This window comes from Aminiphilus circumscriptus DSM 16581 (assembly GCF_000526375.1).
GTDB classification, from domain to species: Bacteria; Synergistota; Synergistia; order Synergistales; family Aminiphilaceae; genus Aminiphilus; species Aminiphilus circumscriptus.
In genome coordinates this window covers 170952-228622 of sequence record NZ_JAFY01000007.1, presented here as the reverse complement: position 1 = coordinate 228622, position 57671 = coordinate 170952, and the positions used below count along the sequence as shown (strand labels likewise).

The 57671-nt window shown below is 61.0% G+C and carries 49 protein-coding genes (1 of these 49 only partly in view); 3 read left to right on the top strand and 46 right to left on the bottom strand.

Features of this window, described 5'->3' with window-relative positions; genetic code table 11:
• From lptB to thrC, 6 genes are all read right to left on the bottom strand, one after another.
• A protein-coding gene (gene lptB, locus K349_RS0111755) for an LPS export ABC transporter ATP-binding protein (RefSeq protein WP_029165977.1) crosses the window boundary here: on the bottom strand, positions 1–704 show its 5' portion. Its footprint begins 22 nt before the window's first position; 704 of the gene's 726 nt are visible here — the first part of the coding sequence; it begins with the start codon at positions 702–704; its stop codon lies off the left edge, out of view.
• Between the two features lie 2 nt (positions 705–706).
• Positions 707–1567, bottom strand: coding sequence for an LptA/OstA family protein (locus tag K349_RS0111750; RefSeq protein WP_029165976.1), 861 nt, complete (start codon positions 1565–1567; stop codon positions 707–709).
• Positions 1568–1748: 181 nt separating this feature from the next.
• Positions 1749–2777: an aspartate-semialdehyde dehydrogenase gene (locus tag K349_RS0111745; RefSeq protein WP_029165975.1), complete on the bottom strand. Its 1029-nt coding sequence runs from the start codon at positions 2775–2777 to the stop codon at positions 1749–1751.
• Positions 2759–3988: an aspartate kinase gene (locus tag K349_RS0111740; protein ID WP_029165974.1), complete on the bottom strand. Its 1230-nt coding sequence runs from the start codon at positions 3986–3988 to the stop codon at positions 2759–2761. Before K349_RS0111740 ends, K349_RS0111745 begins: the two co-directional genes overlap by 19 nt.
• Complete coding sequence (gene thrB / locus K349_RS0111735; RefSeq protein WP_029165973.1) at positions 3969–4913, bottom strand: homoserine kinase; 945 nt, start codon at positions 4911–4913, stop codon at positions 3969–3971. Before thrB ends, K349_RS0111740 begins: the two co-directional genes overlap by 20 nt.
• Positions 4910–5953: a threonine synthase gene (gene thrC / locus K349_RS0111730; protein WP_029165972.1), complete on the bottom strand. Its 1044-nt coding sequence runs from the start codon at positions 5951–5953 to the stop codon at positions 4910–4912. Before thrC ends, thrB begins: the two co-directional genes overlap by 4 nt.
• Positions 5954–6789: 836 nt before the next feature.
• On the opposite strand from thrC, the gene greA reads away from it, so the two are divergent.
• Together greA and K349_RS0111715 are read left to right on the top strand one after the other, a co-directional pair.
• A complete protein-coding gene (gene greA, locus K349_RS0111720) occupies positions 6790–7284 on the top strand; it encodes a transcription elongation factor GreA (RefSeq protein WP_029165970.1) in 495 nt (164 codons plus the stop codon).
• Positions 7285–7459: 175 nt separating this feature from the next.
• Positions 7460–8743, top strand: a complete 1284-nt coding sequence (locus K349_RS0111715; protein WP_029165969.1) for an ArsB/NhaD family transporter — start codon at positions 7460–7462, stop codon at positions 8741–8743.
• Here K349_RS0111715 and K349_RS0111710 read toward each other — a convergent pair.
• From K349_RS0111710 to fsa, 11 genes are all read right to left on the bottom strand, one after another.
• Entirely contained in the window at positions 8727–9680 is a 954-nt protein-coding gene (locus K349_RS0111710) for a D-alanine--D-alanine ligase family protein (RefSeq protein WP_029165968.1), read from the bottom strand. The two genes, K349_RS0111715 and K349_RS0111710, sit on opposite strands and share 17 nt — an antisense overlap.
• A gap of 1 nt (position 9681) precedes the next feature.
• A complete protein-coding gene (locus K349_RS0111705) occupies positions 9682–11343 on the bottom strand; it encodes an LPS-assembly protein LptD (RefSeq protein ID WP_029165967.1) in 1662 nt (553 codons plus the stop codon).
• 14 nt (positions 11344–11357) lie between these two features.
• Positions 11358–11927, bottom strand: a complete 570-nt coding sequence (locus K349_RS0111700; protein WP_029165966.1) for a hypothetical protein — start codon at positions 11925–11927, stop codon at positions 11358–11360.
• Positions 11890–13089, bottom strand: coding sequence for a hypothetical protein (locus K349_RS0111695; protein ID WP_157367385.1), 1200 nt, complete (start codon positions 13087–13089; stop codon positions 11890–11892). The genes K349_RS0111700 and K349_RS0111695 overlap by 38 nt, the downstream gene beginning before the upstream one ends.
• A gap of 210 nt (positions 13090–13299) precedes the next feature.
• Positions 13300–13719 (bottom strand): hypothetical protein, encoded by a 420-nt coding sequence (locus K349_RS0111690; RefSeq protein WP_029165964.1) that lies wholly within the window; start codon positions 13717–13719, stop codon positions 13300–13302.
• A 35-nt stretch (positions 13720–13754) separates the two neighbouring features.
• Entirely contained in the window at positions 13755–14798 is a 1044-nt protein-coding gene (locus K349_RS0111685; protein ID WP_051464362.1) for a hypothetical protein, read from the bottom strand.
• A 32-nt stretch (positions 14799–14830) separates the two neighbouring features.
• A complete protein-coding gene (locus K349_RS0111680; RefSeq protein WP_029165962.1) occupies positions 14831–16444 on the bottom strand; it encodes a CTP synthase in 1614 nt (537 codons plus the stop codon).
• A 33-nt stretch (positions 16445–16477) separates the two neighbouring features.
• Complete coding sequence (locus tag K349_RS18155) at positions 16478–17911, bottom strand: sensor domain-containing diguanylate cyclase (protein WP_169731351.1); 1434 nt, start codon at positions 17909–17911, stop codon at positions 16478–16480.
• Between the two features lie 81 nt (positions 17912–17992).
• Entirely contained in the window at positions 17993–19408 is a 1416-nt protein-coding gene (locus K349_RS0111670; RefSeq protein WP_034265968.1) for a LysM peptidoglycan-binding domain-containing protein, read from the bottom strand.
• 61 nt (positions 19409–19469) lie between these two features.
• Positions 19470–20777, bottom strand: coding sequence for a transcription termination factor Rho (rho, locus tag K349_RS0111665; RefSeq protein WP_245588082.1), 1308 nt, complete (start codon positions 20775–20777; stop codon positions 19470–19472).
• Positions 20778–20832: 55 nt separating this feature from the next.
• Entirely contained in the window at positions 20833–21513 is a 681-nt protein-coding gene (gene fsa, locus K349_RS0111660; RefSeq protein WP_029165958.1) for a fructose-6-phosphate aldolase, read from the bottom strand.
• A 469-nt stretch (positions 21514–21982) separates the two neighbouring features.
• Here fsa and K349_RS0111650 point away from each other — a divergent pair, with 469 nt between their 5' ends.
• Positions 21983–22483, top strand: a complete 501-nt coding sequence (locus tag K349_RS0111650; protein ID WP_029165956.1) for an ECF transporter S component — start codon at positions 21983–21985, stop codon at positions 22481–22483.
• A 49-nt stretch (positions 22484–22532) separates the two neighbouring features.
• On the opposite strand, the gene K349_RS0111645 is transcribed toward K349_RS0111650, so the two are convergent.
• The 29 genes from K349_RS0111645 to K349_RS0111500 all read right to left on the bottom strand — a co-directional run bounded on the left by K349_RS0111645 (position 22533) and on the right by K349_RS0111500 (position 57566).
• Complete coding sequence (locus tag K349_RS0111645; RefSeq protein ID WP_084460371.1) at positions 22533–23516, bottom strand: DUF4392 domain-containing protein; 984 nt, start codon at positions 23514–23516, stop codon at positions 22533–22535.
• An 11-nt stretch (positions 23517–23527) separates the two neighbouring features.
• Entirely contained in the window at positions 23528–24487 is a 960-nt protein-coding gene (pfkA, locus tag K349_RS0111640; RefSeq protein ID WP_029165954.1) for a 6-phosphofructokinase, read from the bottom strand.
• A 359-nt stretch (positions 24488–24846) separates the two neighbouring features.
• Entirely contained in the window at positions 24847–25623 is a 777-nt protein-coding gene (locus tag K349_RS0111635) for a hypothetical protein (protein WP_245588048.1), read from the bottom strand.
• A gap of 322 nt (positions 25624–25945) precedes the next feature.
• Positions 25946–27436 (bottom strand): S-layer homology domain-containing protein, encoded by a 1491-nt coding sequence (locus K349_RS0111625; RefSeq protein WP_029165952.1) that lies wholly within the window; start codon positions 27434–27436, stop codon positions 25946–25948.
• A 600-nt stretch (positions 27437–28036) separates the two neighbouring features.
• Complete coding sequence (gene rfbC, locus K349_RS0111620) at positions 28037–28594, bottom strand: dTDP-4-dehydrorhamnose 3,5-epimerase (protein WP_029165951.1); 558 nt, start codon at positions 28592–28594, stop codon at positions 28037–28039.
• Positions 28595–28629: 35 nt separating this feature from the next.
• A complete protein-coding gene (gene rfbD / locus K349_RS0111615) occupies positions 28630–29502 on the bottom strand; it encodes a dTDP-4-dehydrorhamnose reductase (RefSeq protein WP_029165950.1) in 873 nt (290 codons plus the stop codon).
• On the bottom strand, positions 29499–30512 hold the full coding sequence (locus K349_RS0111610; protein ID WP_029165949.1) for an NAD-dependent epimerase/dehydratase family protein: 1014 nt from the start codon (positions 30510–30512) through the stop codon (positions 29499–29501). The genes rfbD and K349_RS0111610 overlap by 4 nt, the downstream gene beginning before the upstream one ends.
• A gap of 50 nt (positions 30513–30562) precedes the next feature.
• Complete coding sequence (locus K349_RS0111605; protein WP_029165948.1) at positions 30563–31624, bottom strand: glucose-1-phosphate thymidylyltransferase; 1062 nt, start codon at positions 31622–31624, stop codon at positions 30563–30565.
• 1 nt (position 31625) lies between these two features.
• On the bottom strand, positions 31626–32399 hold the full coding sequence (locus K349_RS0111600) for a hypothetical protein (RefSeq protein ID WP_029165947.1): 774 nt from the start codon (positions 32397–32399) through the stop codon (positions 31626–31628).
• 55 nt (positions 32400–32454) lie between these two features.
• A complete protein-coding gene (locus tag K349_RS0111595; protein ID WP_029165946.1) occupies positions 32455–33423 on the bottom strand; it encodes a GDP-L-fucose synthase family protein in 969 nt (322 codons plus the stop codon).
• A gap of 101 nt (positions 33424–33524) precedes the next feature.
• On the bottom strand, positions 33525–34577 hold the full coding sequence (gmd, locus tag K349_RS0111590) for a GDP-mannose 4,6-dehydratase (RefSeq protein ID WP_029165945.1): 1053 nt from the start codon (positions 34575–34577) through the stop codon (positions 33525–33527).
• Between the two features lie 225 nt (positions 34578–34802).
• On the bottom strand, positions 34803–36683 hold the full coding sequence (locus tag K349_RS0111585; protein ID WP_034265712.1) for a thiamine pyrophosphate-binding protein: 1881 nt from the start codon (positions 36681–36683) through the stop codon (positions 34803–34805).
• Positions 36680–37660, bottom strand: coding sequence for an NAD-dependent epimerase/dehydratase family protein (locus K349_RS0111580; protein WP_029165943.1), 981 nt, complete (start codon positions 37658–37660; stop codon positions 36680–36682). The genes K349_RS0111585 and K349_RS0111580 overlap by 4 nt, the downstream gene beginning before the upstream one ends.
• Positions 37657–38994 carry a lipopolysaccharide biosynthesis protein RfbH gene (rfbH, locus tag K349_RS0111575; protein WP_029165942.1) on the bottom strand — a complete coding sequence of 446 codons (1338 nt, stop codon included), beginning with the start codon at positions 38992–38994 and terminating at the stop codon, positions 37657–37659. Before rfbH ends, K349_RS0111580 begins: the two co-directional genes overlap by 4 nt.
• Positions 38991–40157 carry a CDP-glucose 4,6-dehydratase gene (gene rfbG, locus K349_RS0111570; protein WP_211240365.1) on the bottom strand — a complete coding sequence of 389 codons (1167 nt, stop codon included), beginning with the start codon at positions 40155–40157 and terminating at the stop codon, positions 38991–38993. The genes rfbH and rfbG overlap by 4 nt, the downstream gene beginning before the upstream one ends.
• Entirely contained in the window at positions 40154–40930 is a 777-nt protein-coding gene (gene rfbF / locus K349_RS0111565; protein ID WP_029165940.1) for a glucose-1-phosphate cytidylyltransferase, read from the bottom strand. The genes rfbG and rfbF overlap by 4 nt, the downstream gene beginning before the upstream one ends.
• Before the next feature lie 70 nt (positions 40931–41000).
• On the bottom strand, positions 41001–41852 hold the full coding sequence (locus K349_RS0111560) for a glycosyltransferase family 2 protein (protein WP_029165939.1): 852 nt from the start codon (positions 41850–41852) through the stop codon (positions 41001–41003).
• A 25-nt stretch (positions 41853–41877) separates the two neighbouring features.
• A complete protein-coding gene (locus K349_RS18150; protein WP_029165938.1) occupies positions 41878–42933 on the bottom strand; it encodes a glycosyltransferase family 10 domain-containing protein in 1056 nt (351 codons plus the stop codon).
• 113 nt (positions 42934–43046) lie between these two features.
• Positions 43047–44135, bottom strand: a complete 1089-nt coding sequence (locus K349_RS0111550) for a glycosyltransferase (RefSeq protein WP_029165937.1) — start codon at positions 44133–44135, stop codon at positions 43047–43049.
• Positions 44132–45244: a glycosyltransferase family protein gene (locus K349_RS0111545; RefSeq protein WP_157367384.1), complete on the bottom strand. Its 1113-nt coding sequence runs from the start codon at positions 45242–45244 to the stop codon at positions 44132–44134. Before K349_RS0111545 ends, K349_RS0111550 begins: the two co-directional genes overlap by 4 nt.
• A 46-nt stretch (positions 45245–45290) precedes the next feature.
• Positions 45291–46811 (bottom strand): ELM1/GtrOC1 family putative glycosyltransferase, encoded by a 1521-nt coding sequence (locus tag K349_RS17145; protein WP_029165935.1) that lies wholly within the window; start codon positions 46809–46811, stop codon positions 45291–45293.
• A gap of 85 nt (positions 46812–46896) precedes the next feature.
• Positions 46897–48105 carry a DegT/DnrJ/EryC1/StrS family aminotransferase gene (locus tag K349_RS0111535; protein WP_029165934.1) on the bottom strand — a complete coding sequence of 403 codons (1209 nt, stop codon included), beginning with the start codon at positions 48103–48105 and terminating at the stop codon, positions 46897–46899.
• Positions 48105–49253 carry an iron-containing alcohol dehydrogenase gene (locus K349_RS0111530; RefSeq protein WP_034265951.1) on the bottom strand — a complete coding sequence of 383 codons (1149 nt, stop codon included), beginning with the start codon at positions 49251–49253 and terminating at the stop codon, positions 48105–48107. The genes K349_RS0111535 and K349_RS0111530 overlap by 1 nt, the downstream gene beginning before the upstream one ends.
• Before the next feature lie 133 nt (positions 49254–49386).
• The gene (locus tag K349_RS0111525; RefSeq protein WP_029165932.1) at positions 49387–50733 is read right to left on the bottom strand and encodes a 3-deoxy-D-manno-octulosonic acid transferase; all 1347 of its coding nucleotides are present in this window, start codon (positions 50731–50733) and stop codon (positions 49387–49389) included.
• Entirely contained in the window at positions 50726–51769 is a 1044-nt protein-coding gene (locus K349_RS0111520) for a KpsF/GutQ family sugar-phosphate isomerase (protein ID WP_245588047.1), read from the bottom strand. The genes K349_RS0111525 and K349_RS0111520 overlap by 8 nt, the downstream gene beginning before the upstream one ends.
• Entirely contained in the window at positions 51766–52635 is an 870-nt protein-coding gene (kdsA, locus tag K349_RS0111515) for a 3-deoxy-8-phosphooctulonate synthase (protein ID WP_029165930.1), read from the bottom strand. The genes K349_RS0111520 and kdsA overlap by 4 nt, the downstream gene beginning before the upstream one ends.
• A gap of 20 nt (positions 52636–52655) precedes the next feature.
• Positions 52656–53462 carry a 3-deoxy-manno-octulosonate cytidylyltransferase gene (kdsB, locus tag K349_RS0111510; RefSeq protein WP_029165929.1) on the bottom strand — a complete coding sequence of 269 codons (807 nt, stop codon included), beginning with the start codon at positions 53460–53462 and terminating at the stop codon, positions 52656–52658.
• On the bottom strand, positions 53459–55828 hold the full coding sequence (gene lpxK, locus K349_RS0111505; RefSeq protein ID WP_029165928.1) for a tetraacyldisaccharide 4'-kinase: 2370 nt from the start codon (positions 55826–55828) through the stop codon (positions 53459–53461). Before lpxK ends, kdsB begins: the two co-directional genes overlap by 4 nt.
• Entirely contained in the window at positions 55812–57566 is a 1755-nt protein-coding gene (locus tag K349_RS0111500) for an ABC transporter ATP-binding protein (protein ID WP_029165927.1), read from the bottom strand. Before K349_RS0111500 ends, lpxK begins: the two co-directional genes overlap by 17 nt.
• Positions 57567–57671 lie beyond the last annotated feature (105 nt).

The following is a 57671-nucleotide window of genomic DNA, read 5'->3' as shown; positions in this document are numbered from 1 at the left end:
AGGTAGAATTTCCTGGCCACCTCGCTCTCGGCCACATCCTGGGGAGATCCCTCCACGACAATTTGCCCCTGGTGGATCAGACAGGCCCGATCCGTGATCGCCAGGGTGTCCCGCACGTTATGGTCCGTGAGCAAAATGCCGAATCCCTTCTTGCGGAGATCCAGAATGATCTGCTGGATGTCGTAGACCGCGATGGGATCGATGCCGCTGAACGGTTCGTCGAGGAGAATGAACTCGGGCATGATGGCGAGACATCGTGCGATCTCCACACGTCGCCGTTCGCCGCCGCTCAGGGCGTATCCTGGCACGGAACGGACCCGTTCCAGGCCGAACTCACACAGAAGATGCTCCAGCACCTCGCGCCAGTCCCCCAAGGAATGGTTCTGCTCTTCAAGGACGAGACGCAAATTGTCCTCCACGGAGAGATTGCGAAACACCGACGCCTCTTGAGGAAGATACCCCACGCCAAGCCGGGCGCGCCCAAACATGGGCAGTTCCGTGACATCTCTTCCGTCCACGTAGACGTTTCCCGAATCGGGGGAGATCAGCCCGACGAGCATGTAAAAGGTCGTGGTCTTGCCCGCGCCGTTCGGACCGAGCAATCCGACGATCTCTCCCTGTTGCACGGAAAGATTCACCGAGGAGACGACGGTCTTCCCACGGTAACTTTTGACGAGGCGTTCCGCCGAAAAGATCCGTCCCATGTTCACTCCCCCACGGGAAAGGTGAGTTGGGGGGTTCCGAGGGCTTCGATGCGCCGGGTGACAAGGTTCATCACCAAACTCTGGGCGGAAACAGTGCGCCCAGCCTGAACCGCGGAAGCGTTTCCCGTCACGACGACGGAACCCTTGACGATGGAATAGATTCCCTTGGCACCACGAATGCGCACGGGCTTTCCATCCCGCCCGGCGACCTCCACGAGAATGCCCCCTTCGGCGGTCACCTCCGCGAGCACTCCCTTCTCGACACGTCCCACCACCGTGGGTGCCACCAGAGCAACACGCTCTTTGGGGTCCTCGAAGCGCCGCACATTCCTGGCACGGAAATCGTCACCCTCGCGCCATGCGGAGTCGGCCTCGAAAGTGCGTCCCTCCCAGAGGATCGACACATCTCCCCTGGCCTCGTAGGCCACGGAATCACCGAGGCGATATTTGATCATCTCCGCCCTCAGGCGATCCCCTCCGGAAGAGATGAACACATCTCCGGACGCGAGCAGCCAGGCATCCCGTGCGCGATAGGTGAGATAGGCACAGGCGAGTTCGAGTTCTTCCTCGGGAAAGGTCGCCGCCACGTTTCCGGTGAGGATGAAGAGCGAACCGTCGCTCCGCCCCTCTCCCCGCTCGGCGGTCATCCGACCGGCGCCCCTCCGGATGGTCACGTTTCCCTCGGCGATAATGCGCTGCGACTCGGGGTCGTAGCGAAGTGATTCCGCAGTGAGCGTCACCTTTCCCGACACTGCGCTTCCCCCGCTCTCCTCCGCATGTCCGACGGAGGAAAAACAGAGGAGAAGAGCGATCACGCCCGCCCCCAAAGCGGTGACGGCAGTTGCGCTGACACGGCGCTTCATGACTGTTCCTCCCTGAAAAAAGCTCTGCGGCGCCTTCGGCGCCGCAGCTATTCTATCCTATCGGGTCCGGTTCGTGCACTTGCAGCAAGAGAGAATCGGCAATTCCACTCAGCCCTTCAGCCGAAATCCACTATCCTTCCGACGGACGGCCCCCTCCGCCGGGAGAGGACGAAGAAGGAGTTCAGTGCCGGAGAAGCCCCTTTTCCAGCAACGTCTCGCCGATCTGTACCGCGTTGAGGGCCGCGCCCTTGCGGAGATTGTCGGACACGACCCACAGGGCAAGGGCGTTCTTGCGCGCCGTATCCCGGCGAATGCGTCCCACGTAGACGGGATCCGTTCCTGCGGCTCTTCTGGGGAGGGGATACACGCTCTTCCCGGTGTCGTCCTCCACGACCACTCCGGGGGCATTTCGAAGAATCTCCCGGGCCTCATCCGGAGAGAGGGCATCGCGGAACACCGCCGTCACGGCCACGGCATGCCCGCGGAACACGGGAACCCGCACGGTGGTGCAACTCACCGGAAGCTCGGGAAGTCCCAGAATCTTCCGGGATTCCCGAACCATTTTCCACTCTTCCTCACTGATCCCCTCGTCGTCGAACCCGCCGATATGGGGCAGGACGTTGAAGGCGATGGGATGGGGATAGACCTGCGCCCGCTCTGCCCCTCCGAGAGGGATTCCTCTCTCGAACCGGGCAAGGGAGCTGCCCTCCGCAAGTTCCCGGAGAGCCGCCTGTCCCGTTCCGGAGACGGACTGAAAGGTCACGGCGGCGAATTCGAGAAGCCCCGCCGCCTGGTGCAGCGGGTTCAGCGCAACGACGGTCTGGATGGTGGCGCAGTTCGGATTGGCGATCACCGAGGGCGTTTCCGGGAGGGTTCCCGCGTTGACTTCGGGAACCACCAGGAAGACATCGGGGGCCATGCGCCAGGCCGAGCTGTTGTCCACCACCCAGGCACCCTTGCTCCGAGCGACGGGAGCCCACGTCCGGGAAGGCCCGCTCCCCGCGGAAAAGAGCGCCAGATCGACCCCCTCGAAAGCATCCTCCGACACCGCCCGAACGGCAACGCTCTCCCCACGAAAAGGAAGCACGACCCCCGCAGAGCGCTCCGACGCGAGAGGCACTAGTTCGTCCACGGGGAAAGAACGCTGCTCCAGAACCGCGATCATTTCCCGGCCGACCAGACCGGTGGCACCTAGGACGGCGACGCGCACGGCGCTTCCTCCTCAACGAAATGACGATGCAACGCACGCACCGCCGTCTCCACCTGACCGGAGGGAATAACGCAGGTAATAGACTGGGCGGTGGAGGCGATCATGTCGATGTTGATCCCCACGTCGGCCAGAATGGAGAACATTTTTGAAGGAACTTCGGGATGGTTGGCGATGCCCGCGCCCACCACGGAGATCCGGGCGATCTCCGTGTCGAAGGTCACGCCCTGGGCCTCGATGTCCCGGGCGACATTCCGGCAAATGCGGATCGCCTCGCCAAGAAACGCCTTGTGGACAAGAAAAGCAATGTCGTTCACGTCACCGCGCATGACGCTCTGAATGATCATCTCCACTCCGATGCCATTCTGGCCGAGCGCTCCGAAGAGCTTCGCGGCGATACCCGGAACGTCCGGCACTCCCAGTACGGCCACCTTGGCCACGTTTCCGTCCTGTGTCACCGCCTGAACGACCAGACGCTCGTTCACATCTTCTCTCATGACCCATGTTCCCTCCTCTTCGTCGAAGGACGACGCCACGTAGACGGGAACGTCATACTGCGCCGCCATCTCCACGCTCCTCGCCTGGAGCACCTTGGCCCCCATGACGGCCATCTCCATGCACACACCGTAGGAGACCCGGGAGAGCTTGCGCGCCTCCGGAACGAGCCGGGGATCCGCGCTGTAGACACCGGTCACATCCGTGTAGATGTGACAGGCGTCAGCTTCCAGGGACGCGGCGAGGGCCACCGCGGACAGGTCGGACCCGCCCCGACCGAGCGTGATGATATCCCCCGAGGCATTGATGCCCTGAAAGCCCGCCACCACGGGGACCACCCCCTCGGCGAGAGCTTTTTCGAGGCAATGGGGTTGCACCGTGCGGATCCGTCCTTCCATGTGATAGCCGTCGGCATAGATCCCCGCCTGCAATCCCGTGAAGGAGCGGGCGGGAACCTTTCGATCCCGCAGGGCGAGAGCGAGCAGTGCGATGGACTGCTGCTCCCCCGTGGCGAGAAGCTGATCCATTTCCCGGTTGTCCTGCCCTCGAAGCTCTCCGGCGAGGGAGAGCAGTTCGTCCGTGGTCTTCCCCCGGGCGGAGACCACGACGACAACCTCGTTGCCCTCTCTGACGAAAGGTTCGATCCTCGCGGCCACGGCGTGCATCCGCCCCGGATCCGCCACGGAGGAGCCCCCGAACTTAAGCACCAGTCGCGACACGTCCGCCACCTCCGGACAGTTTCGCACCAGCCTCGTCCACATCGAGGACAAAGAACCGGGACCGCACACCATTCCCCGAGAAGATGCGGCACATGCGCCCCGCCACTCCCTGGGGATTTCCCTTCACGAAGGCCATCATGCTCGGTCCCGAACCGCTGATGGCCACTCCCATGCACTCGGGACTCTTCCGGATCTCCGAAAGAATCTCCTCGCCCCCCGGAAAGAGCTTTGCCCGGAACTGCTGATGCAGCTTATCCTCCATGGCCCAGAGAAGATGTTCCCAGGACCCGGTGGCCCATGCGGCGGTGAAGAGAGCCGCACGACTCACGTTGAACACGGCGTCCTTGAGGGAGACCACCTCGGGAAGAACTTCCCGAGCCGCCTTGGTGCTCACTCGAAACTCCGGAACCGCCACCACCACCGACACGTCCGGAGGCATGGAAGTCAACCGAAGATAGCGAAGGCGCTCCCCGTCCCAGCAACTCACCACCATGCCGCCGACGCAGCAAGGAACCACGTTGTCAGGATGCCCTTCAAGACGGACCATGAGGGGCAACAGTTCCTCTTTCGACAGAGGGCGTTCCCGCAGAGCGTTCGCGAGCAGGACACCTCCCACCACGGCACCGGCGGAACTGCCCAGCCCACGACAGAGGGGAACCGCGTTGAGCGCCCGGAAGACCAGCCCCGGAGCTTCCCTCTCCCAGGCCTCGAATGCCGCCTCGTAGGAACGGATGACCAGATTCGCCGCGGGATCCTCCAGTTCACGACTTCCCTCTCCCACGACCTCCACCTGATAGGTACCCGATGGAAGGAGTTCCAGCACTTCGTACACGTTGTAGAACGTGAGCCCCATGCCCAACGTGTCGAAGCCCGAACCGAGATTGGCGCTCGACGCGGGAACCCGGACGCGAATCGGAAAGGTCATGACCGGAACACCTCCTCGAGAGAACTCCAGTTTCCGTCGATTTCCGTGATGGCCGGAGTCTTTCCCAGCGCGGCATCGGGATCCTTGAGGCCGTTTCCCGTGAGCACCATGACCACTCGAATCCCCCTCGGCAGTTCATTCCGGCGGGCAAGCGCCAGAAGCCCCGCCAGCGGAGCCGCCGAGGCCGGTTCCGCAAAGAGTCCCTCCCTGGAGGCCAAGATCCTCTGGGCCTCCAGGATCTCCGGGTCCGACACCGCGGCAAAGGCTCCGCCGGAACGCCGCACGGCCCAACGGGCCTTTCGGGCGTTCACGGGGCGCCCGATGCGAATCGCCGTGGCCACCGTCTCGGGCTGGGGCACATCCTCCCCCCTCACCATCGGGCTGGCTCCTTCGGCCTGAAACCCCATCATCCGGGGAATCCGGGAGGCTTTTCCGGACCGGGCGTACTGGACGAAGCCCGCCCAGTAGGCGGTGATGTTCCCCGCGTTGCCCACGGGAATGGCGAGCCAGTCCGGCGCGTCCCCCAGATCGTCGCAGATCTCCCACGCGGCGGACCGCTGCCCCCTGAGCCGATAGGGATTCACGGAGTTCACGATGGCCAGGCCGAGTCGCCGCGAGGCATCCCGGGCGAGGTCGAGAGCCGTGTCGAAATTCCCCCGCACGGCAATGACCTTCGCTCCGTAGATGAGCGCCTGGGCGAGCTTGCCGAGAGCCACCTTGCCCGCCGGAAGCAGCACGTGACAGGGAATGCCCGCAGTCGCCGCATAGGCCGCGGCGGAGGCCGAAGTGTTGCCCGTGGAGGCGCACACCACCGCCCTGCTCCCCGCCTCCAGCGCCTTCGCCACGGCGAGGACCATCCCGCGATCCTTGAAGGATCCGGTGGGATTCAATCCCTCATACTTGGCGAAAAGCTCGATGCCAAGCTCCCCTCCCAGGTTCCGGCACGCCACAAGAGGCGTGCTCCCCTCTCCAAGAGAGAGAAGGGGAGTCCGCTCCGTAAGGCGCAGATTCGTCCCATATCGATGAAGCACTCCACGCAATGGAAACACCTCCCTGATCCGCAGAAAACAAAAAGACTCCCTTCTTCTATGAAGACGGGAGTCCCGCGGTTCCACTTCACTTCCGCTTTTCGCATGAAGCACGTCTCCGAAAAAACGCACTCCAAAAAACGGCATCTCACAGCGCGATAAGGGGCGCTCCCCTGCGTCTTGACCCTTTCGGATTCACGGTTTTCAACGCACGCTCCAGGGCGGTGACCTTTTCCCGCGGAGTGAAGAGTCTTTCAGCCCAAGAACCCTTCTCTCTGTCCTCCGCACACCTTGGACAGGCCTTCCCTTTCATCGCGACAGAATAACCAGGAAATATTGGGGGAGACTATACGCCTCCAGAGACAACCTGTCAAGAAAGGGAGGCGCGATTTCCATACTTTTTCCGGAAAACTCCCGTTATTGTCCCGCTTGGAGGAGACCGATCTTTTTCCGGTCGGCACACTGAATGGTTTTTAGGGAAGCTCTGAATAAAGACCCTTCGCTTTCCCTTGACTCGGGTCGCATCAGGCTCTGCGAGGCGCCCTGCGGGGCTGATGTAGCCTCATTCAGAGGTTCCTTTAGAAGAGAGATGTTCCATGCCCTCAAAACACCCCCTCTCCGGGAGAGCGCGGAAATCATGCTCCTTCCTCCGCGTTCTCCCGGAGAAACGGACTTCTTTCAGCCTTCTTTTTCCGTGACATCGAAAAAATCCTTCACAGGAGAGATTGCCCTCGGAGACCATCTTTGCTACAATGTGCCGTCAGCAGCGGGACACACGTCGAGGTGTCCCGCTTTTGAACCGCCCGGCGACGCTCTTGAAGCGAAGACGGGACAGGAGGTTGAGAGACATGTCGCAACTGCGCACGGCAGACGACCAGGTCCCCATGACGCGGGATGGCTACGAACAACTCAAGCGGGAACTCATTCAGCTGCGAACGGATGGACGGGCCGAAGTGGCCCGGAAGCTCGAGGAAGCGCGCGGCTTCGGTGACCTGAGCGAAAACGCGGAGTACCACGCGGCCAAGGAAGAACAGGCACAGCTCGAAACGCGCATTCAATGGCTCGAATCACGCCTCAGCCGGGTACGTATCGTCGAAACCGCCGATGTGGACACCAGCAAGGTCACACTGGGAACGACCATCACGATAAGAGACCTGGACTCACGAAAGGACTTCGTCTATACCATCGTGGGTTCCGAGGAATCCGACCCGAAGAAAAACCGCATTTCCGCCGCGAGCCCTGTCGGTCAGGCGCTCATGGGGCAGGAGGTCGGTCAGGAAGTGCTCGTGCGTGTTCCCAAAGGAATCCGCAGGCTGAAGATCATGGACATCGGCGTCCAGTAGACGCACCCACGCGTAGCGGGTGAATTTTTCTCCCACGGGAAATTCCTTTTGGCTTTTTCCGTGGAACATGAGGAGGAAAACGCCCGAGGAGGAAATTCGGACGGCAGGGTGGCAACGGCCACCTCTGCCGCTTTTTTCTTGGATTCGTCTCGGCATTCCAGGAGGGACGTGCATCATGAATGGACAACAGTGGCTTGCGGGGATCATCTTCGTCGCGGCCTTCGCGCTCATCGTCAGCGAAAAGATGCATCGTTTGAAGGCGGCAATGGCGGGACTTTCCGGAGTACTCCTTCTCCGGCTGGTCACCCAGGAAGACGCCTTTCGCTTCATTGATTTCAACACTATCGGCCTGCTCATCGGCATGATGATCCTCGTGGGAATCGTCAAAGAGACGGGACTCGTCCAACGCACCGCCATCACCGCCATCACGCTGAGCAAGGGACATCCCTGGCGGCTCCTCGTGGCGCTGACATCCCTCACGGCACTCATCTCCGCTCTCCTCGACAACGTCACCACGGTGCTCCTCATCGGTCCCGTGGCCCTCGCCGTGTGCGAAACTCTGGATCTCGACCCGGAGCCGTTCATCTTCGGAGAGATCTTCGCCTCCAACATCGGTGGAACAGCGACACTCATCGGCGATCCGCCCAACATCCTCATCGGATCCGCCGCCGGTCTTTCCTTCAACGAGTTCCTCCTGCACCTGGGCCCTGCGGCGCTGCTGGCGCTGTGCATCATGCACGGCCTGTTGTACCTGCTCTTCCGGAAGGAGCTGGTTCCCTCGCACAAAACGGAGGAACTCCTCCTTCGATTTCAAAGAGGCGGAAAACCGCTGGACAAAAAGGGAACGATACGGATTCTCGCCGTCCTCGCCGGAGTGCTTGCGGCGTTCACACTTCACGGCACACTTGGTTTCGAGGCCGCGACCATCGCCATCGCGGGGGCCACGGCGGGGCTTTTGCTCTGTCCTGTCCCGCTGGAAAAGGCCCTTCAGGAAGTGGACTGGGTCACCATTCTTTTTTTCTCCACACTCTTCATGCTCGTGGGAACTCTCGAACACCTGGGGATCATCGAGATCGCCGCAACGCATCTCGTGGACACCGTCGGAAACCGCCCCGAACTGTTCGCCGGGATGCTCCTGTGGGGCTCGGGAATTCTCTCCGCCCTGGTGGACAACGTCCCCTACACGGCGGCCATGATTCCCCTCGTGCGGGATGTGGCATCCCTCTCGTCCATGAACGCGGAACCGCTCTGGTGGGCACTCGCTTTGGGGGCCTGTCTGGGGGGAAACGGAACACTGGTGGGTGCATCGGCGAACCTTGTCCTGGCGGGCATCGCGGAGAAAGGCGGCATCAGGCTCTCCTTCTTCCGCTTCCTCCGCGTCGGAAGCCTCGTCACGGGAGCCACGCTGCTCTCCTCCACGCTTTACCTCTATCTCCGCTATTTCATCCTCGCTTCCTGAGAGAGGCCCGAAGGATTCGTCCTGCCAGCTCGGGAAAGCTCCAACCGAACGCCGCCGCAGCCTTGGGAACGAGGCTGGTGGCGGTCATCCCCGGAACGGCGTTCACCTCCAGAACCCATGGCTTTCCTTGAGGATCGAGGCGCAGATCCACCCGGCTGTAGATCTCGCACCGCGTGGCCCGATGAGCTTCCACGGCGATGCGTCGAACCTTGTCGGACGTCTTCTCGTCGAGCGGCGCGGGGACGAGATATTCGCTGGAAAAGGGAGTGTACTTCGCCTCGTAGGTGTAGAAAGTGCCTTTGGGTCGAATCTCGACGACGGGAAACGCCGACGGACCGCTTCCATCGTCCCACACCGTCACCGTGAGTTCCTTCCCGGGAATGTAGTCCTCCACGAGCACAGTTCCATCGAAGCGCTCCGCCTCCCGGACCGCCTCGCTCAGCTCCTCCTCTTTCCGGACGATGGTGACTCCCACGGTACTTCCGGCGCCGGAGGGTTTGACGACAAGGATTTCGCCTTCCGCAACGCGGCGGGCGAGCGCGCACAAGGCCGCCTCGGAATGTCCTCCTCCGGAATGCAGAAGCGAGAACGCCGCCGTGGGAATACCGTACTGCCGAAAGAGGAGCTTGCTCACCACCTTGTCCATGGCGCGCATGCACCCTTCGGGCCCGCTTCCCGTGTAAGGAACGCCCGCCATTTCCAGAAGCGCCTGAAAACGCCCATCCTCACCCCATCCTCCGTGAAGCGCGACGAACACCGCCGTGCCCTCCCGCAGAAGGGGCAAAACGTCCTTCGGGGTCTGCAGCGTCAGGAGTTTCGAGGGCCATCCATCCTCCGCGAGAGCCTGGCACACCGCCGCGCCGCTTCTGAGGGAAACCTCCCGCTCGGGGCTGTCGCCGCCGCAGGCGACGAGAATCCTTTCCACGTCTGCAGGCATGTCAGTTTCCGGATCCGGGGAGATCCTTGGGGCGGCTCCCCCTGTCGTCGATCTCCTCCTGTCCCACACCGAGAGGCGTGTCCGGAAACGCAAGGATGGTGATGCGCAGGCCCGCCCAGTCATCGCCGTTTTGAAGATCGTCCCGTACCAACAGCTCCCACTCCATGCAATCGAGGGTATAGGTCACCCAATAGGCCATCTCCTGCAGTTCCGACGCGTTGAGATCGTATCCGCCCCGGGCGGCGAATTTCCATCCGTTCCCGAGGGGAACGGTGATTTTCTGGTAAAGCTCCTCCGCTTCCTCCTCCGCATCCCACTGCAGAGGAGAACCGCCGGACACCCAGCGCCGAAAGTAGGTGGTGCGCATCCGCAGACTCGAAAGAGGCCATTCGAAGCCCAGCGCCGCCTCGGTGACAGTCTGGGTGTCGTCACCTCCGGCACTCTCCCTGTCGTAGAAATAGCGCATGTACTTGGCCTTCCAGAAGGGCACGAGATTCGTCCCCGAACCCTCGCCGTAAAGTTCCACTCCCGCGCCGCGGCGTTCGGCGCGAAGCCCCTCTTCCTCGTAGGTGCCCCAGGTGCCGTGGAGACGCCACCATCCTCCGCTCGCTCCATCGGACCACCAGGGACCGACCAGGGTGAATTCAGGATCGCGTTCCAGCGTTCCCCGGTAGATCTTGCCGAGTTGTTTTTCGATCTCCACGGCCTCCCGCTGTTTCCAGCTCATCGTGCCGCTCCACCCTCCGGAGAGAACACGGAATCCCCAGGTGGGGCGCCAGGTCTTTTCGTCCGATTCCTTCTCGTAGGAATATTCGGTCTCTCCGAAAAGACGCACGGTGTCGCTCAGCTCCTGCTCGAACTTCCCCCACCCCTCGAACTCCGATTCCTTCCAGTACATAAGTCCGAGGGTGAGACTCCCTCCAGGCCACGTAACAGGCCCGGAAAACCCCACTCCAATCCCGCGGTCTTCCTCATAACTCAGGAAAGGAAAGAAGGACGTCTGAAGTGCCCGCCGTTTTGTGTCCAACTGAACTACGTAGTCAAAGGGATAACGAAACAGAAGAAACTCGCCGATGTAGACCTTGGGATTTCTCGCCACGACTCGCTTTCCGGGGACAACGACGAGATTCGTCGCTTCCAGCCGGTAATGCGGACGCTCCTCCGTGCAGGTGGTGATGGTCGCGCCTTCCCAGAACGCCATGTCTCCGTCCCGGTCGCCACCTCGAGCCTGCCGGGCGCTGATGCGGTTCGTCCGTACCGCCGTCTCGAAGGGAAGAACCTCGAGCTCCTTTCCCTTGAAAAGAAGCGCGTCCACTTGTCCCGAAGCGTTGCGCACCACCCCTTCCTGGGTGGCCAGGTTGAACTCCGCCCGCTCTCCCGACAAGCGGCGGCCCCGCCAATGCACCGTCACCAGTTCCCCCGGCGCCGCGGAGGCCCTGAGCAGCTGCGTGCGCGTATCCATTTCGACATGGGGAGCCTGAAGGCGAAACTCGCCGTAGCGGAGGCGCACGTTACCCTCGGCGAGAGCGGTGTATCCTGCCTCGTCATAGATAACACGGTCGGCATCCACCACAACCTGAGGTACGGGTTCCTCGCCGAAAACCGGGAGGAGAGACGCCTGGAGAAAAAACAGGACGAGCAACAGCACCGGAAACAACGACATCGAACGAGCTTCCCTCATGGTTCCTCCCATTCCACAACCACGTCCCCGCTCAGGAAAACGCTCCCGCCGGGAAGAATCCATCCGGCACCGGCGCGAAGCGTCGTCTTTTCGTTCTCTTCCGCGAAGACACCTTCGGGAAAGACAAGTCTCCCGTCCCCCCGATTCCATGTCCCTTTCGGAGCGACAAAGCGCAGGTCCCCCGAAGGAAACTCCACCTCGCCCCGAACCCGCTCGAGGAGAACGTCGCCGAATTCCTCGTCGAACATTCCCGTCTCCGCAACCATGACATACCGGCGTCGTTCCTCGTCGACGAGTTCCACTTCCAGGGAAACAGCCCGCACTTGCTCACCCAGACGCTCCAGTCGCGGGGTCCGCACAGTCCAGAGATTCTCCTCCACGTTCCGCGAAATGGAGACCCGCTCCAACGTGAGCGGCAATTTCGGAGCCGTCCCTTGAGTTTTCATGAACTCCTCCAGGAGGCTCACGTCCCGTTTCATCAGAAAAACCAGCCCGGCAACCCCCGCGAGCACAAGAAACGCGAGCAGTCTACCAGGAAATCCGCCAGATGCCCTGTTCTTCCACAAGACGAAGGACCTCGCTCCTCAGCACCCGCATGACCAACAGCTTCTGGGCGGCACTGACCTTCACCACCGTCTCGTTGGGCCAGGAGAGAACGTACCCCTCCTTAAGCGCCCAGCGAAAACTTCCTTCGAGCACGCGTTTCCCGAAGGCGTCACGGGTGTACAACACCTTCGTGTCCTTCGTGAGCAGTTCGTACATGGCATCCACGTCCCCCGCGATCCACCCCTGGAGGAACTTCTCCACCGTCTGCTGCCGGGAGAGCCGAATGAGCCGTTCCGGCGTCCCCGACGCCGGAGCGACATCTTCGAGAGGCCGTGCTCCGACATCCATGGAAAGCGACATCTCAGGAACCGCCTCGTCCACTGCGAGCGGTTCCTCCGAAGCCACCTCCCCGGAGGAAGGAAGAGACGTGTCCTGCATCGGCATCGCCACCCCTCCTCCCTGGATGGGAACCGGTGCGTTGGGCATGACGAGAAAAGGCGGCGGAGACGGCACGTCCGCGTCGGTTTTTTGAGGATGCGGAGAGGGCGCTTTTTTCCCCTCTTCCCTCTTCGGCACGGAGGAATTTGCGGCCACCGTCACCGCGCCCTTCGGGGCGTCTTGTCCGGTCTTTCCTCCTCCGGGGTTCTCCCCCAGAGTGACCACCATGGTCTCGGCGGGGACGTCGCGCGACGCGGCAACCGGTTCTTTCGCCGGAGACATTCCCGAAAAGGCAAAAAACTGCTCCTCTCCGGCCATTCCGGAAAGGGAAAGGGTGAACGTTCCCTCCTGTCTCGGAAAGAAAACCAATCCCTGCACGACACCGGAGAGAACCCCGTCAAAGGATTCATCGTAGGAGGAGGGAGCAACGCGTTCTCCTCTGTCATTCACGAGAGCGAGGTGTTCCGAAAGGGGAGCCAGGGAGAGCGGCGATCCGCCGAATTGATAGATGGTGAGGAGCACGGGTTCGGAATCACCCATGCGCAGATCCCGAAGAAAGGATTGCTTGTAGGTGGCGGCATCCGCGGCGGAGAAACCGCGTTTTGCGGCCTCCAGTCGTACCCAGGGATCCACAAGTTCCTCCGGATAGTGCACCACCCAGACGAGACAATCCTCCCCCCACCGAAATGCCGTGTACCGCTCCAGAATGGACGTGACCTCACGCAACATCTCCCGACGTTCCATGGGAGATGTCTCCGGAGCGGACAGCTCCTCGGCAAAAAGCGGCGCGACGAAAGAAAAGAACACGAAAAGCCACACGCAGGAAAAAACGGCATGGACCCTCTTCCGACGCGACAAAAGAGCTTTGAACGACCCTCCGAAACGAGGCGGGCCGCTCCTCCGCATCACCGCCTCCTTTTTTCTCGGAGAAAACAAAAACGCCATGATAAAAGACTACAGTTTCAGGTCGATGATCGCCGACACGCCCACGCCCTGGACCCTTCGGAAACGATCCAGCGGATTCAGGGCATCGATGGGAACGAGGATTTTGATGCGCACACCCTGGAACGATGTCTCGATCTGGGCGACGGCCTTCGTCTTGTCCACGGTGTTCTTGGGTCCCGACACCTGGGCCGCGCCGATGCGCGTTCCCGATCCGACGGAGACGATGGGAACCACCTTGGTGGATTCCTTCGCCCCGACTCCCTTGTTGAGAGTGATGGTGTTGATGAAATCATTGAGGGGACCCGCAACGGCATCCACAAGGAGACCTCCGCCGACGACTCCCAAAAGCGGCCCCAAATCGATGGCGGACGCGGCGCTTCCCGTCATCACCGTACCCAACACGAGCAACAGTCCCAGAAATTTTTTCATGACCGCATTCCTCCTTTCGGTTCGTGTTCCTTTCCTCACTGCGTGGCCGTAGGCGTCACGTCCGGCGAGGAAGCGTCTCCCTCGTCTTCCGTGAGCAGCCCCTGCAGCCCCTGGGGAACCGGAAAGGCCTGCACGCGGGACGCTTCTCTCACCTCCACGTAGAACTGCGTCCCCTCGGGAAGATCCCGATCATCGCCCCGTACGAAAAATCCCCCCGCCAGTCCGACGGGACCGAGCACGACGAGTCCGAGGAAACTCGCTCCCGCCGCGGCCATGACAGCCTTGTCTCCCTCGGCGGCCTTCTTCGCGGACTCTCCAATGGTGACAGGCAGAGGAGTCGGTCCGAGAGGAAGCAACACGTCAAATCCGACTTTCACTTCCGAGGATCTGCCGAAACTTCGAGGAGGCTTCACGTCCGCCACGCTGGCCTTCACGATGCTTCCCCTGGGCGCGACAAGGCGGAAATCCACCACGAGGTCTCGCACGAGGTGCACCTGCACCACGTCCCCGGGTTTCGCAAGTTTCGGGGAGAGCGTCTCGCCCAATTCCACCTTCATGACCGTTCCGGCGGGGACCTTCGTCTCCTCCCAGAGAATGCCGTCGCCAAGCAGCATCTGGATAACCCGCTCAAGGCGCATGGCAAGCGGCCGGTCCTCCTGAGCCGTTCCCTCCAAATGCTCCTCCAGCATCCGAATCCGTTCCGACGCCGGCAGAAGGGGCTCGGCCCTCTGGGTCACAGCCCACTCGGCGACGCCGAGCTTGAACAGAAACGAGGGTTGTCCGCCGCTCCCCTTCTGGATGAAATCGAGAAGGGCCTGCTGCCGCTCCGCGAGACTCCCCGGAAGCTCCCTGCCGAAGAGGTCCTGTTCCACCTTTCCGAGGCGGGAGACGAGTCCTCCCGCCTGGACGCTGCCGAACAAAATCGTCTCCACCTGTCCCAAGGTCTGAAAGGGCGTCTCCTGCTGTCCCCCCGCCTCTTCCGCACGCGCGGGAACGACGGCAAGGAACACCGCTGCGCAAAAACACAGCGCAAAGAGGGTTTTCCCGACCTCATTGATTTCCTTTTTCCATTGCCTCACTCGAATCCCTCCTCGTTCGGCGCGCTCCGTCATCAATCCTGAAGCGCACCTTTTCCAGTCACTTTCATGGCAGCGGCGACGAAATCCCGAAAGAGCGGATGGGGACGAACCGGACGCGACGTGAACTCCGGATGGAACTGGACACCCACAAACCAGGGATGTCCCTCCAACTCCACAATCTCCACAAGATCCCTTCCCTGACAGACTCCCGCCGTCACGAGCCCAGCCCTTGCCAGGCGCTCCCGGTACTCATTGTTGAACTCGTAGCGGTGACGGTGACGTTCCCGAATCACGCTCTTCTTGTACGCCTCGTGAGACCTGCTGCCCTGAACAAGTTCGCAGGTATATCCTCCCAATCGCATGGTACCACCCAGATCGGAAATCGTCCTCTGTTCTTCCAGAAGATGGATTACGGGATTCGGCGTACCCGGATCGATCTCGGAGCTGTGTGCCGCGGCGATACCACAGACATTCCGAGCGAACTCCACCACCGCAACCTGCATCCCGAGACAGAGCCCGAAGAAGGGAATTTTCCTCGTTCTCGCATATCCCACAGCGGCGATCTTCCCCTCGATACCTCGGCTTCCAAACCCTCCGGGGACGAGGATTCCCTGAACACCGGAAAGGGATCCGACACCGTCCCGTTCCACATCCTCCGCTTCGACGTGCCGGAGCACGAGCTTCGCGCCCCCCGCCGCAGCAGCATGCCGCAGCGCCTCCACCACACTCAGGTAGGCGTCCTTGTGGCTCACATATTTCCCAACCATGGCGATTTCGACTTCCGTTTCGGGATTGGCGCAACGATGATCGAATTCTCTCCAGTCCATCAGATCGGGTTCCTGTGTCGCGGGAATTCCAAGCTGCCGCAGCACGAGCATATCCACCCCCTGATCGTGGAGCGTTAACGGAATCCGATAGATGCTGGGTGCGTCGAGAGCCTCCACGACGGCCTCCTTCCGGACATTGCAGAAGAGCGCGATCTTGTCCTTGATGTCGCCTTCCAGAGGAAACTGGGACCGGCAGACGATGATATCCGGCTGGATACCGATGCGACGCAGCTCGTTCACACTGTGCTGGGTGGGCTTGGTCTTCAACTCCCCCGCAGCGGCGATGAACGGAACGAGGGTGACATGGCAGTAGAGCACGTTCCCCCGCCCGACACGCCCGGCCACCTGCCGGATGGCTTCGAGGTAGGGAAGTCCCTCGATATCCCCCACCGTGCCGCCGATCTCGGCGATGAGCACGTCGTTTCCGTCCGCCACCTTCAGGATGTGCTCCTGTATCTCATTGGTAATGTGGGGAATCACCTGCACCGTCGCCCCAAGATACCGCCCCCTGCGCTCCTTGGCAATGACGGACGAATAGATTTTCCCTGTGGTGATATTGTTGTCGGAGGAGAGGCTCAGGTCCAGAAACCGCTCGTAATGCCCGAGATCGAGGTCCGTCTCGGCACCGTCCTCGGTGACGAACACTTCTCCGTGCTGAAAAGGATTCATCGTCCCCGCATCCACATTGAGATAGGGATCCATCTTGATCACGGAAACCCGAAGCCCCCGACGCTTGAGAAGCACCCCGAGCGAAGCGGCGGTAATCCCCTTTCCCAAGGAAGAAACCACTCCACCCGTCACAAAAATGAATTTCGTCATCTCTTCTCCTCCCCTGCAAGGCGCCTCAGCGCATCAGTCACTGAAAACGATCCTGTTCCTCCCTCTCCCTTTAGCCGCATAGAGCCGTGCGTCCGCAAGCGCCAGAAGATCCTGGGACTCGGAAACACCATCACGCACGGCCTCCGAGATGCCGCAGCTCACCGTCACCTGGAGCCTGCCGAATTGGGTGTTCCACGCCTCTGACGCCAAGGTCTTCCGGATTTTCTCACATGCGACCACCGCATCTTTCAAAGACGTCCCGGGCATGAGCAAAAGGAACTCCTCACCTCCGAAACGGCAGGGCATCCCCATCGGTTCCGCGTGCCGCCGGAGTATTTCCCCGAACCGACCGAGAACCACATCTCCCGCGACATGGCCATGCATGTCGTTCACGGTCTTGAAATGGTCCAGATCGAAGAAGGCCAGCGCGTATTCCCCGCCGCGAAGACGGTGCCGTTCCCAGGAGGTCTCGAATTCGCGCAGGCAGCACCGTTTGTTTCTCAATCCCGTGATCTCGTCGAAGAGCGCTTCCTGTTTCCACCGCTGCATTCGGCTCCAAAGGGACCACGTCCCCGCCAGCCGGTTCATGAAGGTACGCAGGTAGTCCACCCGTCTTCCGGTAAAGACATGCGCCTCCGCAGCACCGAACGTTCCGACCAGACGAAAGGCATCGTCTCCGCCTCGGGCCGGAACGGCCGCATACCCTCGGAAACGGTTCCCCTTGAGGTCACTGAAGACAATCACCCGGTCCTGCTCCATGGCGAGGGCACGGAGCCCCCTGCCGAGAAGAAAGGACTCTTCCTCGTACAGGTCGAAGGGAACGCCCTCCTCCGCCAGAAGAAGCTTCACCTGAAATTTTTCCCAATCCATGCCCCACACTGAAGAAACGGAGAAGGGAACAATCCGTCGTAGCTGCAGCAACGCCTCGCCGGTGAATCTGAGCGGATCGCCATCGTCCCGTTCGAGCATCTGTCCCAGAAAGTTTCCCGTTCCGGAAAGTCGCAGCGCGCTCTCCACAATGCCGATGTGATGCTCCCGCCCCCAGGCTTTTCCCAGCAGGGAAGCGAGATCGGCAAGGTAGGGATGATCCACCGAGGAGAGTTTTCTTCCCCAGAACGTCCAAAGAGCGAGCACACCGAAAAATCGCTCCCCGTCCCGGATGGGGACGAGAAGCGACGGTGCATCCTTCAGGGCGAGTTTATAGGGATACTTGGCCGAGACGAGACGTTCGAGAAACGGACGAATCCGCTCCAGCACATCCTCGGGATCCGGAACGGAACGGGATGCGACGATCCGCCACTCGGAGTGGATCTCGTCCGGAGCGGCGACGACCAGGGCACGGACCTGTCTTCCCGCGAGACCAAGCGCACCGAGACAGGCCGAGACACCCTTTTCAAAACCGAACCGGAGCAGCATCGTGCTCCATCGATCATGCAACCTGAGACTGCTCCACCGAGGACTGTCCACGCTCATCGTCCTCCCTCAACAAAACGGCGGGCCAGGAGAGACGCGCCCTCCTGGCCCGGAAGATCCTCCGGCGCAGTGCTCTCAGCGCAAGACCCGCATGGGATTGATCGGCGAATTGTTCACCCGCACCTCGAAGTGGAGATGCGTCCCCGTCGCTCTTCCGCTCGCGCCGACCCGGGCGATGGCCTTCCCCTGGGAGACGGACTGCCCCTTCTTCACCAGAAGACTGTTGCAGTGCGCGTAAATGGTCGTGTACCCTCCACCGTGGTTCAAAACGACGACCCTTCCGTATCCTCCCATCCAGCCGGCAAAAACCACAGTGCCGTTCTTGGATGCCACGATGGTCTGTCCCCGGGGAGCGCGAACATCGATCCCCGTGTGGAAGTCCCGGCGTTTCGTGAAAGGGTCTCTCCGCCAGCCGAAGGGGCTGCTCACCCGACCACGAACAGGCCAGGCAAATCCCCTCGCGGTAACGCGCCCGCCCGATCCGGCGATAGAGGCACCACTGCCGCCCTCGCGGACCACGGTAATGGGCTTCGCCCCGGGAAGAAAGACGCTCTGTCCTTCCTGAAGCGCCGCATCCTTCCCCAGGCCGTTGGCGGCAAGAACCGCCTCGGGGTGCACACCGTACCGTTCGGCGATCTTTTTCAGGGAATCGCCCTTCTTGATCTTGTAGAGCACGCCGTCCTGATTGGGAATGCGCATGGACGTTCCCGGTTTGAGTACATCCGGGTCCTTCAGGTCATTACAGCCGAAAAGAGTGTTGATGTCCAGACCGAAGGCGCTCGCGATGGACCAGAGGCTGTCACCCTGTTTCACCGCATAGTCCGTAAACGCCACAGGCTCCGCCTGGCGCCGCTTCTCTTCCGCTTCCAGCTTTCGACGCTCCAACTCCTCGAGAACGGCGTTCACGTCCTCGGGGCTCTTCGGAACGAGAAGTTCCTGCCCGACACTGAGGCGATCGGGATGCTTCAGCGCATTGGCCTTGACGATGAGCGCCGCGTCGATCTGGTATTTCCCGGAGATCCCCGAAAGCGTGTCCCCAGCGGCCACCACATGGCGATTCCACGACGGCGACTCTTCCTCCAGCCGCACCTCTTCGTCGCCGGAGAGCGCTTCCGGATCCGGCTCCGCTCCGTCTTTCGTCGCCGACTCAACTGACAGAGGAGACTCCGATCCGGGTTTCACTTCTTCGAGGAGCACCTCCTCCTTCAGGGTGAAGGGGCTTTCCGCCTGAAGAGGGCCTATTCCCTCAAGAGACAGATCCGCCGTCGGGCCGGCGGAACTCACCAACTCTTCCTCTCCGGAGGCAGAAACATCCACGAGAATATGCCCCGATTCCTCGCCTCCGGGCATCTTCGCCGCCAGCGGCGACATACCCTTGGCTCCGGCCTTTTCCGCCGCAGCGACGGAAAGATACACCGTGCCGCTCAACATGCACAACACCAGGACCCAGAGACCAACCCGGATTCTGCGTTTGAAAATACGTTCTCGCACCCTTGCCAAGGCATTCCCTCCCTTGGTGGATGGCCTGAGCGGAAAAAACACGGACGAGAACTCAGGCTCCCTTGATCGTATTGAGAAAATCCCTGTTCGTGGATGTCTGCTTGAGCTTGTCAATGATAAGGCTCAGCGCCTCCGCCTCGTCCACGCTGCCGACGCGGCGCCGCAAAATCCACACCCGCTGCAGTTCATCCTCTCCGAGGAGCAGTTCCTCCCGCCGCGTTCCGGAACGCGCGATGTCGATGGCGGGGAAAACACGCTGCTCCGCGAGTTTCCTGGTGAGGTGCACTTCCATATTGCCGGTACCCTTGAACTCTTCGTAGATCACTTCGTCCATCCGGCTTCCGGTCTCCACGAGGGCCGTTCCGATGATGGTAAGACTCCCCCCGTCCTCGATGTTCCGCGCAGCTCCGAAGAACCGCTTGGGGAAATAGAGAGCCGCCGGGTCCATGCCTCCCGAGAGGGTCCGTCCCGAAGGCGGAACCACCAGATTGGACGCCCGGGCAAGGCGCGTGATGGAGTCGAGAAGAAGGACCACGTCCTTCCCCACCTCCACGAGCCTCTTGGCCTTCTCCAACGCAAGGTTGGCCACCCGCATGTGCTCCTCCGCGGGTCGGTCGAAGGTGGAGGCGATGATCTCTCCGTCCACCGAGCGAGCCATGTCCGTGACTTCCTCGGGACGCTCGTCGATGAGGAGAACCATGAGAATGACTTCCTGGTGGTTTGTGGTGATGGCATTGGCAAGCTGCTTGAGAAGCGTGGTCTTTCCGGCCTTCGGGGGAGAAACGAGGAGGGCCCGTTGTCCTTTTCCGATGGGAGAGAAAAGATCAACCAGGCGTGGAGCGACCTGACGCGCCTCCGTCTCGAGGCGGAGACGCTTGTCCGGAAAGATGGGAACCAGGTGCTCGAAATGAGGGCGCCGTCTTGCCGCTTCGGGGTCCGAGAAATTCACCAGCTCGACCCGGAGAAGCGCCTCATAATGCTCCTGGTCCTTGGGAGCCCGAATGACACCCCAGACGACATCTCCGTTACGGAGCCCGAACCGGCGGATCTGGGACGCGGAGACGTAAATGTCGTGATCGCTCGGGAGAAGCCCCTTCGGACGAAGAAACCCGTATCCCTCCGCGAGCACTTCGAGCGTTCCGCCCCCGAAACGGTGTCCCATCTTCTCGGATTGCTCCTTGAGGATGGCCACCACCAGATCGTCCTTGCGGAGTGCAGACGCTCCCGTGACACCCACTTCTCTGGCGACTTTTCGGAGTTCCGTCACATTGAGACCGCAAAGGGCACCGAACGAATGCTTCGGCTTGGCCGTTCCGGTTTTGACGGATTCCGCGGCTTCAAGCGAGCCGTTTTCCTCCATCTCGGGCTGAGGCGGAAGCACCGCGTCCTGTTTCGGGGGTTGTGCGTTCTGTGCGTCAGCCATGGAGGCTTCCGTTCTCCGATGCAGGGCACCCGTTCGAACGTCTCCAGTCCTCGAGGAAACGTTCGATGCCCGACGTGGTGAGAGGGTGATCGAAAAGCTGCCGGAGCACCTTGAAAGGCAGGGTGGCGATATGCGCTCCCGCCGCCGCCGCATCCGCCACATGCCGTGGATGCCTGATGCTCGCGGCGATGATCTCCGTCTCGATTTCCTGGACATCGTAGATGCGGGCGATCTCCTCCACCAGTGCGATGCCGTGCTCTCCCACATCGTCGAGCCTTCCCAGAAAGGGGCTCACGTAGGTCGCACCCGCCGCGGCGGCGAGAAGAGCCTGCTGGGGAGAGAAGACCAGCGTCACATTCGTGGCGATTCCCCTTTCCGCCAGCCGGTGCACCGCCCCCATTCCCTCGGGGGTCATGGGGATCTTCACCACGACGTTCGGAGCGATTGCGGCAAGGGGAAACGCCTCGGAAACCATACCCTCGATATCGAGGGAAAGGACTTCCGCACTGACCGGGCCTTCAACGAGAGCACAAATTTCGCGGATTCGATCGGCGAACACGACCCCTTTCTCTCTGGCGACGAGAGTGGGATTCGTGGTGACACCGCTCACCACACCCCAGGCGACGCCTTTTTGAATCTCATCGAGGTTCGCCGTATCCAGAAAAAAGCGCATAAACCAGTCCTCCATTCTTCAGGAACGTGAAATTTCAGGAAGGGAAATGCATGGACGCCACCTCTCGTCGACGCCGGGAAGACGGGACGGACGGAAAGGAACGACGCGGATCCCTCGAAGAAAACGAAGCCGTCGTCTCGAATCCGGACTCAAGAACGTCGGCGCGTCGACGTCCCTTTTTTCGGATGGAACCGGAAGATGTCGCCTCGCGTGGAAAATGCCTTGCGCACTGCCGTACAACACACAAAAAGAACGCTGCACGTGCATGCGCCCCGTCAGGTAGTATACCCGCTCCTTTCGCCCTCCGCAAGCGGCGATTTCAGGGAGTCCTGCGCTGGTCCCCCTTGAGTAGGTCCAGAACAGCCCGTTTGCTCGCATCCTCTGGATCTGCCTTTTTCACGTAAAGCTCTCTAGAATGGATGCGTGGTCGCCAGGAAAATACTCTTTTTCACACACAGGAGGATTTTTCATGAACGAGAGAAAGGACCATCCCGCACGGAGCGTCGCCCTCGGCGCGGTCCTAGCCGCCGCCGTAACGGTGGCCACCATGATCCACGTTCCCCTTCCGGGATTCCGGATCTATTTCAACCTCGGAGAGGGCGTCATCTATACCGTGGCGATCCTCCTGGGCGGCAAATACGGTGCCGCCGCAGGCGGCATCGGCGCCGCCATCGCCGATCTCGTCCTGGGCTATCCCCTGTGGGCACCGATCACTGCGGTGATCAAGGGCACCGAGGGCTATCTCGTCGGACGCCTCGCCCGCCGAAACAGACACATCGCTCTCGCCGCCGGCGCGGCGGTCATGACCTCCGGGTACAGCCTCACCGCAGGCGTGCTCTACGGGCGTGCGGCGATTCCCGTGGAGTTCGCCACGGATCTCCTCCAGACCGGCGTGGGCGCTGCCGTCGCCCTTGTGCTCGTGCCGCTTCTCGAACGCCGCATTCTCGGAAAAACTCCGGCGGTCCGCTGAAAAACGAAAAACCGCTTCCAAAGGAGTCCCGGGATTTTCATCCATACCCTCACCGCTCAAGGTCACTCCCCTCGGGCAGCTCTTTCTCGATCCCTCTTCGGATCCGCAGGTTTTCGAGCCGCCACACCAGACGACAGTGTTCTAGAAGAGGAAGACCATCCACCGAGAGTTCGCACCGCTTGGTAACCCCGTCCACGGCACCCGCCGCAACGAGGGCCCGGAGCATGGCCTGCTCCTCCCCGGGAAGGTGGCCGAGCCGTCTTCCCGAACGCAGGGAAAGAAGCACCGCGAGACCGTAGCCTCCCCAGTTCGAGACGTCCACGGGAAGGGCCACGTCGGCGGCGACGACGCTCAGAGCGGCGGCAAAGCCGGGAACCGCCTTGAGAAGTTCCTCTCCCAACGCTCCCATACCGGCTTCGTTGCCCCCGTCCCCGATGGCCAGCACAGGAATCCCCGCTTTCCGAGCGAGAGGCACGGCATCGTCAAGCGGCGGCGTGATCACTGAAATGTCCTCTCCCCGCATGTTGCGGTACCGTCCGTCCGCGGAGCGGCCAAGCCGTTCGAGAAACACGAGCGCCCGGGGCCCCTCCGCCAGCACCTCTGCGCCGCAGGCGGCACATCGCACGGGCGGCCCCCCGACGGCGGCGGAGCAGGCTTCCAGCGCGGGCGCGCAGAGCGCATCGGTCACGAGGGAAACATCCTTCCCCAGGCGGGCGAGAGCCCGCCCCAGAATCACCGCCCCCGGAGGCCCGTCCGTCTCCGCCGCACCGCCAGGGCCAATGGAAGCGACAGCCCCTTCCGAGACCAAGTCCCCCTTTTCCGGAACGAAAAATCCGGTTACTACGGCAATCCGTTCAGGTTTCTCCAGAAGAGCGACCGCGGAAAGCCACGCCGACACGCTTCCCAGGCCGGAGATGCCCCTCCCGGTCCTTCCGGAGGCGACGAGATGCATCACCTCTTCCGCCGCGGCACAAAAGGAGTCTTTCTCCTGCGGTATCCGGCACGACACTGCAGGAACAACGGAGTCAGTCATGGGACTCCCCCTTAGATACTGAGCGTTTCCACGAGTTCCAGCAGCTCTGGGGGGAGGGGCTTGCGCTCCGCCCAGGTCTTCTCCAGAGGGACAGTGCACATCGCCCCGTTCACACACCCGACCATAATCCCCTTCTCTCCGTCGCAGAGACTCTCCACCGCAAAAGCGCCAAGGCGGGACGCCAGAATCGCGTCCGCGGCGGAAGGCCCTCCGCCGCGCTGAATGTGCCCCAGCACGGTGATGCGCGCATCGTAGCCCGCCGTGTCGGAAAGCAGCGACGCCAGCTCCTGGGCCGGCATGACCCCTTCGGCGAGCACGATGAGAGAGTGCGTCTTGCCCCGCTTCTTCGCATAGTGGAGCTTGTCGCAGAGCCGTCCCAACTCGAAGGAGACCTCGGGAATCACCACGTGTTCCGCGCCGCTCGCCACGCCGACGGAGAGCGCGATCCACCCGGAATGGCGCCCCATGACCTCCACGACAAAGAGGCGGTCGTGGCTGCTTGCGGTGTCCCGCAGCTTCACCACCGCGTCAAGGGCGGTGTTCACCGCCGTGTCGAAGCCGATGGTGGCATCCGTCCCCCAGAGATCGTTGTCGATGGTGCCGGGGATGCCCACCACAGGAAACCCCCTCAGGTGCAGTTCCTGCGCACCGCGAAAGGATCCGTCCCCGCCGATGACCACGAGACCGTCCACATCGAGGGAGCGGAGGCGGGAAAGCCCCTCGTTGACCCCCTCGGGGCGCTTGAACCGCTCGGATCTCGCCGTGCGAAGGATCGTCCCCCCCCGATGGATGATCCCACCGACGGAACTCTTGGTGAGGGGAATCACATCGCCGTCGAGGAGCCCTTCATAACCGCGGCGGACACCGATGACATCGAGATTCCGGTAGATCGCGGCCCTTGTCACGGCACGAATCGCGGCGTTCATGCCCGGAGAATCGCCACCACTTGTGAGCACGGCAAGTCGCTTCATGGATATCCTCTCCTCGCGGAAATCTTCTCTGGATTCAGTCAATGCGTCAGCGCTTCGGTGAAACGATCGCCAACGGCGCTTCTCTGTTTCCATGCATACCACGGGAACCGGGTTTTGTAAACGCGGGATGCCGAGGAATTCTCTTCACGTCCTGCGGTGACAACTCTCCCGCAGAGCGGAAACCTGAAAAAAAGCACCGCCGTTCCGCCGCCGAAAAACAAACTTCGGCGGCGGAACGGCGGTGCTCAAGAAAAACAGCAGATCCAAGGCCCTTTTTCAGTGACATCGAGGAAAGGACATCACCCCTCCCCACGGCGGGGCAAGCGCCTCGCCTCGGAGGAAAATGCCGGGAGAGAAGCCTATTGCTGTTTCTGCAGTTCGTCAATGCGTTTCTGGATCGTGAGCAACTCCTCGTAAATGGCCTTGAGCTTGCCCTCCAGGTCCACTTTTTCCGCAGTGAGGCGTTCGGTTCGCTTGAGCAGACGGTCGATCTCGAGCTGGGTCGCGGCCTTGCCTCCATAAATCTTTTCCGGATCGTCCCGGCCCACATCCCAAAGAAATTGAACCCGCCGCCCTTCCGTAGTCGAACTTATTCCAGAACTGAGTTCAAGCTGGACAGTATTGACACCATCCAGCAGAGGCTTTCCCGTTTTTTCATCATACCTGGGGAAATAAACCAAACCATCGATTTTCCCCTGAAGTCTAAAATTAAATCTCTTGTCATAGTCTATGGGTTTATAGACCTTGTTGCCAATACGCAAAGTGACCATTCCGTCGAAAGGAGCCATGTGCATCGTCGGACCATTGTTATTGAATGCGATCTGGATAGGAATCGCTTCGTCCAGTCGCAAGTTTTTCAACAAATTATACTTGTAGTTCTCCATCTCATCGCTGGTCCAAAGGTTTTTTTCCGCTTCCTGCTGGACAACCGCACCGATATACTCCGCAGAATAATAGGTTACCGTAATATCCAACGTTGCTCCCAAATCGTCCTTGAACGTTTGCGTCCTACTCCACCGTTGTGTTATGGTTTCAAGATTGGATTTCGCCCAAGAAGCCTTTTCCGTGCCCAGCAGAACAAAGCCCAGCACAAAAAAAGCAATCACACAAGACACTCTCCTCATTGTTCCTCCCACGTCCACGCCTCCTCTTCCACCATGACAGGCAGCCAACTCTGCCCAAGGGGTATGACAACAACCACCCACGCTTTCATTATAGCTTGTTTTCCGGAGAGACAAAACCGCTCGATCCTTTCGTACTCCGCTCAACCGCCGGTTTTCGACACCTCCATCGATATGGACGACATGGACTGCGACGCTCTCCTCTGATCGTGCCCGTTTTTCCCCAACCTACCGCGGAGAGACAAGCCTGTCGCGTGTACAAACGACAAAAAAAGAGAGAGAGGCACTTGTCGCCCCTCTCTCTTTTTTTCTGAAAAACGAGACTTCTTACCCGAGCTTAGAAGTTGACGAGAGTACGCAAACGAATGAGATGATCGTCGCCGGAGCGATAACCAGCCGCGTTGTTGTCGCCCCAATCAACGTTGTCGTACGCGAGTTCGAAGCTCATGGCCGGGGTGTACTGGTACTTCACACCAAAGGTCCAGTTGGTGGTGTCATCAAGACCCGCGGTGTCGAAATCGGCGACGAAATACCGCTGGAACGTGGTCCACTTGTCGTTCCACTTCTGGCTCAGGGACGCGAAAAGCACTGTCGTGTCCTGATTGATATTCCGGTTGATAAGGTTACTGGCACCAAAGGCATCCCATGCAAACGCGTCATAACCATTGTTGTTGTTGTAGAACCAGAAACCCTCACCCAACTTGGCATATTCCAACCACAGGCTGGTGAACCCGAAGGCCTCCTGCTTCACGTCGATGATGGCCTTCCACGCATTGGGAGAATCCTCCACCGAGCCAACCATGGGGCGATCGAGATCTTCTATGAAGTATGCACCCTTGAAGGCGATGGAAGGGGTGAAGTTGACGCCGAAGTCGGCCCAGTAGACCTTCTTGTCGAAATCGGTCGCGATTGCGGCATCGTCGTCGTCGAGCAGGAACGCCAAGCCGTTGATGGCAAAACGGAAATTCTCGTTGAAGTTGAAGTTGGCCCGCACACCGCCGACAAAGCGATCGTTACCACCGGGGACAGCCTCTCCATTGACCGTAGCATCCCGCTCTTCATGGCCGACGAAGAACGCGAGATCAGCCATGCCGAGAGTCTTGGTGAAGTAGAAACCCTTCACAATCGCATCGGTGAACCACGCATCTTCGTCGATGTAAAGACCAGACTCGTCTTCCCAGTCATAGAGCCACTGGCCGACCGTCATCTTCACATCCCAGGGAAGCATGGTTTCCACATAGAAACGCTCCCACCGCACACCAGGCTGCAGCGTGGTGCCGGAGCGACCCAACCGAATGGTCAGACTGGTGTTCTCGTCGATGGTCTTCCTCAGCCACAGGCGATAGCGATTGAGATCGAACTCGTTCTTCCCCCGCAGATTGTACTCGTCGCCATAGAGGTCTCTCTCGCCGGCGAACTTCGCATCGAAGCGGAACTGACCCCAGATTTTCCATCCGCCGATGTTCTCCTCGAGAACGGCGACCCGCTTGTCGATCTGGTCGACCTTCACGCCGAGAGCATCCAGCTCGTCCTTGAACTCGACGACGAGCTTCTTCAGCATCTCCACGTCCTGCTTGCTGGCCTTGTTCATGTCGACCACGGCGAGTGCCCTGGCGACAAGGGTGGCCATCTCGTAACGGGTCATGGGCTGGTTGCCCTTGAAGGTGCCGTCGGGATAGCCGTTGACGATACCGGAAGCGGCGAGCTGTCCGATCGCGTCATAGGCCCAGTGGTTCATGGGAACATCCATGAACGGATTGGCTGCGAGCGCGGGAGCGGCGAAGGCCACGAGGGCCACGACCGCCAGAACTGCCATAACCTTTCTCATGTGTAAAACAACCCCTTTTTGGTATATGTACGGCCTTCCGCGCCATTCCCGGAGGGGTTCGGATGAAGTCTCCACGTTTCCTTCCTCCTCGGTCCTCTCGAGTTCGTGCGTTTCCGGTCCGTCTTCCTATGCCTGCTCGTCCGTAGTGGCTGGGGTTGTCGCACCTCCTTTCCTGCCATCGGGAGTCACCGCAAGCGAGTGGAAGCATTGTCAAAGAGCCTTGGGAAATCCTTCCCTTGTTCCGTAGAAATCATATACGGGAAAGTGCGGAGCCGCAATAGGTCTCAAGACCTATTTCTCTCTCGACAAGCTGTGCCTGCAAGGGCTCTTGCTCCGGCATCGGTCACAAATCCCGCCAAGGCCTGTTCCGGCCACTTCCACGGCGGCATCGAGGCTCTCACGGGAAGACCCTCTCACACGAGGCAGTTGAGAATATCGCCCTTGACACGTCCCTTTCCAACCTGTCGCACATTGCCATCAGAGCACTGTACTCGCTGAAACGTTTCATTCGAAAAATTTCTTCTTTCTTCCGCAAGTGCACTCCGCACGGCCGAAAGCCGCAACATCCTCACGAAACGATCACGTGCGTTCTCGAGGATGTCACGAAAAGGAGAATGCCTCCTGAAACAGCGGCCACGTCCGATCCTTCGGAGAAAGAAGCGGCTCCGCGCCTTCCGGAAGGGGCCATGAAATGGCAAGGGTCGGATCGTTCCAGCAGATTCCACCCTCGTCCTCAGGGTGATAGAAATCCGTACACTTGTACAGGAACTCCGTCCCGTCCTCAAGGGTCAGAAATCCGTGGGCAAATCCCTCGGGAATATAGAGTTGCAGGCGGTTCTCCTCGCTGAGCACCGCGCCGAACCATTTTCCGAAGGTCGCGGAGGACCTGCGAAGATCCACCGCCACGTCGTAGACACTTCCCCGAACAACCCGCACCAGTTTCCCCTGAGGATGTTTCTTTTGAAAATGCAGTCCCCGCAACACGCCCCGGGCGGAACGGGAATGATTGTCCTGCACGAAGATCGCGGCAATACCGAGTTCCGCAAACGCTCTTTCGTTGTAGGTCTCCATGAAGAAACCCCGTTCGTCTCCGAAGAGCGTTGTCTCGAGAAGCACAAGACCCTCTACACCGGTTTCCGTTCGCGCGAATTTTCCCATTGTCACCACACTCCTGACTTCGAAAGAGCGTGCTCTCAGCCAAGAACCTCCCGAACATACCGCTCAAGGGCTTCTTGCCAGGGAGGCATGCGGTTCATTCCCTCCAGAGAGAGCACATAGTTTTCCAGCACGGAAAACCGGGGGCGAGGGACAGTCTGGCCGTATTCTTCGGTCGACACGGGAAACACGGCCACGTCCATCCGGGCGAGACGGAAGATTTCCCGGGCAAGGTCATACCAGCTTGCGGAACCGGTACACACGGCATGAACGGTTCCGAATCGCTCCGTCCGCAACAGGGCCAGAACCTGGAGAGCGAGAAATCTCGTGCTCGTGGGACTGCCGACTTGATCGTCGATGACCCGGAGATGCCGCCGCTCCTTTCCGAGCCGCAGCATGGTGGTCACAAAATTGCCGCCCTTCGAGCGGCTGCCCGACGCGCCGAAAAGCCAGGCTGTGCGAACAATGAAGTGCTCCGGCCAAATTGAACGGATGTACTGTTCCCCCGCGAGCTTGCTTCGGGCATATGCATTGCCAGGCCCCACCGGATCGAACTCGGTGTAGCCGCGCGTCCGGTCCGCCTTGTCCCCGCCGAATACGTAATCGGTGGAAAACCAGAGCAGTGAAGCCCCTACATCACGACAGGCAAGAGCGAGATTCCTCGCTCCAAGAGCATTGACCCGAAAGGCCGCGTCGGGATCTTTTTCACACTCCTCGACGTTATGAAAGGCGGCGGTGCTGCACACCGCGGAGGGGCGAAGCTCTCGGAACAGCTGCCGCAATCCCTCCAGATCAGTCACATCCGCGGCGGCATGGTTGAGAGGCACGCAGGAAAACGCGGAATCTTCGTCGAGAACCCGGCAGAGCAGGCTCCCCACCTGTCCGGATGCCCCGACCACGGCGACTTTCACAGAATCTCCCCCCGGTGGGACACGGCGTCCACAAGTGATTTGGCCTCGAGAAGCTTTTTGTACCAAACCACGGTTTTTGTTCGCTCTCCCGTGTCAAGCACCCCTTCCTCGAGGGCGGTGAAGATTTCTCCGGCTCCATCGGCAAAGGTATGTTCCACTCCGTAGCCGAGATGCTCCCGGATTTTTCCGAAGGAGACCGTGTAGGAACGGTGATCCGGATCTCCGTACCACTCCATCGCAAATTCCCGCCCGCACGCCGCCGCGACCTGTTTTGCGAGATCCAGAATACGGATGTTCTGTTCGTCCGAACCGACGTTGAAAACCTGACCGCCCACAGCCTCCACTGAGGATTTCAGCACGAGAAGAAACGCCCGGGCCGCATCCTCCACATGCACGAAGGGACGCCATTGGCTTCCGTCCCGAAGGACGTTGATCTTGCCGTTTCTCCAAAGTCCAAGGGTCATGCCGTTCACCGCCAGGTCGAATCGCATGCGGGGGGACAACCCGTACACCGTGGCCTGCCTCAGGGCAGTCACACAGAAGGAGTCGCATGAAAGGGGCAATACCGCCTGTTCAGCCAGGTGATTCGCCTCGGCATAGGTGGTGAGTGGGTTAACGGGCGACTCCTCCGTGAGAAGTCCTGTCTGAAAGCCGTAGATACTGCAGGAGCTTGCGAGAACATAACGGGCAACGCCCGCATGCCGGGCGAGGCGAGCGATTCTGGCTCTCCCAAGGTAGTTGATGTCCAGGGTCTTCGCCGGATCAAGTTCTCCCGAGGGGTCGTTGGAGAGAGCCGCGAGATCGAAAACGGCGGAAATATCCCGAAAGATCTCCGGAGTGACGTCCCTAACGTCTCCCCGGACGATCTCCACGTCTCCCGAAACATCCCGTAGAGAGTCCTCTCCGAAGAAGAAGCGGTCCAGCACACGAACGCCATATCCCTCGCGAACCAACCGGCGCACCAGAACGGAACCGATATACCCTCCGCCGCCGGTGACAAGTACGTTCATCACGCCACGATTCCTCCTTCACGACCACAATGTGTCCGCATCCGCATCGTCTACACTTCTATTTCCGCGTCGTCTCCAACACAGAGACTCATGGACATATCCCGCCGTGCGCGCCGCACAATGCGAGAGCGACATCCCACGAGAGACGCGTCCAATCGCTCCACGCCACAGATCCTTGCATTTTCCATGATCACCGAATAGTCCACCGTGGAACCCTCGATGCAACACCCCCGGCCGATACTCGTAAAGGGACCAATCCGCGCATCCCGCACCACGGCGCCTTCGCCGATCACGGCGGGACCGCGCACGACGCTGCGCTCCACCAGCGCGCCTTCCCCGATCCGCACCCGTCCCACGATGGAACTGTCCAGAACGGTACCTCGTACATCCGGTCTCGTCCATTCGTCAAGCACAATTCGATTTGCCTCGAGGAGATCGTCCTTTTTCCCCGTGTCGAGCCACCATGTCTCCAATCTGGCGGTTCGCACCGGGATCCCCCAATCCACGAGGGTCTGAATGGCGTCGGTGATCTCGTACTCTCCCCGTGCGGAGGGAGCGAGGGAATCTATGGCATCGAAGATCCGCCGTCCGAAGAGGTACACGCCGACAAGCGCCAGGTTCGAGGGAGGAACGGAAGGCTTTTCCACGAGACGCCGGGCATTTCCCTCCCGGTCCGTGACAACCACCCCGAACATGCGCGGATTCTCGACCTCCTTGAGGAGGATGAGCGCTTCGTCTTCTCTTTGTCGAAAGCGTTCCACAAGATCTCCGATACCTGAACCGATGAGATTGTCCCCCAGATACATGACAAATGGGCCGTCCTCAAGAAACGTTCTCGCCGTCCTCACGGCATGGGCAAGCCCTTTGGGCTCTTCCTGAAGGATAAAGGTAAACTCCGCATCAAAGTGACCTTCTTCAAGGCTTTTGCGGATCGTCTCTCCCGTCTCGGGAGAGATGACAACGCCAATTTGCGCGATTCCCGCAGCGATGAGGTTCTCCACCACGTAGTGGAGAATAGGTCGATTCGCCACTGGGACGAGCTGCTTGGCCAGAGAATAGGTGACCGGCCGCAAGCGCGTTCCCTTTCCTCCGGCGAGGACAAGTCCCTTCATATCACTCCCTGCCTTCCGGGTTCCGCACCGCGTGAAGTCCTAGGCGAAACCAAAGATCCCGTAACACATGATCGACCCATCTTCCGGAGAAGGGCTTTCCCGTCGTGCCGGACCGTCCGGCATAACGAGGACATTCGAGAAACGGTGCTACCGCCTCCGAGACGAGACGATCGTGAACGACGTGCTCCAGAACTCGTCCGGCACAATCGTCCACTTCTTCGTAGCATCCGAAAAGACGACGCCGGTACAGGTCCGCGCTGATCTTGAACAGGCGCGTGTCAACTCCGCGAGGTTCCGGTTTCCCTCGAAAACGTTTCACCGCGTAGGAAACGCGGGAACTCGTGAGGGCGAAGACGCTTTCATCCCGGGAATGCCGGAGAGCGATACGATCGAAATTCGTCACGTAAAGCCGCCCCGTTACTTTATAAAACGAGGTGGCCTGCCGCAACAAATGGCTTTTCGAGAAGGCGTAATCACAGAGACGTCCCTCGCCGTATCCTTTGCCGTAGCGCTCCGCGCCGTCGTTTCCAGAAAAGCATAACACCTCCAGCTCTTTTCCCAGCGCTCGAGCGAGAGCCGCGAAGGATTCGCTTTCAAAAGAATATCCGCTGTTGTCGCAGAAGACCACTGCTGAAACGGCAGGAGTTCGAAGCCAACGCACGAGAGATTCCATATAATCCGCCAGGCGCTCTCCGACGTCGCGAAGGGCGAGGTAGGGTACCTCCGATCCGGGAGCGATGCATGCCGTGAGAAGGACCGTCTCGCCTCCGGTCATGTCCGCACGCTCGCCTCAAAGATACCCAGAAGGTTCGGGTTCGTCGATTCCCGCATCACCGTTCACCGGCCTGGGCGGAGTTCCTGGACGCGAGATACCACGCCAAGGTGGTGCGGATCCCCTCTTCGAGGGAAATGCGGTGGCGCCATCCGAGGGCGCGGATACGGGACACGTCGAGGAGCTTTCGGGGCGTTCCGTCCGGGCGCGAGGCATCCCACCGGATCTCGCCTGCGTACCCCACGATGCGTCGGATCAGCTCCGCGAGTTCCCGAATGGAAAGATCCTCTCCCGTGCCGATGTTCACGAGATCTTCCCTATTGTAGTTTTCCATGAGAAAACAGCACGCTTCGGCGAGATCGTCCACGTGGAGGAACTCCCGCCGCGCCGTTCCCGTTCCCCAGAGCGTCACCGAGGGCATGCCACGCTCCTTCGCCTCGACGAATCGTCGCAGCAGCGCCGGAAGGACATGGGAGGTCTCGAAATCGAAATTGTCCTCCGGGCCGTAGAGGTTGGTGGGCATGACGGCGATACAGTTCATGCCGTACTGTCTCCGGAGCGAGCGGGCGAGAACGATGCCGGCGATCTTGGCGATCGCGTAGGGCTCGTTCGTCTCCTCCAGGGGCCCCGTGAGGAGGGCTTCCTCCGGAATCGGCTGGGGGGCCATCCTCGGATAGATGCAGGAACTTCCCAGAAAGAGCAGTTTGCGGCACCCCGTCTCGCGGGCGGCGAGGAGCACGTTGGTCTGAATGCGCAAATTGTCCGCGAGAAAATCCGCCGGAAAGGCGCTGTTCGCCCCGATCCCCCCCACCTTGGCGGCGGCGAGGAAGACGTAGTCAGGCCGTTCCCGGCGGAAGAAACGGAATGTCGCCTCCTCGCTGCGCAAATCCAACTCCCGGCTCGAACGGGCGAGGATCTTCTCGTATCCTTTCGCGGCAAGACAGCGCATCAGCGCGCTCCCCACAAGGCCGCGATGCCCCGCGATATAGATCTTTCCTTCGAGGCGTCCGCTCCGTGGATAAGGCATTTCGGTCCTCTCCTTCATGTCACCACCATGTCACCACCACGTTCATGCTGTGTTTATTCCGTCCCCTTTTCGCGCTGCGCAGTGCCGGACACCGGGGCGCCCTAGCCCGGTGTGATCCGGTTCGCCGTCCAGCCGAATCCTTTCTTCCGAAGCGCGTGCACGCCCGCTCCCGGAGGCGTCTCTCCCAGGGCTGCCAGATCGCAGTCCACCATGATCCGCACCAGTTCCCGGAAAGTCACCCGGGGCTCCCAGCCGAGAAGCCTTCGTGCCTTCGAGGCGTCGGCAAGGAGGTGGTCCACTTCGGTGGGACGGAAGTAACGGGGGTCGATCTCCACGTGCTCCCGCCAGTCGAGCCCGGCGTAACTGAAGGACTCTTCCACGAATTCCCGCACGGAACGGCTCTCCCCGGTCCCGATGACCACGTCCTCGGGAGTGTCGTGCTGCAACAGAAGGGTCATGCACTCCACGTATTCCGGGGCGAAGCCCCAGTCGCGGCGAGCCTCGAGATTGCCCAGATAGAGTTTTTTCTGGAGCCCTTTCCGGATGCGTGCCACCGCACGGGTGATCTTGCGGGTCACGAAGGTCTCTCCCCGCCGGGGTGACTCGTGGTTGAAGAGAATTCCGTTCACGGCGAAGAGGTTATAGGCGTTTCTGTAATTGGTGGTCATCCAGTAGGCATAGAGCTTGGCCGCGGCATAGGGGCTCTGGGGCATGAACGGGGTGGACTCGCTCTGGGGAGGCGGGGCCGCGCCGAAAAGCTCGGAGCTCGACGCCTGATAGTAACGGGTCTTGATTCCGCTGCGCCGCACCGCCTCCAAAAGACGGGCCACGCCGAGGCCGGTCACGTCCCCGGTGTATTCGGGCATGTCGAAACTGACCCGCACGTGACTCTGGGCGCCGAGATTGTAGATTTCGTCCGGTTGAATCTCGTAAACGAGATTCGTGAGCCGCCCCGCGTCGGCGAGGTCGCCATAATGCAGAAAAAGCCTGGTATCCTCCACGTGGGGGTCCTGGTAGATATGCTCCAATCGCTGGGTGTTGAACGTGCTGGCCCGCCGAATCAGACCGTGCACTTCGTATCCCCGGTGCAAAAGCAGTTCGGCCAGATAGGATCCGTCCTGACCGGTGATGCCCGTGATCAACGCTCGCGACACCGCGCTCGACCTCCTTCGGTGGGTTCTTTCCGAATGAATAAATAAATGAATAAAGAGACGTTCATCTGCCTCCCCGGGAGACCGCCCCGACCAACAGGGACTCTCCCGAGAGCAACACCTGCGTTCGACATGAAGCGGTTCAAAGACGCTTCTTCACCTTTTGTGCCGCACACCTTTTCGGAACGTTTTCCCTGTGCCGGCACCAGGCTGAGCTTCGGAGAAAACTCAGGATCGCTCGCCGTCCTCCAGGGGCTCCACCAACAACAGGGACCGAAGAAAGGCGGGATCCAGCGAGGGAGACATGTCCTCCACCGGGTGGTTCACCACAAGCTTCGGCTGCACCACCGTCTCCAGAGGAAGTTCCACATGAAGCAGTGACGGCCCCCGAACGGACATGGCCCGGCGAAGGCCCTCTTCCGTTTCCTCTCTCGCGCGCACACGCCAGGCCGGTATTCCATAGGCCTCGGCGATCCGCACAAAATCGGGCCGACTGTAGCCGATCACGGTGGATTGCCTTCGCCCTCCGAAATAAAGATCCTGGAACTGGCGCACCATTCCGAGACATCCGTTGTCCAGCACCACCACGGTTACGGGTAAACGATGATATGCCAGAATATCCAGCTCCTGGATGTTTACCTGGAGTCCTCCGTCCCCGACAAGAACGATGACCCGGGATGTCTTCGCGGCAAAGGCGGCTCCGATTCCGGCGGGAAGCGCGAATCCCATCGCCCCCATGCCTCCGGAAAAAAGCAGGCGCTGCCCCCTGCGAATGGAAAAGGACTGTCCTGCCCACATCTGATGTTGCCCCACATCCACGCAGACGACGGCGTCATCCGGACAATGCCCGGAAAGACGCTCCACGAAGAAATCCGCGAACGGAAGGGAGAAAAGGGGTCCCCCCCCTTCCTCGTCGTCAGGGCGGCGCTGTCCTCCGCCGGCGAATGTCTCCGGCATATGGCCGGAGGGAAACAGCGCTCTGTACCCTTGCAACGTCTTCAGCCAATCGGTCCGTTCGGAAGCAAAGTCTTTCAGAGTGCCCCCCGCCTCCGCATTCCGGAGGTGTTCGAGAAAGAGCCGTAAGAAGTGGCGAACATGGCAGTGAAGGGAAAGGGCCTTGTCCTCCCTTCCCCGAAAAACCCTTTCTCTCGCGTGCGCCAGCTCAGCCGGATCGATGTCCACGTGAACGATACGCGCACCACGGGCGAATGTCTCGGGAAGTGTCCCCGTCTGCCTGGTGTCCAGGCGGGATCCGAGGACGAAGAGGGTGTCACAGTTCGCCGCGGCGAGATTGGCGTAACGGTTGCCGTAGACACCGATCATGCCGAAGAACGCCTCGTGGTTCGAGGGGAAGGCGTCTCTTCCGAGAAGACTCGTCACCACGGGAACACGTGTGTGGTTCACCAATGTCTCGAGTTCTTCGCAGGCACCCCCGGAACGAACACCGCCTCCCACAAGAAACAGGGGGCGCCGTGCCGCGGCGAGAAAAGCGAACGCTTCCTCCATCTCCTCGGCGCGGCACCGAGGAATCGCCGACCCCTCCCTGGAAGATGCTCCCCCATTCGTATACCTTGGAAGATCCTGGGGATTCACGAGGCTCCGCTGGACGTTCATCGGAAGGTCGAGAAGCACCGGACCGGGGCGCCCCGACCGTGCGATGGCCACAGCTTTTTCCAGTTCGTACCGAATGGTCGCGGGATCGGTGACGAGTTTCGCATATTTTGTGAGCGGCCTGGCGACGGAGACGATGTCCGTCTCCTGAAAACCGATTTGGCGCACGGGGCTGTCGAACTTGTATTCGTAGGTATTCACCTGACCGGTGAGAAAAAGGCAGGGGACAGAATCGAAGAAACAGCTCCCTATAGGCGTGAGCAGATTCAGTGCTCCGGGGCCGCTCGTCGCCATGGCGACGCCCAGGTGACCGTTTATCCTGGCATACGCCTCGGCGGCAAAGCCTCCGGCCTGTTCGTGATGAACGGAGACACAACGGACATCCTCCCGACCATACAATGCGTCGAGGAGATGCGTGATGGCACCCCCCACGAACTCGAAGACATGTCCGACTCCCTGGGCGACAAGAAACTCCGCGATGTACTCCGCAACCTTCATTCCGGGCACCTCCTTTTTTCCGGTGACAACCCAACGGCGGAAATCTCTTCCTCTGCGGGGCGCTGCCGCATCCAGGCGACCGTCTTCGCGATGCCCTGGGCAAGAGCGTGTTTCGGCACCCACCCCAACACCTTCCGCACGTTGGAAAGATCCGCCTGCCAGCAAGGGGGCTCCAGAGATGACGGGGTGTGCACACCCCACTGCGGCTCGAGGGCGCTTCCGATTTCCGCGGCGATACAGGCCGCAACCTCCCCGAGAGAAACCTGTCTGCCGCTGCCGACGTTGACGATCTCCCCTCTCAGGGCGCCTCCCTTTTCCAGGATGAGTTCGTAACAGTCGAGGACATCCTCGATGAACACGTAGTCCCGGACACAGGTCGGATTCCCCAACAGAGGTCTCCTGCCTTGAAGGTACGCACCGATCACGTAGGGAACGAAACGGGAAGGATCATCCCACGGCCCGTAGGGAGAAAAAAGCCTCGCCGTCACCACGGGCGCACCCTCCCGCAACGCCGCCGCCCGGCACAAAAGCGTTGCGGAAGCCTTGGCCACACCGTATTCGCTCAAAGGCCAGAGCGGGTCCTCCTCACAGGCGGCACGGCTCATTCGTCCATACTCCGACGAACTGCCCGTGTTGACGAACAACGCCACACCCATGCGGAGACAGGCTGTAAGCAGCGTGGCACATCCGAGCACGTTCGAGACGAGGATACGGGTGACATCGCTCTCACTTCGCCTTCCTCCGTAGGTGGCAAGATGGAAGACCGCCTCGGGACGCACGGTGCACACCACACGGGTCACCGCCGTTTCATCCGTCAGATCCGCTTCGTGAACACCAAGCCGGGGCAGACACTCGACGAGACGGAGCCGCGAAGAACTCCGACGCAGAACGACGTGAACCTCATGTTCCCGAGAGAGGAGCCTTCGGACGAGACTGCTTCCCACGAAGCCGGCGGCCCCCGTGACAAGAATTCTCATGGCCGGAGGGCGCGCCGTATTTCCCGAACCATCCGGTACAGCATGGCATCGGTCATTCCGGGATAGACACCGATCCAAAAGGTGTTTTCCGCAATCAGATCGGTGTTCTCGAGGGAACCGACGACACGGAATCCTTCACTTTTCCGCCGCATTTCGTCGAAACAGGGGTGACGAAGCAGGTTTCCCGCAAAGAGCATCCGGGTCTGGATGCCTTTCTGTTCCAGGAACGTGACGAGGTGTTCTCTGGAAACCCCCGATTGGGGACGCACCGTGAGCAGGAAGCCGAACCAGCTCGGATCGGTCCCCGACGTCGCCTCGGGGAGAATGAAAATGTCCTCCAGATCCGCAAGGGCATTCCGAAGCACCGCGAAATTCGCCTTTCGGGCCTCGATGAAACGGGGAAGTTTGTCCAGTTGGGCACAGCCCACGGCGGCCTGAAGTTCCGTCACCTTCATGTTGTAACCGAAATGGGAGTAGACGTACTTATGATCGTACCCAAGGGGAAGATCGCCCCATTTCTCCGAAAAACGCCGTCCACAACGCCCGTCCTCTCCGGGACGACAGGTACAATCCCTGCCCCAATCCCGCAGGGAGGCGAGGATCTTCCGCAACAACGGGTCATCCGTGCAGACCGCTCCCCCCTCACCCATCGTGATATGGTGAGGCGGATAAAAACTGCAGGTCGCCACATGCCCGAACGATCCCGTCAACCGGGGAACGCCGCCCGCAACGTAGCAGGATCCCAGGGCGTCGCAGTTGTCCTCGATGAGCCAAAGTTCGTGTTGCCTGCAGAACGCGATGACCTGAGCCACATCGAAGGGGTTCCCCAGCGTATGGGCGACCATGACTGCCTTCGTTCGGGAGGACAAGGCCTGCTCCAGCCAAGAGCAATCCAGATTGTAGGTGGGAAGAGAGACGTCCACGAAAACGGGAACCGCTCCGTACTGGACGATGGGTGCCACGGTCGTGGGAAACGCCGCAGCGAGCGTGATGACTTCATCCCCGGGGCAAATCCGTCGTTCTCCGAGCAAAGGAGACGTGAGGCACATGAAGGCGAGAAGATTCGCGGAGGATCCTGAGTTCACGAGCAAACTCGCCTTCACGCCGAGAAACGAGGCGAGGCGTTCCTCGAAGGATGCGGCGTAACGACCGGCGGTCAACCAGAAATCGAGGGCCGCATCGACGAGCCGGACCATCTCCTCCGCGTCGTACACTCTTCCGGCATAAGGAATGCGACCTTCAGGATCTTCCTTTTTCACGGCATGAACCGCATCGTGGTATTCCCGGACGGCGTGCAGCACGTTTTCCCGAAGCCTCGCTTCGTCGCTCTTCATGCTCGCCTCCGGACAAGACGTACCGCCGCGGCATAGGAGGTGATCTCTTCGTCGCAGAGTTCTCCCGGGTCTCTTCCGTCCCGATAGCCCTTCGTCCAGGCCACGACACGGGAAAGGGCTTCTTCTGTTCTCCATACAGGACGCCATCCCAGGCGCTCCATGGCTTTGGAGCTGTCCAGCCGAAGGGAGACCGCCTCGTGTCCATGGAAAAGATTCCGTGCCGGACCGCTTTGCGACATGGCTTCGGAGGGCACCTCGTAAGAAACGCCATCCCCCCAGACGCCACAGAGGTATCGCACCACGCTCGCCGTGGTGCGGCATTCCTCCGAGAAGGGACCGAAATTCCACGCGTCTCCAAAGAGAGGGCCTTCCGAGCAAAGACGTTCCGCCAGAACGAGATATCCCGAGAGGGGCTCGAGGACGTGCTGCCAGGGGCGAATGCCCCCGGGGTTTCGAAGCCGAACGGGACGGGCTTCCAGGAAAGCACGCATGCAGTCGGGGACAAGACGGTCCCTCGCCCAATCGCCTCCGCCGATGACATTTCCAGCCCTGGCCGTCGCGATGGCCATTCCATGTTCGCCGTACTGTTCCGGAGGGAAATAGGTGGCGCGGTAGCTCGCTGCGACGTGCTCGGTGCAGGCTTTGCTCGCCGAGTAGGGGTCCTTGCCTCCCAGGGGATCGTTCTCCCGATAGGGCCAGGGCCATTCATGATTTTCGTAGCACTTGTCCGACGTGATCACGAGAAGAGCCCTGCGTTTTCCGGGTCTCGCAAAAACCAGGCGACGAAGTCCCTCCAAAAGGGAAACCGTCCCGAGGACATTCACGGCGAAGGTTTCGACAGGTTCTTCCATGCCGCGAAGGACCAGGGATTGTGCGGCGAAATGAATCACCACATCGGGATCTGCCTCACCCAGCGCCTCCGCAAGAAAGGATGCGTCGCGCACGTCTCCCGTGATGGAATGCATTTTCTCTCCGTTGCGGCACAACTCATGAAGATTCGGAGCCGTCTCCGGAGCCAGGGCATATCCCGTCACTTCCGCGCCGAGCAGCGCAAGCCATCTCGAGAGCCAGGCTCCCTTGAACCCAGTATGCCCCGTGAGAAAAACCCTTCGCCCGCTCCAGAACTTTTCGCCCAATTCACCGTGCGCCTTTTTCATGGTCATTTCCACACCTTCCACGGCGCCTGCCCGTTTCGCCAGAGTTCCTCCAGATACTTCTTGTCCCGGAGCACATCCATGGGCTGCCAAAAACCTTCATGACGAAAGGCGACAAGCTGCTTTTCCTGGGCCAGCCGTTCGAGAGGAGCACGCTCGAACACGGTCGTGTCATCCTCGATGTACTCGAGAACCTCCGGTTCGAGAACGAAGAAGCCGCCGTTCACCCAACCACCATCCCCCCGGGGTTTTTCCGAAAAGGAGAGCACTTTTCCCGAGGCCTCCATATCGAGTGCCCCGAACTTCCCCCTCGGCTGCGCTGCCGTCACCGTCGCACGCCTTCCGTGGGACCGATGAAACTCCAGGAGGGTTTTCACATCCACATCGGCCACCCCGTCTCCATAGGTAAGCATGAAGGGCTTGCCCTCCAGATATGGAGCGACCCTTTTCACGCGCCCCCCGGTCATCGTGGACAACCCTGTGTTGACGAGAGTCACCTTCCAGGGTTCCGCGCTGTGGGAATGAATCACAGGCTGGTCACCCACGGAAAAATCAAAGGTCACGTCGGATGTGCGCAGCAGATAATGCGCAAAGTATTCTTTGATCATCTCTCCCTTGTACCCGAGACAGATCACGAAATCGGAAAAACCGTACCACGAATAGATTTTCATGATATGCCACAGGATGGGATGTTCTCCTATCTCGATCATCGGTTTCGGGCGGAGATGGGATTCTTCACTGATGCGAGTGCCGAAACCACCCGCGAGAATGACGACCTTCATCCGTATCCTCACCTTCCACAGTTTCGCTCTTCGCCTCGGATTCGTCCGTTTACGGAAACGAGGTTCCCGGTCATTTCCTGTTCACATCCGAAAAAAGCGCACCCAGAGCATTCCGCAAAGATTTCCATTTTCGCGACAGCATGCGACGCAGAAGGTAAGCCCGAACCTGCTGGCGGATCGTCGGATCTTCCTCACCCACGGCTCGGAAATAGCCGTCCAGACGTTGTAGGAACTCCTGCTTGAACCGGCTCGAATCCTGTCCATGGTGGACACGATATTCCCACAAGACCTCATTCACATACGCCAACACACCGAAGCGGGCAAGCTCGCAAAGAAACACCACGTCCGCCACCTGCCCGTATTCCTCCTGCATCGGCACCTTCGCGGGAAAGGGCGTCCGGTAGAGAACGGACGGAAACGCAAGATATGTGCGCGTGTACAACTCGACCATCCGACTCCGGGAGGGAAAGAGTTCCACCTCCCGTCGCCGCCCCGGGTTATGCAGCGTTTTTCCCGTTCGTACCCCCGCATCGTCGATCTCGTGGGCATTACACGCCACGGCGATGACCTCGGGGTGGGCGAGAAGAAACGCCCGCTGTCGCTCGAGGAACATGGGGAGCAGACGGTCGTCGTCGTGCATGACATAGAGAAACGGTCGCTCCGTCCGGGCAAAAGCCCTGCGAAAGTTCCACAGAGGCGTCTGCGGCATGTCCACCCCCTCCCACCGAACCCCCTTCCGGAGAAAGGGCTCGACTCGCTCCCGGACATCCGGAGCACTCCCGTTGTCCAAGACGACGATCTCTCCGGGAACGCAGGTCTGAGCACACAGAGAGGCAAGCGCCTCTTCAAGAAAGGCACTTCGATTATAGGACAACACGCAGACCGTGATATCGCTTCCGTCCACCCTGTCTGGCGTTTTCATCTCTCCTGCCTTTCCAAAGCAACCGTCATCGGGCAAAGAGGCTTCGCAACACACGCAGCGCCCTCCCTTTGATCTTGAACTCACGCTGGGGACGGAGCGTCACAGGCCGGGATTCGACCGTTTCCGGTCCGGACCAGGGGCGAAGATGTTCCACCAGCGTGGGAAAAAGGTTATACCTGTTCAGGACAAGCTCCTTGCAGTGTCGCACCACTTCCCGCCGTTTTTCGTAGGGGTCCTCCGCGAGAAGGCGCTCGATCACAGCGCAGGAACCCGGAATATCCTCCACGTCGATGGCGCAAAAACTTTCCGGCGGAAAGTAGTCGCCGATGTTGGGGCAGCCGTCGTAGATGGGGAACGCCTCAGCCAAATAGGCGTCGGCGAGTTTTTCCGTCCAGTAGTGGGGCGTCCGGCTATTTTCGATGGCGATGTGGTATTTGTAGGGGAAAAGAGCGTCTTTTTTGCAGGCCACGGGGGCAAATCCCCTCCCAAAGACATCCGCCACGTCTCCGAATTTCTTCATGAAAGCCTGGACGAAACGCCATCGTCTCCGATGCCCCTCCGTGGACTGCTTGTCGGAGCTGATGATGGAAATAAGCCGCTCCTTTCTCGGAGACGCGGCCGCCAGGGAGTCGTATCCTTCGCAGAACGAATCCACTTCGCCCGCGACGCGTCCGATATGCCAGGGAAGTCCCTGCTGGGCCAGGACCACCTCCCGGTGAGGCAGATGCTCATGGCATGTCACAATCCTGGAGAACTGCCGCAGAAACGCCGCCGGATAGGACCGGACGGAAGGAGGCTCTCCCGTGACCAGGAGAATCCGATCCGGAGGGCAGAGAGCTGTCTGTATCTCCGCAAGATCTTCGTAGACGACCCAGGCATCGCAAACGGAGCGATCGTCGTCGATGAAGAAGCGCACATCTCCCCACCGACCGCTCCTGCCGGGAAACTGCCACGTGTGGTCCCAGCGGGGACTGACCGTGCTCACCTTGACATCCATGCTTCCATCCCTTTCCGCGACAAAAACCGGTACGCGAACCGGAGCTGTTCCGCTCCCATTCCCGAAGGTCATGTGTACCGCCATATCGCTCCTCAACAACAGGCCACGAAAGTGCCTCGGATGGCGCACTCCGGCGGAGGTCTATCGGGAGCTGGCTCCACCTCCGTTGCGTTTGACTCGACAATCCAAGTTCCGTTTTATTCCGTGCGGATTCCTTTTTTCGCCCCAGGCGAGAGAACCGTGTCATAAAAGGTCACCGTGCGGTCGCACATCTCGTCCAGAGAAAACGTTCTTCGTGCAGCCAGGACGGGAAAAACTCCTCCGTCAAGTCCCGTGCGCAGACGGGAACTCCACGCATCGGCATCTCCCGCCGGGACAAGAAAATCCACGTCGGCGACGAGCTCCCTCACGGCAGGGAGGTCCGATGCCAGGACGGGAATTCCGGCAGCCAACGCTTGGGCGAGGACGAGTCCCATGCCCTCGTCCAGGGAAGGAAACAGCAGGCAGTCGCACCGGACGAGGAAGCTTTCCACATCCTCCCGAAAGCCGTGAAAGGTCACCCGATTCGCCATCCCCTTTTCGGAAACGAGGCGGAACAACTCGTTCCGGAGAGGACCATCCCCGACGATGTCCAACGACCAGGCTCTTCCGGAGAGATCGTCTCGTGCAAGGAGATCCAGAAGAAAGGCGATTCCCTTGACCCGGGTCAGGCGTCCAACGAAAAGCAGGCGGCACCTGCGTGGAACATCTCCGCGACGACCCGGATTCGGTCCTTCCGCATCGACCTCCCCGGAGAAAGGCCCTTCTCCGCGGGACAGGGGAATGCCTCCCGGAATGACGGTCGTTCTTTCCGGCAGAAATTCCTGGAGATGGTTCCGAACGGTCTCGCTCACACAAATTGCGCCATCCGCCCGACGGAGTGGAAGAAGTCCTGCATTTTTCGAATACCGGGCGTGGCAGGTCATGATCCAGGGAATTCCGGAAAAGGCCGATGCCCACCAGGCGACGAAGGCGGGCACGCGGGAATGGGCGTGAAGAAGATGGCACTCTCCCCTTCGGGCCATACGGGCGATCCGCAGCGCTGCCGTAACGGCTGTGACGGGGTTCTTCGCGTGTACGGGCAGACCGACATGAGGCACCTTTTCGGGGAGTTCCCCCACCAGCTTGCCCCCCCGGGAGATCACGGTCACGCCGAGACCGCGCCCGGACAATCCCTGAGCGAGCCAAAGGACGTGACGCTCCACGCCCCCCTCCTCGAATTCCGGAAGAAGCAAGGCCACGTTCACGACGCCATGCTCCCCGAAGCTCCCGCTCCGTCCGTCACGATCCGACAGATTCTCTCGAATTCCTCAACAGTCGAGGCATCGTCGAAAGAGGGCATGACCTGCTGTCGCACGATTCGCACCATCTCTTCCATTCTTCCCTGTTCCCACTCCCCGTAAACTTTTCGGATCTCCGCCGAAAGCAGCTCGGGATGTTGCCGCACTGAAATGGTTCCACTCCGTTCACCGAAATAGGAGGCGAACGCGGCATCGAGCTTTTCCGGCGTCAACAGGCCGATCCAGAATCCCGTGAAGACGACCACCGGGCGGAAGGCCAACGCGGCTTCCACTGCGGAAGTCGATCCGGCACAGACAAGTGTGGCCTCTTCGAACCAGGGATTCGGATCCGTCTGCGTTCCCGCCACACGAATAAAGCGTTCGCCCGCATCCAGGTTCGCTCGGAAGGCGGCGAAACGGAAGAGCGCACTCCTCCATCCTCCGCCGACAAAAACGAGTTGCAGCGAGGGAATCTCTTTTTTCAACGCCAGCGCGTCATTCATGAGCGCCCAAGGCCCCGCGGATTTATAGCCGCTCAACCGACCGAAGCAGAGAACCCGGAACGGTTCCCTCGCTCGAAGCGGAGTCGGCGTCACCATATGGACAAGAGGCCGCCGGAGCAGAAACTTGGGAAAGGGGGTAGGAATTTCCTCAAGGCGCTCCAGAATGGGAGGCTCCGCCGAGAGCCAGGCATCGCTTCCCGCAATGAGCGAAGGGACATCCCGCCCTTTCCTGTCCGTTTTCTCCAGATGGTCGAGAAAAAACGTGAAGACCTTGGCGCCCGTGACACGCTTGAGCCGCACCGCCAACGGAAAGGATCTCCGCGAGTCGGTGACGATCACCTCAGGGGCAAACGCCGCGGCCTTTCGGTCGAACCATGCGTTGCCCACCGTCGGAGAAAGACACTGGATAATCTCCACACCGTGCTCCCGAAGCCGCGATTGAAAGCCCTTTCCGGCCCAGCGGCCCAGCACCGCGACCCGGTGCCCACCTTTTCGGAGCGTCACCGCCAGATGGAGCACAAAAGAGGTGACTCCATCGACGATCAACGCGTCGGAACAGAAAAGAATGCGCATGAGGGCTTCCCTCCTCTCCTGAAGAGCGTTTTCGAACCCGGTTTTCTCAAAGATCGGACCTCCTCCGAAACGCGGACGAAAACGCAGTGTGCACACCCCTGGAGGCATCGCAGCTCAGGAGCCGTCGTTTTTCTTCCTTTCCCGCGAGGTACGCGAGCAGAAGCTCCGCCGCACGACGGGCCTCGTTGAAGTCCCCGCTTCGTTCTTCCTTCGAGGTGAACTCCTTGCACTCCGGGCAAAAAGTCGTTCGAAGCCGGCCTTCGGAAGTGTCTGCCCGCCAAAAAGCCTCCCGGGCATCCGTCGCGGAGGGAAAGACCATGAGCAGCTTTGCTTCCTCCATGCGCCGAAACAACGCATCGAATCGGGCTGGCCCCGCCAAAGAGACGCCCCAACCGGCCCGGGCCAGGAGATTTCGGAGTCCGTTCAGAAAGGCGACGAGGCTCTTCCGTCGCTCCACCCGGAGAAGAACGACCCGATGCCCCGCCGTGACCGCTTCGGAGACCATGGAGACCGAATCCTCCGTGCAGAAGACGCGCTGCGCCGCGCCGAGCATGCCCGGAACGGGGTTCCAGGGATCTTTCGACGCGAGGAGGAGCATGGAGACCGTTGGCGCGTATGCTTCCGCAAGCTGGGTCAGCGCATTCTCCGCTTCGGGGGAGGTGCGGCGGGAGGTGGTGACGTACAGCGTCGCGTTCTCCCGGCGGGCACGTTCGAAAAGAGCGCCCAGGGTATCTCGAACCCATGAGGCGGACACCCTGTAGTTGCCGTCGTCACCGCCAAGAAGGATCCCCCAGCGTGGCGATTCCGGAACGCTCGGCGGAAAACGGCGCAGAAGCTCCTCCGACGCCGTCTCCAGGTTTTCCGGGACGATCGCGTTGGGAGCGCCGAGGGTGACGCAAAGAAAGGGGCCGTGCTTTCCCTCCGGGGCGTTTCCGCGTGCACCGAATCGGGTGGGGACACCCGAAAGATCGTGTTCGGGGACGAGAGCCGCATCGAAGGGGGCAATACCAAGCCCCGAGGGCGTCATGAGCGTACAGGACACTCCCTCAACACCGGGGAAAAAGCCCTCACAGCTCCGGGCCAGGGCAAGGCAAAAAGGCGCCGCGGCGCTTCCGGCGGAAAGGAAGAGAATGCGCTTCACCGGTCGTTCCGCCGGGGGCGGCAGGGATGTCACAACTCCGTCGCCGTCTTTCACGTCCATTTTGTTTTCGTCTTCGTTCGGCGCGATTGCCCCCAAAAAGGACTCTCCACCGCCTTCTTTCAGGTGGCGGCGAACCGCCTCCAGAAGTTCCGCGGGAAAGAGGTCTCTTTCCGCAAAACGGCCGGCGAGATGAAGCCAGGCGCAGGCGCTCTTCCTCCGAGCCTCGGGCGTTCGCCTCCATGCGAAAAAGTGCGGGGCTATCTTGAGGATCCAGAGGCGACGCACCCCTGAAAAACGAGGGACTTCCATCTCGAAGACGGGAACTCCCGCCGCACCGGAAAGCCAGTGGGCGACACCCCGGCTCTGGTGAAGGTGTCCGCGTATGCCGTCGCTGAGGAGGACGATCGCATCGAGGGCGTGTCTCATGACGTCGCATTCCGCCGGAAGGTGGAACCCCCGAAGGACAGGGACATGAAACGGCAGGGGGCCCCACTCCGTGCGGACCGATTCGCTACAGGGCCGCCCGGGCTCCGGCGGCGATAGCCTTGGCCATGCTCTCGATCTTCTCGTCGGACATGACGATGTCGATGCCGAAGACCGCGGCCCGGCTGAGAATTTCCTGGGTCTGGGGCCATTCGTTGGGGCGATAGAGGGGCATGCTTTCCGTGAGAGGGCAGTCGTAGGGACAACGGATGCGGCTGTAGGTCGCACCGTCCCGCAACGTGTCCCAGTGGCGGGCATAGTGCCACGTGTTGTCCTCGAGAATGCCGCATCCCATGCCAGCCTCTTTCGCGGCCTTCTGGAAACGGCGGGCCGTCTGGGGAGTGGGCAGCAGGAACACGAGCTGCGTGGCGAGTTCACCCTCGGGATCTGCACTGCGCCGTACCGCCAGACCGTGCACGTTTCCCACCGCGTCGAGCACGCGAGTCCGGTTTTTCCGCAACGCCTCGACAGCGCCATCGAGCTTCGAGAGCTGCACGAGGCCGAGGGCGCCCTGTATTTCGCTCATGCGGAAGTTGAACCCCAGACAGGCCTTCTTCTCCGCGCCCCGATCGATGGTCTTGTCATGTTTGTGACCGTGGTCGTGGTAGTATTCCATCTTCCGATAGAGGTCCTCGTCGTCGGTGACGATGAGGCCGCCCTCACCCACGGTGAGCACCTTGTAGGGGTCGAGGCTGTAGGTTCCCCACGTGCTGCCGCAGGTTCCGCACCACCTGCCCCCGTAGGTGGCGCCCATGGCCTGGCAACTGTCCTCGAAGAGGGCGAGTCCGTTTTCCCGGGTGATGGTCCTGAAGGCCTCCATGTCCGCGGCACCGCCGAACATGTGCACGGGCATGATGGCCCGGGTCCGGTCGGTGATGAACTCCTCCACCACGGTGGGGTCGAGGTTGAGGCTCTCGTCGATCTCGGCGAGGACAGGCACTGCGCCGCACTCGAGAATGGCCTCGACACTGGCGATGAAGGTGAAGGGCGTGGTGATGATCTCGTCCCCGGGATTGATTCCGCAGGCCTTGAGGGCCACATAGAGGGAGGCGGTGCCGTTGGACACGGCAAGGCAATGTTTCGCCCCCACCTTCTCCGCCACGGCGTTCTCGAATTCCTCCACCTTGTAGATCTCGTCCCGGCAGTTCACGAACGAATAGCGGTGCACCATCTTGCGGTTGATCACGTCCGCGACGGCGTCGATCTCTCTCTGGTCGAACAGTTCGAAGCCAGGCATTACTCCATCGCCTCCTTGTACAGTGCCACGCAGCTCTCCTTGGTCATGGGCCGCGGGTTGTTCTCCATCGGACGGGCCACGCCCATGGCCTTTTCGGCCATTTCGGGGAAGTGTTCCGCCGTGATGCCCGCCTTCAGTGCCTTGAGGGTGCTCGGTAATTCGAGATCGGCCACGAATTCGTCCAGAACGTCCGCGCAGGCAAGGGCCTGGTCCCGCAGAGGCAGCTCCTCCGCCCCAGCATCGAGGAAGGCCGCCGCAGCCGCGTATTTTTCGGGACGGGAGAGCGCGTTGTACCGGGCGACGTAGGGAATGAGCAGTGCGTTCGCCATGCCGTGCCCCACGCCGAACATGCCCCCCAGAGGATAGGCCAGGGCGTGACAGGCGCCAACGCCAGCGTTCGCGAGAGCCCCTCCCGCATAATAGGAAGCAAGGAGCATTTCGCTCCGGGCCTCCAGGTCATGGCCGTTCCACGTGGCCACCCGGAGGAATCTGCCGATGCGGGCAAGGGCCGCCTCGGCCAGGAGATCGCTGAACGGTGAGGCGTTTCGTCCGGTATAGGCCTCAAGCGCATGCGTCAGGGCATCCATTCCCGTGGTGGCGGTCACGCAGGGAGGCATGGAAAGCGTCAGCTCGGGATCGAGAAGACTGAAGTCGGGAAAAAGTTTCTCGTCGTTGATGCCTCCCTTGACACCATCGCTCTTGCGGATGAGCACCGCCGTGAAGGTGACCTCCGATCCCGTCCCTGCCGTGGTGGGAATCATGATCTTGGGAACGCCCTTGTTGGGCACGAGTCCGAGCCCCTGGTACTGTGCCGCAGATCCCATGTTGGTGATGAGCACGCTCACCGCCTTGGCCACATCCATACAGCTTCCTCCGCCAAGTCCGACCACGAGACGACAGTCGTGCTCCCTGGCCAGTTCTGCCACGGCATCGGTGGTTTCCACCGAGGGTTCGGGTTCGACCCCGGCAAAAATACAGCATTCCACCCCGGCATCGTGGAGATATCCGGAAATACGCTCCGCCATGCCGAGCTGTTCCATCGTGGCATCCGTCACCAGCACGGCACTTGAAACACCCAGTTTTCGCGCGATCTCTCCCACATTCCTCGAAACGCCCGGCCCGAATTGGGCCTTTCCCGCCAGAGACATGGCAAAACTCTTTGTTGCCCCTCCACACTGCACTTCCATCACCTCGTCATGAGAGGGAACACCTTCGACCACCGTGCCCCTCCTGAATCGTCCTCGTCGTTGCCACAGACGCAAAACACTTCTTCGTTCCGTTTCATTCCGACACGAGCCGCTCCGAGACAAGTTTCCACGCCCTCGACGCGGCGTGCCCTTCCTCGTCGAAAAAAGCGCGGCACAAGTCGCTCCGTCGCTTTTCCGCCCCGGGTCCACCACACCCTGTCCACGCCGCGGCGAGTTCCTCCGCGTTCCGGACCGTCTGCGCCATCCCCAGCCGCCCAAGCTTTTCCGCTGCGGCGGCAAAATCCTCCACAAAGGGGCCGTGCTGCACCGGAACGCCCCATGCGGCGGGTTCCAGCAGGTTCTGTCCTCCCCTGGGCACAAGACTCCCTCCCACGAAGGCACTTCGCCCCCAGCGGTAGACCTCGAAAAGAACACCCACGCGATCCACCACCAGTATAGTCCAGGAAGCGGAAAGGTCACATTGGGAAAGACGCTCGCTTTTCAGCGCCTCTCCTCTCTCTTCGTTTCGGGTCCTCAGAAGCGTCAGGATCGCCTCCGCTCTCTCGGGATGGCGAGGCACGAGCACGAGCCTGGCATCGGACAGAATCCTCCGCACCCGGCGAAACGCGTCGAGCACAATCTCCTCTTCGCCTTCGTGAGTACTTCCCGCGACAAAAACGGGACCTCCCGGCGGCGGCGCGGAGGGAAGGGAGAAGGGCCCTTTGTCCCGTCTCCGAAGGAGCGCTTCCACCTTGGCATCGCCCACAACATGAATCCGTTCGGGATCCACTCCCAGGAAACGCGCCTTCTCTCCGTCCTCCTCCTCCCGAAAGAGCAGCAGCGTGAACCGGTTGAGCAACATACTCCAAAACGAACGCCACCGCAAGGCCTTTCGGAAGGTGCGTTCCGAAAGACGTCCGTTCACGAGAAAGAGCGGAATCCCCCTTTCGTCGAGCTGTCCAAGCAGTTCCGGCCACACCTCCGTTTCCATGGCCACATAACCCCTCGGTCGCAGCGCGGACACAGCACGCCGGACAATGCGCGGCACATCCCAGGGATAGTAGAAGAGTGCGTCCGCCGCAGGGCCGACAAGACGTTCCGCCATGGTTCTCCCCGTGGGAGTCGTTGTGGAAAGCACGAGAGGCGCGGAAAAACCGCTCTCTCGCGCTGCCGCGATGAAAGGGGACGCAGCCTGCACCTCTCCGACGGAAACGGCATGAATCCAGAGAGGACGCTCCGTTCCCAGACGACACAGCGGTTCGGGGAGAAAGCCCCGGCGCTCCGCAAGCCCCTCGCGGTACCGCCGCGCAAGATAGGGAAATCCCGCCGCATACGCCAGGGAAAGACATCCTCGGTACGCAGCGAGCAACGCCCGATTTTTCCATTCTCCTCCCGTCGCGGCAATCCGCTCCTCCCGACGCGCCATGTCCGTTTCAGGCAATGCCCGCCTTGAGCAGGTCGTGAAGGTGCACCACGCCCACGGGACACTCCTCGGAGACGACCACGAGAACGGAGACCTCGCTCCGCTCCATGAGCAACACTGCTTCGGCGGCGAGTTTCTGGGGAGAGATCGTCCGGGGCGATTTCGTCATGACCGCGCCGATGGGAAGCTCCATCGCCTGAAGCCCCCGCCGCTCCACAAGCCGGCGGAGATCTCCGTCGGTGAAGATGCCCGAAAGGGTTTTCCGGGAGGAAACCACGCAGGTAGCACCATAGCCTTTGCTCGTGATCTCGAAAAGGGCCTCCCGAACGGGCGTGTCCTCGGACACGACGGGCAGTTTGTCGCCTCCCGCCATGACATCGCACACCCGGAGCAGAAGCCGCTTTCCCAAGCTTCCGCCGGGATGAAAGAGGGCGAAATCCTCCTGTCTGAGACCACGCAGTTCCGTCACCATGCCCGCAAGGGCATCCCCCAGGGCCAGCTGGAGCGTCGTGCTGCTCGTGGGAGCCAGTCCAAGGGGGTCCGCCTCGCGGAGAACCCCCGAATCGATCCGGATGTCCGCACCCTCTCCCAATCTGGACGAGGCGACTCCGGTCATGGCGATCACGGGAGCGCCGAGGCGCCGGAAATAGGGGAGCAGTTCGAGCACTTCCCGGGTTTCGCCGCTGTTGCTCAAGAAAAGCCCCACGTCGTCCCGGCAGACCATGCCGAGATCCCCGTGGGCTCCCTCGGCGGCATGGAGAAAGAGAGCGGGCGTTCCTAGAGAGGCAAAGGTGGAGGCGATCTTTCGTCCCACCAGTCCCGATTTGCCCAGTCCCGTCACGACGAGCCGCCCCGTGCAGGCATGAATGAGGCGGGCCGCACGGACAAGTTCTTCACTCACGCGCTCGCTCGCACGCAGCAGCTCCTCCGCCTCGCGGCGCAGCACGCCACGCCCCACGGCGAGAAGCTCCTCTCCGGAGAGGTCCGGACCACGCCGTTCCCTCGGCAACGTGCACGCCTCCTCCTGCACCCTGGTCTCCGCTTCCCGCATCATTCACGCCCCCCGAAGGGCGTTCCCGCAGACGGAAGTCCCACGAAACCGAGCTGCCGGCTCGTGTCGAACACCGCCTTGACCTGTCGGAGAAGCGCCTCTAGGTCCGCCAGGGCGATCATGTTGGGACCGTCGCTCAGTGCTTTGTCCGGGTCGGGGTGCGTCTCCAGAAAGAGGGCATCGATTCCTACCGCCGCCGCCGCCCGGGCAAGGGGAAGCACGAAACGCCGGTCGCCGCCGCTGGAGGTACCCTGTCCTCCCGGCATCTGCACGCTGTGGGTCGCATCGAAGACGAGAGGATAGCCGAGGGTTCGCATCACCGCAAGCGAGCGCATGTCCACCACGAGATTGCGATAGCCGAAGGTGGTTCCCCGTTCGCAGAGAAGCAGGTTTTCGTTGCCCGTTTCGGCGCACTTGCCCACCACGGCGGCCATGTCCTCCGGGGCGAGAAACTGGGCTTTCTTGATGTTCACGGGTTTTCCCGTCCTCGCGGCGGCCATCACGAGATCGGTCTGTCTGCAGAGAAAGGCGGGGATCTGGAGCAGATCCACCGTTTCCGCGGCGATTGCTGCGTGCCAAGGCTCGTGGATGTCCGTCAACACGGGAACACCCGCCATCTCCCGGATTTTGCCGAGCATGGCAAGCCCCTCCTCGATGCCGGGGCCACGAAATCCTGCGCCAGACGTCCGGTTCGCCTTGTCGAAGGAGGCCTTGAAGATATAGCCCAGGTCAAGACGAGCACAGATGTCCCGGACCGTCTCCGCCACGGAAAGGGCGAGATTGTAACTCTCGAGGACGCAGGGACCTGCGAGGATCGCGAGCTTCCCCGAACCGATCTCGACGGAACCGACGCGTACTGTACGTACCATGTGTTTCCGCTCCTCTCCGTCTAGTTCGAACATCCGCCGCATGCGTAGCCGGAGGAGCCATCGCTCTTTCCCTTGTTCCACGGGGTTTCCCACGGGACGTCACCGAAACGGTCGAACCAGGTCTCGCAGGCCGCCACGTCCTCGGGGGTGTCGATCTCCACGGTATCCCTGGGAGCGGCGACGGCGCGAATCTTGTGCCCGCGCTCGAGCATGCGGAGCATTTCCAGACTCTCCGTCCTCTCCAGGGGAGTGGGTTCCCATCCGGCGAAGGCCAGCAGGAAATCCCTGCGGTAGGCGTAGGGACCGATATGCTTGAACCAGCGCCCTCCCTCGTTTCTCGGATAGGGAATGGGAGAACGGCTGAAATAGAGGGGACGCCCCTGAAGGTCGAGCACCACCTTCACCACGCCCGGATCGTTCACCTCTTTTCGGTCCTCGATGGCTCGAACCAACAAGGCCACATCGCAGGAAGGGTCCTCCGAGAGAATGTCCACGAGAGGATCCACCATATCCGGGCCCACGAGGGGATCATCCACCTGGACGTTCACCACCAGATCGAAGGAGGGTTCCCGCTCCGCCACGTAGGCCACCCGGTCACCGCCGCTGGGCAGGTCCGGGGGGGTAAAGACAGCCTCGCCCCCGGCGTCACGGACCACCTTGGCGACACGGTCGTCGTCCACGGCGACGACGACCCGATCCACCCGACGACAGGAGGCGAGCCCCCGAAAAACACGCACGACGAGAGGAATTCCTCCCACCACGACGAGAGGTTTGCCCGGAAGACGAGTACTCGCGTACCGGGCGGGAATGACAGCCAGTGTCTTCACTTCAGTTCCTCCTTCGCGAGAAACGCGCACAGCTCTTTGTAGACATCGTGTCGGAGAGCCCAGCCGAGACACTCCGCCGCATAGGTCTCCACATCGCCAAGTGCTCCGGGGCGCCCCATGGCCCGTCTTCCCGCGTCACTCATGGCGGCATGAAGCGTTGCGTCCTCGAGGATGCGCTCCGCCGCCTCCGAAAGATCCTCCGGTGAGGGGGGGACAAGAACTTCCGCGTCCCGAAGCAGTTTCTTCTGAACGAGCTTCCCCTTCTCCAGAATGGAGACGACGGGGACGCCGAGCCCCGCGCAGATCTGGTTCGCCGTGCCGCCGAGACCGATGACGAGACGGGCTCCGGAGGCAACCTTCGCCACGGACTCGTCGGAAAGCTCCACCGAAAGCCTACCCCAGGACTTTTCCTTCTCCAAGACGAGGACGTTTCTTCCGCGCCGGAAAATTCTCCGTTCGGCCCATCCCCGCCGCGTCGCCTCGGCAACCAGACGGGGAGATTCCAGTGTGGGCGCCACGACGAGAAGAAACCGGGGCACGGCGGTGTCTCTTTTTGCAACACAGCGCTCTCCGAGACATTCCGCCGTGGCCAGGAGCAACGCCACGTCCTCGTAGGCCCGAAGACGACTCCCGGGAAGTAGAAGAATCCATTGCGACGCCCCTTCCAGGAGATGGGGTTTCGCCGCGGAGACCCCGTCATCCTTCGCCTTTGGGAAAAAGCGCGTCCCGTTCTGTTCTCCGAGGATGTTCTCCTCGACGAGATCCATGATGGGATTTCCGCCGTAGGTGGCGGCGACGCGGGAGCGGAGGAGCTGCTCCAGTGTCGCCTCGTCTCTGGTCCAGACTCTCCGGGCGCGATAACGGAGAAGGAATCTCTCGATTCTCCAGTGCCCCCCGAGATGAACGCTCTTGGCCGTGGCGAGGAGGAGAGGAACCTGTCCCTGCCCGGCAAGAACCTGCAGAAGAAGATAGACATCGCCGACGCAGAGAACGGAGCGGATACGTCCCCGCAGATGTCCCCATCTCCGAAGTTGTCTTCCAATATGGGTGAGGAGACCCCCGCGGAGGTCCCTCGCGAACTCCCTCCAGCTGTACTTGACAATGCCGCCGCTCGGCGTCTCCACCGGAGGCGAACACACGGGAATGTCCTGTTTCAGGTACGCGGCGCCGTGTCCCACAAGGGCGAAAGCGGACACCGCCGCTCCGGGGAAACGTTCCCGAAGCCGTGCGGCCAGCAATGCCCCAATGGCATCCTCACCGTAGCCGTTGGAGGCGACGATGATTTTGGGGCGAAGAATCTCCTTCAATGCCTGCCAGAAGCGGAGGGGATTCTCGATCACGGTCCCCACCCGGGGATACCAGAGCGGCAGAGATGGAACGTACCCTGCGGGAAGATTGTACGTGTCCTTCTCGGTACAGATGAGAATCTCCGCGCCACGCTCACCCGTCCTCGCCTCCACCGCCGCCAGATCCTCCGCCGTGTAATGGTGATGATCCCGAAACGAGCACGTCCCTACAAGTTTTATCCCGAGTTCTTCGAGAACGTGGATGAAGCTTCTGGGGCTGCCTATGGCGGAAAAGGCAAAGGCGCGTCGTCGGCACGGAGGCTCGGAGGAACGCCGCCACTCTCCCTCGTCGAAGCGAAACCATTCCTTAAGGACGATGCTGGACCGAAAGAGCCGTTTCCGCGGAACAACCTTTTCCAGCCCCTCTTCGAGGGGTTCCAGAATTTCTTGCGAAATCTGATCCGCCTTGGTGATGACCACGAGGGAGGCCCGCTCCAGAGCCTGCAGATGTTCCCGAAGGATCCCCGCAGGAAAATGCCTTCCGTTGCCGAAGGGACAGGTGGCATCGATGAGGACGATGTCCGCATCCCTTCCCATGCGCCGGTGCTGAAAAGCGTCATCCGCGACGACGATGCGGCATCCCCGCTCGCGAAGGGCGGTCACACCCCGAATCTTATCGGTGGCCACCGCCACCGGAACGGTGGGGAGCATTTTCGAGAGGAGCAGCGGTTCGTCCCCCACCTCACTCCGCTCCCCCTTCCCGCCCTGAACCAGCACGACACCCCGGGCGGATCCGCCGTATCCCCGGCTCACGATGCCCGGCGCGAGTTCCGCCGCGAGGAGTGTTTCCGTGATGGCCGCCACGAAGGGCGTTTTGTTCGTTCCGCCCAGGGTGAGATTTCCCACGCTGATCACCGGGAGTGGCATCTCCCATTGGGCGAAGAGGCCGTGGTCGTAGCAGAAGTTACGGCACCACGTTCCCATGGAGGCAATGCCTCCGAGGGGGGCGAGGAGAGTCCACAATCCTCCTGGACGCTCACCTCTGGCGAAGGTGAGAAAGCTCTCAAGAAGCCGACCCATTGCCTCCTCCGAACTGAAGCGCAAAGAGCTTCGCGTAGGCCCCGTCCCGCCGCAGCAGCGTCTCGTGAGAACCTTCCTCCACGATGCGTCCGTCCACGAGGACGAGGATCCTGTCGGCGCGCACCACCGTGGAAAGGCGGTGCGCGATGACCAGGGACGTACGCCCTTTCATCGCCCCGGAGAGCGCTTCCTGAATGAGATGTTCCACCTCCGAGTCCAGAGAGGAGGTGGCCTCGTCCAGAATGAGGATGCGCGGGTCCCGAACGACGGCCCGGGCGATGGCGATGCGCTGGCGCTGTCCTCCGCTGAGAAGGACCCCCCGTTCGCCCACCTCCGTGTCGTATCCCTGCGGAAGGGAGACGATGAACTCGTGGATGCCCGCGATGCGGGCGGCGGCGCAGAGACGCTCTGAATCCGCCTCGGGACAGCCGTAGCCGATGTTGAAGGCGATGCTTCCCTTCAGCAACACCGGATCCTGGGGGACGATGCCGATCTGTCTCCGCAGGGACGGAAGATGCAGTCGTCGCACGTCCTCGCCGTCCACAAGCACGCGCCCCCTTTGGGGATCGTAGAAACGGGGGATCAGATCCGACAGGGTTGTCTTGCCGCCCCCGGTCGGTCCCACCAGGGCGATCATCTCCCCGGGGTTCACATGGAAATCGATGCCCCGTAGAATCCACTGCCCCGACTCGTAGGCGAAATGGACGTTCTCGAAGCGCACCTCGCCCCGGAGACGCTCCGGAACGATCGCTCCCGGCGGAGAGGCGATCTCCGCCGGCTTGTCCAGAATCTCGAAGATGCGCTCCGTCGCGGCGAGAGCCTGCTGAATGCGACTCACCAACCGGGTGAGAATGCGGATGGGCTGCACCATGAATCCGAGATAACCGAGAAAAGCGATGAGTTCTCCCGGGGTGAGTTCGCCGGAGATGACATCCCGCCCTCCAAGCCAGAGGATGAACGCCAGGGCCGTCACGAGCACGACCTCCACGGCACCGTCGAGTACGGCAAAGACCTGGGTTCCCCGCATGAGAGCGCTGAAATTCGCCTGATTCTGCAGGCGGAACCGTCGCAGCTCCTCCTCCTCGGTAACGAAGGAATGGACGATGCGCAGGCTGGAGAGCGCTTCCTGGGCGATGGCAGCCACCCGGGCAAGCTGCTCCTGCACCTCGTGCCCCACTTTGCGCAGATATTTCGATGTCCGTTCGATCACAAGGGCCGCCACGGGAAGAATCGCGAAGGCCACCAGGGTCAATCGCCAGTTGATATAGAGGAGAAAACCGAGCATACCCAGAAAGGTGACCCCCTGGACAACGAGATCCACCACCACGGAGGTGACCATGTCCTGGAGCACATTCACGTCGTTGGTGATGCGTGAGAGCAGCTCTCCCACTCGTTTTCCGTGAATGTAGGAGAGGGACATGCGCTGAATGTGGTCGTAGAGGAGCACTCGAATATCCAGAATGACCCGCTGCCCCACCCAGGTCATGAGATAACGCTGTCCATAGGCAAACACGGCCTTCCCGAAATAGAGCAGAACGATACCCACGCTGAGGAGATTGAGCGTCCCCGTGTGGCGCCCGATGAGCACGTCGTCCACCACATTCTTGAGAAGCCAGGGCGGCACCACGCCGAAGAGAGAGGCAAGAACCATGCACGCCACGGCGGCGCCGATACGCCGTCCATAGGGCCTTGCATAGGCGAGAAGTCGAAGGTAGAGCGACCTGGTGGTGTTCTTCATGAAATCTCCTTTATTTTTACACTTCTTTAATTTTTACGAAAATCGTCCGGAGGCCGCGTACGGGCATATCGAAACATCACTCCGGGAGAAGCCCCAAAAGGTATC

Bases quoted from the DNA above. Each gene is read 5' to 3' on its own strand.
- K349_RS0111750 (WP_029165976.1), bottom strand. From the start codon at position 1,567: ATGAAGCGCCGTGTCAGCGCAACTGCCGTCACCGCTTTGGGGGCGGGC.
- thrB (WP_029165973.1), bottom strand. From the start codon at position 4,913: ATGACCTTTCCGATTCGCGTCCGGGTTCCCGCGTCGAGCGCCAATCTC.
- greA (WP_029165970.1), top strand. From the start codon at position 6,790: ATGTCGCAACTGCGCACGGCAGACGACCAGGTCCCCATGACGCGGGAT.
- K349_RS0111715 (WP_029165969.1), top strand. From the start codon at position 7,460: ATGAATGGACAACAGTGGCTTGCGGGGATCATCTTCGTCGCGGCCTTC.
- K349_RS0111710 (WP_029165968.1), bottom strand. From the start codon at position 9,680: ATGCCTGCAGACGTGGAAAGGATTCTCGTCGCCTGCGGCGGCGACAGC.
- K349_RS0111705 (WP_029165967.1), bottom strand. From the start codon at position 11,343: ATGTCGTTGTTTCCGGTGCTGTTGCTCGTCCTGTTTTTTCTCCAGGCG.
- K349_RS0111695 (WP_157367385.1), bottom strand. From the start codon at position 13,089: ATGGAACGTCGGGAGATGTTGCGTGAGGTCACGTCCATTCTGGAGCGG.
- K349_RS0111690 (WP_029165964.1), bottom strand. From the start codon at position 13,719: ATGAAAAAATTTCTGGGACTGTTGCTCGTGTTGGGTACGGTGATGACG.
- K349_RS0111680 (WP_029165962.1), bottom strand. From the start codon at position 16,444: ATGACGAAATTCATTTTTGTGACGGGTGGAGTGGTTTCTTCCTTGGGA.
- rho (WP_245588082.1), bottom strand. From the start codon at position 20,777: ATGGAGGAAAACGGCTCGCTTGAAGCCGCGGAATCCGTCAAAACCGGA.
- fsa (WP_029165958.1), bottom strand. From the start codon at position 21,513: ATGCGCTTTTTTCTGGATACGGCGAACCTCGATGAGATTCAAAAAGGC.
- K349_RS0111650 (WP_029165956.1), top strand. From the start codon at position 21,983: ATGAACGAGAGAAAGGACCATCCCGCACGGAGCGTCGCCCTCGGCGCG.
- K349_RS0111645 (WP_084460371.1), bottom strand. From the start codon at position 23,516: ATGACTGACTCCGTTGTTCCTGCAGTGTCGTGCCGGATACCGCAGGAG.
- pfkA (WP_029165954.1), bottom strand. From the start codon at position 24,487: ATGAAGCGACTTGCCGTGCTCACAAGTGGTGGCGATTCTCCGGGCATG.
- K349_RS0111625 (WP_029165952.1), bottom strand. From the start codon at position 27,436: ATGAGAAAGGTTATGGCAGTTCTGGCGGTCGTGGCCCTCGTGGCCTTC.
- rfbC (WP_029165951.1), bottom strand. From the start codon at position 28,594: ATGGGAAAATTCGCGCGAACGGAAACCGGTGTAGAGGGTCTTGTGCTT.
- K349_RS0111610 (WP_029165949.1), bottom strand. From the start codon at position 30,512: ATGAACGTACTTGTCACCGGCGGCGGAGGGTATATCGGTTCCGTTCTG.
- K349_RS0111605 (WP_029165948.1), bottom strand. From the start codon at position 31,624: ATGAAGGGACTTGTCCTCGCCGGAGGAAAGGGAACGCGCTTGCGGCCG.
- K349_RS0111600 (WP_029165947.1), bottom strand. From the start codon at position 32,399: ATGACCGGAGGCGAGACGGTCCTTCTCACGGCATGCATCGCTCCCGGA.
- K349_RS0111595 (WP_029165946.1), bottom strand. From the start codon at position 33,423: ATGCCTTATCCACGGAGCGGACGCCTCGAAGGAAAGATCTATATCGCG.
- K349_RS0111585 (WP_034265712.1), bottom strand. From the start codon at position 36,683: ATGAAGGTTGCGGAGTACATCGCGGAGTTTCTTGTCGCCCAGGGAGTC.
- K349_RS0111580 (WP_029165943.1), bottom strand. From the start codon at position 37,660: ATGAGAATTCTTGTCACGGGGGCCGCCGGCTTCGTGGGAAGCAGTCTC.
- rfbH (WP_029165942.1), bottom strand. From the start codon at position 38,994: ATGAAGAGCGACGAAGCGAGGCTTCGGGAAAACGTGCTGCACGCCGTC.
- rfbG (WP_211240365.1), bottom strand. From the start codon at position 40,157: ATGACCATGAAAAAGGCGCACGGTGAATTGGGCGAAAAGTTCTGGAGC.
- rfbF (WP_029165940.1), bottom strand. From the start codon at position 40,930: ATGAAGGTCGTCATTCTCGCGGGTGGTTTCGGCACTCGCATCAGTGAA.
- K349_RS0111560 (WP_029165939.1), bottom strand. From the start codon at position 41,852: ATGAAAACGCCAGACAGGGTGGACGGAAGCGATATCACGGTCTGCGTG.
- K349_RS18150 (WP_029165938.1), bottom strand. From the start codon at position 42,933: ATGGCGGTACACATGACCTTCGGGAATGGGAGCGGAACAGCTCCGGTT.
- K349_RS0111545 (WP_157367384.1), bottom strand. From the start codon at position 45,244: ATGCGCATTCTTTTCTGTTCCGACGCGTTGATCGTCGATGGAGTCACC.
- K349_RS17145 (WP_029165935.1), bottom strand. From the start codon at position 46,811: ATGAGACACGCCCTCGATGCGATCGTCCTCCTCAGCGACGGCATACGC.
- K349_RS0111535 (WP_029165934.1), bottom strand. From the start codon at position 48,105: ATGCCTGGCTTCGAACTGTTCGACCAGAGAGAGATCGACGCCGTCGCG.
- K349_RS0111530 (WP_034265951.1), bottom strand. From the start codon at position 49,253: ATGTCTCTGGCGGGAAAGGCCCAATTCGGGCCGGGCGTTTCGAGGAAT.
- K349_RS0111520 (WP_245588047.1), bottom strand. From the start codon at position 51,769: ATGATGCGGGAAGCGGAGACCAGGGTGCAGGAGGAGGCGTGCACGTTG.
- kdsA (WP_029165930.1), bottom strand. From the start codon at position 52,635: ATGGTACGTACAGTACGCGTCGGTTCCGTCGAGATCGGTTCGGGGAAG.
- lpxK (WP_029165928.1), bottom strand. From the start codon at position 55,828: ATGGGTCGGCTTCTTGAGAGCTTTCTCACCTTCGCCAGAGGTGAGCGT.
- K349_RS0111500 (WP_029165927.1), bottom strand. From the start codon at position 57,566: ATGAAGAACACCACCAGGTCGCTCTACCTTCGACTTCTCGCCTATGCA.